Below are 56,638 nucleotides of genomic sequence, written 5' to 3'. Positions count from 1 at the left end.
TTTGCTCAATGATTTTCACCTGCCCAAGCTTCGGAATTTCCACGTCGCTCAGCACCAGATTTTCAGACGTGCCGTTGATTTGAATATTGGAGTAGTCACTGACTGATGGCGAATTATAGACGATATTGTTAATTTGTGAAAGACGGATAACGTTATCTTCAAACGCCATTTTCTTAAAGAGATTTAAAACGCCTTCCTCAATTTCTGACCTCACCTCATCAATTGAGTGATTGATCTCAGGCAGCACTTCGGCCGAAATCTCAACTTCCTTCCAGACCGCGCTTTCCACTGTAACTACGGCTCCGATTGGCGCCTGCCCCTCCCCTTGTCCTGGTTCAGGGTCGATATAATCTTTCACTTTTTGAATTAAGATATCGGAAGCCGGCTCAAGATTAGCATTCGTGACGACAATTTTGACCGTGCCGTCCCCGTTCCAAAGCGGGAAGATCTTTGCTTTTCCAACACCGTCCACTTCTTCAGCCCACTCTTTATAATGCATTTTATTGGCACTGACAGCCTCACGGCGAACCCTTGTAAAATACCGTTCTCGTAAGCTGTCATCTCCTTCTTCCTCGCGCCCTGGAATCAGGATTTCTTTGACAATGGCTGTTTCTAAACCGGGAATGGTATCCAGTGACAGTAAATTGCGTCCGGTCAGATTGGCGTTTCCTGCTTCACCAGGTGTTTCACAGATGAGCGTCCCGTCTGCCGTATATTGAAAATAAAGATTATCCACATAGAAGCGGGAGCCCGCGGGAATGGTAACTCCAGACGTAAACTCTCCCGCTCTGACAGCCTTTGTCGCGGCAGTTCTTTCAATTCCCGCTTCCGCTGCACGCCTGTCTAAAAATTCGCCTTGCGCGGTATCAGAAAAGACTAGCTCAAGCACAGTATCCAGCCATATATAAGATTTCGCAAGCTCGGCCGCCGCCGGAGCTAACGCATTATAAATGACGCTGCCTTCTCTTGTGTCAATATCTGCGGAGATGCTGTTCAGCATACGCTCCATAATATCTTCAAAGGTTTGATCTTCAAACATCTTCGCCAATCACCTCCTCAATCTCAAGTGTCCCTTCATCTGTCTCAACCACAAAAGAAACATGAAACGCATCGCCTTGTTTTTCTATCTCAAAGTCTGTTACGGCAGATATCCGGTCGTCATAAACCAGTGCCTCTTCTATCAGCCTCGGAATCTCCATTTTTTTGTAGGCATCAGTCGTCTCCTGATCTGTAAGCACGTCCTGAAGCTCATTTCCGACATTATGGCTGTATACAGAGTACGCATATCGTTCTGTTTGTAAGGCGATATACACGAACTGTCTGATCGCTTCAAGCCCAGTAATCAGTTCATTTGTAATTCTTCCGTTTTCAAAATCTATTTTGTACGTTTGCGAGGTTTCAATGACTTCGCTGCCATCTTCAAAATCCTCAAACTCCACTTCTGGTGTCAGGGCCATGATGCCCACTCCTTTATGACAAGCTAAATAAAAACCCCTTCGTGGCTGAAGCGGTTTGTCTATACTTTATCTAAAATAAAAAACGATTGACCGCCAGTCAGAGCCGCGGTCATGACGCGATCCCCCGGCTCGAGTGCATCGTCTCCTCCGGACTTCATCCGTTTTGGGATGATGATGGCGTCAGCCGGTATGATCAGTTTGCTGTTTTCTTTTAATTTGATTTCCACAGGAGAAACCGAAACGACTTCAGCCGGGAGCAGTTCCACCGGAGACTCAGCGTCAACTGCGCCGACGGCCAAATGTTTAATCGCCTCACTCAATCTCATCAGGAAACTCCTTCCGGCATGGTGTTCTTTTCGACTACATCAATGGTCATCGTATGTTTCGTTCCTTTAAACTCGTGCCGGTCCGTATCTACCCAATAGGTTTTCTTGATTCCGGCCTCCGGAATGGAAATATAGACAGGCAAGCCGCTCTGCACTTCCGGAATACCGACTGCCTGAATATTTTTCAGTTCTTTTTTCACGCCCTTTTTTTCAGCAAGGCGCACATCTGCCCGCTGCTGAAGCTGAGCCTGGTTGATGTCATCTGTGACCGTTTCCGTATATTGAAGCACACCGTATTTGTTTAAGCCTGAACTGTCCTTGGCAGACGCTTTATACGTCTTATTGTCCTTCTGCCGGCGAAGCACCACCCGTGTTGCAGTGTCGTTTATGGAAGTGCTGTATTGGTATCCCGTGATATTGACACCCGTTTCCAGCACCCATACTTCCGACGGATCTGGCCAAGCGCGCAGACCGAGCTTTCCTTTTTCCGAATACAGCTGATAATGTCGTCCTGTCTGGCTTTTCGTCTGTTTCAATGCTTTTAAGATGATGTCATACAGGGTCGTATCATTTTTTATCACAAGGCTTTTAATTGTATGGCCTGTGTTCGCAATCGAGGTTGTCGGTATTTGAAAATCATTGGCAATCCTCCTGATCATCTGATCAGCACGCTGGTTGGAAAACACGTACACATCCTGGTTTTTGACCAGATACTGGAGCATATCATACGCGCTGAAAGCAAGCGTATGCTCGTCCGGCGTTCTTGCAAAAACAATGCCCCGAAAAAGCTCTTTTCCCTTCCACTTAAACAAGACGGTATCTCCTTCTGTGACGCTGTAATACGTCTGGTCGCCCTGTTTGATAACGATGGTCGCTTCAATGGAGCGCGGCGCCTGATAACGATGGCCTTCCAGCGATACGCTTTCTGCTACCAGCTCAAGCCACTCTGTGTCTTTAATGACAAACAGTTCTATCATCATACATCACCTGTTTCATTGCGGTATCTTTAATTTTTGACCGGGAAAAATCCAGTGGCCCGGCTGCCTGATGTTTCGTTTGCTTCGTTTGATCATTGCTGTTTTATTGGCGTTCCAAATTTTACGCCACTGCGTGCTGTTCCCGTAAAACCTGCCGGCAATATCCCACAGCGTATCTCCCTTTTTCACTGTATAGGTTTTCGGAGAAGCCTTTGATGGACGTTTTGCCTTTGTTTTTTTCTTCTGCTTGATTTTTCGGGGGGAAGCGGTTTTGTATTCTTTTAATTGAATATCAAACGAGCGATCACCGATATCCTGCTGGCCTTCGCTATAGGAAAAACCTTCAATGCTGCAAGTCAGATTCACTTTGGTTCCCGTAATCAAAAACTGAACCGGTTTTTTGGCCTTCATCCATTTTTCAATTTTTGTTATCGCATTTTCCGGCGACGGGAAGTTTTGATATTCTGCTATCGGACTGTATTTCTTCGGAAAAAACGAAGAGAACGAAATTTCTTTCGCTCCCTGTTCGTCAATAAATGTAAGGTCACCGAACTTGGCTACTTTAACCGTCTCATTCTGAACCGTATTTGAAATATTCAGCTGGTCGGGAAGAACGGGGAGCCGCAGCTTGTCCTTCCCTTGTGAAATCCAAAATTCATATACGGATTTAGTCAAATGCAACGACTCCCTTCGTTCCAATATTGATATCCTTTTGCAGCTCGTCTATTAGCGCCTGCTTGATTTTCGCCGCAAGGGTTTCGGCGTCTTGTCCATTATGGAAGTGCTGGTCACCGTTAAATTGAATATAAATCTCTTTTGATCCGGAAACCGCTGCCGTTGGCCGGCTAGCTGAAGTAACAGCGGAAACTTGTCCTGATGAAAGCTCAGACTGCTGGGATTGAGACGGATCTGTCACTTCCATACCAAGAGCCTGTGCCGCTCTCTGAAGGAGGTAGCGGCCGCGTATGCCCCGCTCCTCCGGAATGATCCATTCCCGCTTATTTCCTTCTCCGACACGGGCGATTTGCTCTTTTGTAATCAGCCCGCCGTTGGCATATCCAACATACGGTCCGCCATGATTCAAGCTTTTAATCCCCGGCACATTGTTGATTGACCCATATCTGCTTTTAATATAGCCGATCGCAGCAGCTGCGTTGTGAATCGGGTTTTTAATGTTACCCATGCCGGGTGCTTTATGATCGTTAAAGGTGCTCGGAATTGTCTGCATGAGCCCTTGTGACGGATGCCCCGCTTTTGCGTTGCTGTCCCACAGGTTGATTGCGTTCGGATTGCCACCGGATTCATGCTGCGCAATTGTCATAAGTCCCGGAAGCCAGCTCATCGGTGTCTTTGTGGCCATGAGAGCGGCCATAATCCACTGTTTCACATTACCGCTCATCGCGCCCATTCCTGAATAGGCCGCCGCCAGTGATCCAGCTTGTTTTTCAGCATATTTCTTTACATCTACTGATCCAAGACCTTTGACAACACCGATTGAAGCAAAACGCCCCAAACTCATCATGACGCGGGAAGGTGAATGGATATCTAATTCCTCACGGAAAGCCTGCTCTACCCTCTTCGCCATATCCTTTGCAGCTTGTTTCACTTCACTGGATTTAGAATTCATGCCTGTTACAAAGTTACCGATCATGCCTGAACCCCAGCTGTTGGATGTATCTTTAGAACGCAAGAATGGTTTATCAACATGTGTGCTGACATATTGTGCCGTCCCTGTTTGGGTTGAGTTTTGTCCTTGGGCAAAGCCTTTGACCGTTCCTGTGCCCCATGAGGACGATTTGTTCACAGTAGCTTGGAACGGCGTTTTAACTTTTGATTGCAAAAAGCCATCTGTTCCGGTTGCAGTTCCGTTTTGCCCCTTAGCATAGCCGCTCACCATTTGTTTTCCGTAATTTGGTGAGGCAGAAATCATTTGTGTAAATGGCGTATTGATGTTTTTCTTTTTCCAGTCTTCCATTTTGACCGGCTGATTGCTGATGCCTTTATCAAAGCCTTCTGAAAATTGCTGTCCTAGGTCTGAAGCTTGGCTGTTAAAACTAGATGCGTTAATAGACGGTGAAACTGAAGCAGAGTGACTGTTAACAGTGTTTAAAGCTGTCCCACCTGAAAGTGTGGAAGCCGATGCCATATCTTCGACCACACGCATGCCCAGTTTAGAAGCGGCTTGCGCTAACAGCATTTTACCGCGACCGCGGTTGTTGTCGACTGGAATGACAAATTCCTTACCTGCTTCACCGATCCAGGAAATAGTCGGTTTGGTAATAAAACCACCTGTGGCGTTTTTATCAGCTTTCATTCCAAAGTCTCTATGAGCCTTCTCTCGTCCTTTTTGAAAATGATCTACCTTTTCTTTAACCCAAGACGTCACTCCACCGCCCACTTTTTGAGCAGTTTTTACTACTTTCCCGCCTGCAGACTTTACTGCATCCCAAGAATCTCCTAATATATTCTTTCCCCACTCTTTTACTGAACCCCATTTTTCAGACCACCAGTCTTTATTAAATAGGCTGTCTTCAAGTGTGGATTTAAATTTTTTCCAAAGCGACTTTGTGTTTTCCCATTTTTCTTTTGTCCAGCCTTTGACACCTTCCCATTTACCGGACCACCAGTCTTTATTGAAGACTGTTTCTTTTACTTTTGACTTAATTGATTCCCAAACAGAAACGGCACCATTCCATTTTTCTTGAGCCCAACTCTTCACACCTTCCCATTTACCGGACCACCAATCTTTATTAAAGACTGTTTCTTTTACTTTTGATTTAACAGAGGTCCATACAGAGGAGGCTTGATCCCACTTTTCCTGTGTCCAGCCTTTTACGGATTCCCATTTTCCTCCCCACCAATCACTATTGAAAAGCGTAGACTCTAATGTACCGTATGCATAACCAGCTTTTTCTGCCCACCAATTGGAGTCAAAAAAAGTAGTAGAAGCTGTATCTTTTATATTAGTCCATGTATCATCAAGCCCTCCTAGAGTATCTCCTGCTGATGTTTTAACCCCTGTCCATTTTTCGTTCCACCAATCACCATTAAATAATGTATTTGAAATGTTCTCTTTGATTTGAGAAGTATCAAACATCTTACCAATGTTCTTACCTGCTTCTTCGCCGCCTATTCCGCCTACTAAACCGCCGCCTACTCCGCCGATAGCGCCTCCTATTACTGTACCTTCCGGACCTACGAAGGATCCAATCGCTGCACCTGCTTCTGCTCCTGCAGTTGCACCTGCTTCCGCTCCGGCAATGCGGCCACCGATTGAACCAACCTTTTCACCAGCATTATCTTTATTGATTCCAGCTAAATCGAACATTGCTAAAGCAGATCCTACGTATGGAACAGACTTTCCCATTCCTCTGAATGCTTTTCCTAGTTTGGAGGAATCCTTTCCTAGCGATTTTAAGCCTCCGAGCCAGTTCTTTAACTTCGAACCTGAAGTCCGAGGTGCACTTTCACCAGATGTGCCACTCTGGCGTCTTCTTATTACCTCTCCTGGAACCTTGAGTGTTCTGTTTGGAGCTTTTGTCGGGCTTTTCTTCTTTCTATATGTTTTTTTATTTTTAGTGCCTGGACCGTTACCGCCTTCTTCACAGCAGCAACAGCAACAATTTCCTCCTGTATTACGGTTAAGGACTTTATTATCTGTTTCGGAATTTTCACCAGAATCGTCCTTCTTTTGGGGTCCTAAAATTTTATCAATGATCTTATCAAACACATCATTTTTCAGCTTTTCTAACAATCTCTCTTTGAAACGATCTAAAAAAGCTTTACCTATCCCTTTGAGCGTATCCTTAATCCATGGCCAAGCTGATTTTGACCACCAATCCTTCAGCCACCCTTTAATTTTCCCGACCCAGCCGGGTTTTTGGTCAGAACTTTTATCTGAGCCTTTATCAGAGGATTTGTCTGATTCTTTCTTAGTCTTTTCTTTGTTAATCGGACTTTCTTTTTTATTGATTTTGTCTGATACTTTTGTCTTAATAACGACTTTTACATAATATGTTTTTTCAAATTTCCTCAAAAGTGATGTTAATCGATTAACTGTTTTGGTGATTTCATCGATGACTTTTAATTTAACTGTGTAGCCGTTTTTTAAATTTTTCTTGATATATCCAATAATTTTTTTAACTGTTGACGTAACCTTGTCATCTGGAATCAAAAGGAATGATAGCTTTTGATTAGATAGCATCTTCTTTATTTTTTTATACGCAGCTCTTGTCCGGTCTACCAAAGATACAGTCAGCTTCGTTTCTTTCGGCAGCCGTTTTAGTTTTTGTTCAATCGCTTCCAGCTTTGCAGTGGCTTGGTCATCAAGTACAACTTTGATTTCAAGTGATTTTGCAAATTTTAAAATGATGTAGTCGTTTATTTTTCTCAGACGGTAAAATGCCTGATCTTCAGCTCTGATACTGATTTTGATTTGTCGATTGATGGTCTTGACTTTTTTTTCGACCTCTTGGAATCCTTTATGTATCCGTTTTAGTTTTTTAGATACCTTGTCTTCGAGATCGAAACGGGCTGTTAATTTTGCGATATTAATTCCCTCCTCTCCTTGATTCTTTTTCTAATAGATCTAGCTTATATCCAATCAATCCAAATAAAAGAGCTTTAAAGTGTTTGGGTGCTTCATATAATTCAAGAAGCTGGGATGGCGAATAATGAAGCTCATGCATTGCATAATACAAATACACAGCTTCCTTATCACCATCCTTTACTAGTTTTTTGCTTCTTCTTCTAGATCTTCAAGATCATCCTCAAAACCATTGATTTCAATTGCTTTATTCAGCCAGTTCGCATACTCTCCCCCTACAGATAGTACACGTTTCGCAACTTCTACCGGATCCGCTGTTTTGTAAGCTTCCCTCAAGTCTTTTGATCGAAAATCAGGATAAATCGTAGATTCGATGGCAATTCTCGCATAAAAGCGCTGGGAGTCTAAATCTTTAACACGGCCGCGGCCTTTCACATTTTTAAATGTGGTATTTTCTTTCTCCAATTCATCAATTCGTTCGGTTGTAATCGGTTTTAAAATAAACGGAATGACATTCCCTTTTTTATCAACAAAACGCTTTGAGATCGGCACTTTGATTTCCTCAGCTTCAATTGTTTTTCCCGGCATAAAAAAGGAAAGATCATATACGTTTTCGTTCTTCTCGCTCATGTAAAAAACTCCCTTGTCTTTTGATTGATTTCATCGTGTAAAAAACAGACCTTTCTGAGAAAGGTCTGCGTATGGCTTGTTCAGCTTTGATTAAAACGTGTCAGATAGCTTTTCAGGCACGTCGAAGTCTTCGAATGTAAATGGAACTTCTTCCTCTAACGCTTCTGAATCGACATCAAGGCTTGCGATTTTGGCAGAGTCAAAGTTGACGTCGTACAGCGTGACTCGCTCTGTGCCTCGGCCGGAGGATTGATCATCCAGAACAGCTTGGAGTGTGAAGTATGGGTCGCTGCCTTTTTTGACATAGTCCATCATCAGGATCACGAATTTTGATGTGACTTTATAAAACGTTGCTGTTCCAGTTCCGTTTGCCCCTGTTGTTTTATGGCCTGTCATGCGGCGGCCCATAATGTTTACTTCAGACTTGTTTTTCTCGACGTTTGCTTCAAATGTTTTGATGTGCGCCATTTCTTCGCCATCAAGAAATAAGCGGCCTTCTTTACCTGAAATTGTGTTTTGAGCTTTTAATGCCATATTAGTTTACCTCCACATTAAAGTAGAATTTTTCTGCTGCGTCGACAGGCTGTACAGCCAGGTCAATCAAGAAGCCGTCACGGTCTTCATTCATTGAAATGGTGATATCTTCATCAGAATCAAAGCCAGTGATGCCGCCAGCATCCTGAAGAGTTGTCATGTATTGCGTGATCATCGTTTTCACATACTGAAGTCCGTCTTCAGACGCCGGAATATCGCTTCCGCTGCCTTTTCTTGATTTAATTAAGGCTTTCAGCTCGCGTGTTAAATCATTATTTACGGCGTCCAGGACACGGACGATTTTGTTTTTCGCAAATTTTTTGTTTTTCTCGGCTGTAAACGTGACGAGTGAGTTAATGTCTTTTTCTACGCTGACGGATTTATCGCGGGCGTCGAATGTGAATAAAAATTCGCCTTTGCCCAGACGTTCAACAATCGTATCGTGGTCAAGGCGGTGTAACACATCAACAGCGCCTTCGTACTCAACGAACGTCAGTGATTGGTTAAAGGTTGCTCCTGCGCTCGCTCCAGCTACCCAAGCCGTTGCTTTGTCCGGCGTAACTTCCGTGCCATCTTCGAGCAGCACACCTTCTGTTACGTTGATGATGCCTTCATAGTCACCGGCATAATTCGCTGTGACCCCTTGCACTTTTTGTCCTTGGCCGTCGCGCAGACGCTTAATGAAAGCAGCAAATGTCGCCTTCAGCTGATCACCTTCCGCAACAGGCAGCGCAATCACATCAAAATTCTCCGTTTCAGCTGCGGCTAAGAAATCTGTATAGTCGGAGTTGACAGGGGCTTTATCCGTACCGCCGGATAAACGGATTCCTGCAGATGCATTCAGAGATTTAGCTGCAGTCTCTCCTTCTGATCCAGTGAGCGGAATCGTCGAAGAAAGATCGCCTGTTCCGGTAAAGGTGACATAGCCGTTAGCTGTTAATTCTTCAGCTTTTTTGACGGTCTGTTTATCAACCTCTGACTCATCCATATACGTTGTCACATCGAAAGAAGCAGCATCCAGCACATTGGGGTTAATGCGGATGATAATGTCATTTCCTTTTGATCCGCCATATACAGCAGTCGCTTTGACACCTTCAGCAATATTAGCAGACGCACGGACACCTTCGGTTAGACGGTACATTAATACCGTTTTCGCATTTTTCTTTGCTTCACGCAAAAGCAATAATGATGGATCATCAATGCTGAGGCCCACTTTTTTATTTAAATCCTCAACGCTGGAAATGGAGACAAACGTTTTCGCTTCCCCCCAGCTTGATGCGACCGGCAATGCGACTGTTCCCCGTTCTCCGAGTGACACCCGCTCCTGCGCTGTCGTTTTAAAGTTAAAATAAATGCCTGCACGTTCTTTTTCTTTTCCTGTTGTAAATGTTCCGCCATTCATGATGACATGACCTCCTTGGTTAGAAATGTTTGAATCAATTGATTGGCTTCTGATTTCGTCATACGTGTTTGATCCACGCCAAATAAAGCCCCCTGAAGGATATCCGGCTTAACGCCGAACAGCTCCTTCGCGTGCTTAATCAAATCCGCTGTATCAAAAAGAGTTTCCCGGCTCTCTGTATGTACAGCCTTCTTCTGTTGTTTGTCCTTTGCCACCGCTTATTTCACCCCGCTGTTCATGTCGATATCCTGTAAGACAGGCTGTTCTGTTTTGTGATAATAATACCGGCTGCTCCACCTGATCACCATGACCGCCTCGCCCCTGTCTCCTACCCTTGTCTCAATTCGGGTGATGCGGACCAAATCCCCCGTCTTCTCACCTGATTCACTCAGCAGCGGAATCATACTTCTCACTTCTCTGATGGCATCCGCTAGCCTGTCCGCTTCATCAAGCGCCTGAACGGAGTCAAGATGAAACAGCTTCACATTGAGACTGTAGGTTTTTTTAAATGTGGAGACCGTATCTGTTTCCTCGAAAACAGATGGCGATGGGACGTATAACGACGGCACCTGAAACTGATCAGGCAGCTCACGTTCATAAATGGGAACAGACCACCGGCTGTACAAAAATGCCATGATCGATCCTATTTCGCTGTTCATCCTGTTCCCTCCTTTATAGCTTCTTCAGCCACTGGCGCAATTTGTTTTCCAGCGATTTTTCAAACAGCTGTTCATATAAAAGAAGTGCATGATCCCAGTAGCTCGTGCCCGGGATCCATTTTCTCTTGAGCGCCATTCCCGTTGAAGCCGCGGGATCATAAATAAACCGCGAGCCTTGGAAATGCCCTGGCACCCACCTCACGTCTTCTTTTGAAGTCCAATGGCCGTCATTAAGAAAAGAGGCGTGATCAAGCTGTGTACCCACCACAAGCGAAAGCCCGCCGCTTTGCACAATCCAGAGATTGTCCTCTGCGCCTTTCTCAAAGGAACTGAGCAGTTTTTCTGTATCAATCGTTTGTGTGCTGATGAGTTCAGATTGGACGATCTCCAGAAAATCTTGCCCGCACTCTTCAAGCCACTGGGACGCCTGACGCGAAAATCCGCCTGATGCCGCCTTTTTTAATGACGTGTTTAGCTGTTTCAGCCCCGCTATTTTCATAGGCTTTCATCCCTGACCGCGATGACTTCCCAATGATGATGTCTGATCCTTTTCGGCAGCTTTAGTATATATTTATGATTCTCCCAAATGATTTTATCGTTCACGCGGATGTCCGCTGACAACGGAAAATGGACGAGAAAGCTGTGATATACAGTTTGATCAGGCTCCTCCTGGATCAGCTGCTGCGTTTTTTCAGTAAAATAGCAAGGGACATCTTGTTCATCGGGTGTATCCGGATATGAAGTCACCGGCTGCAGCTTGTCCACCGGAATCCCAAATCGGCCTGCAGACGGCGCTTGAGCTGCTTCATGATAAATGTCGCTTCGGTGGATGAGCATCCGCTGATAGCTCATAAGGACCTCACCTTCAGTCTGGAGGACTCAGGGACGTAGCCCGGCGTAATAAACTCTTCGAGCAAATGATACACCACTGGCCGCTGAATGCCGCCTTCTCCGGAAACCGTGTAGGAATAATCCCCCATTTTTTCAGACTGATAGCTTGATGAGGCTGATTCATCGCTGTTCACAAGCGCAAAATACTGGGCTAACTTCAGCAAAGCCAATCTCGCCTTGTCGGGCAGCGGGTCATAAACGCTGTCTTCAAAGCGGTGGCCCGTGATGAGAGCCGCTTCCGCTTCCGCCTCGATGATATCCTGCGCCAGCAGTTCTTCCGGTCTGTTTTTTACTCGATCATAGACCGAATAGGAGGCTACGTCAGTCGGTTCAATGAGCATGAGCTGACCACCCCGTTTCTATTATTCTTTTACGTTAATTAATTTAGCGCAGGCATCCTCTTCCTCGAACTTGCTGTCCAGCTTGGCCGTTAAGACAATAATGAATTTACGTGAGCGAATGTCTTTGTCGACTTCAATTCGGATATTGCGGGAGAAGCCGAGAATGATATTTTTCGGATGGGTGAGAATGATATCGGAAGCGTCATATTGCGCGTCTCCCTCTCCGACTGTGTACGGCTGAATATTGGATACCCCTTTGACCGGTACGCCGAATGCTGTTGACAAGCCGCCCTGAACAGCCTGGTCCCCAAGGTTTGTCTGGCGGTCTGCCACGCGGTCCTTCCATTCAACTTCTAAGCCGTGCGACGTATAGAATCTGAATTCCTGAGGGATGCGCAAATATTTCGGCGGAACAGCCTTTAAGCCTTTCTTGAATGTCGCTCTGGACAGTTCTTCACCGTTCATGTCAACGATGTGGGACACCGCTTGTTTGCGGATGCCGTCCAGCTGCGCCAGATACGGATCATCTGATGCTGTATCACCGTTTACAATCAGCTCCTCAATATCAACGGCTGCACGCTCTGCTAAAATCTGCATGATCGTCTGCTGAAGGCCGTCTTTTTCAATATTGTTTTCGAGTGTGTCATACGTAATGTTGATTTCCGCAATGACTTCCTTCGTGTTCAGCTGGACAGTGCTTGTCGTTGGAACTGTCAGCTCGTCGTTTGACAGTGCTTTTCCTTCTTGTGCAGCCCGCAGAATACGCTGGCCGAAGCCGATTTTCTCAAATTTTTGCGAGTCGTTTTCCATTTGAATCACGCGGGATTCACTGAAAATGGTCGGCGTGTTTTGCACCATGCGGATAAAAGCCGATGCTTGCGCAGGGTTCATAAGTCCGCCGCTTTTTAAAGCAGAAAGCGACATTTCCGCTTTCCGAATGATCTCTTGATTTCTCAATTGATTTCCTCCTCTTTGACTGGTTTTACAGCAGTCCGCTCCAGATTGATTTTTTGACTTGCTCTGTATTGTTGCCCGCATCGTCCGCTGTCTGCTTAGACGTGCCTCGCGCTTTTTCCAAAGCTTCGATTCGTTCGATCAGCGGGGCAAGCATGTCCTCAACGAGCTTTTTCAGACGCTCGTCATCACCCGTCTGCTCCGGCTTTTCCTCCGTGTCTGTGTTTTTTTCAATCCGCTCAAGCCGTTTGAGCAGAGGGTAAAGCGCATGCTCGAATGATTCTTTCATGTCTTCTTTTCTCATTTCTTCAGTCTCCTTCCCTGTTTTGTCAGTCAGCATCTGCTTGAATACACTGAAGAATCCCGCTTTTTCAACCGGTTCTTCTTCATACACATCAGCAGTGCCCGCCATGCTGTAGCCGGTGATGATTCCAGCCTTGATCTGTTCCCACACCTCGTCAGACGCTCTTGTCACGAGCACCCACGACCCCTTTGTAATCCGTTTTAACCCGATCATAAAATCATCGGGCGCCACATATGACTCGACCACGACGCCGGTTCCGCCCTCAAAGCTGTGATTGATATCAATCTCCCGTGCCTCCGCGAGAAAGCCGTGCGCCGCTTTTTCAATTTCCTCAGCGGTCATATAATCGCCGTGGGCATCAGGAACATCAGGCTCATACACGATTCCGTACACGAGCTTTTGTTCATCCTGCTCACTTTTTGTAAACAGCCGAACCTTTTTTTCAAATGACGGAGGTCCGTCTGACTTCGTAAAGAAAAATTCTGTCTGATTAGCCGCCTTGTCTACATAACTGACAAAGCTGATTTTGGCATTTCTTAATTCCCGCGCCACCTGCTTGATTCACCTCCCTTCAGGACGTTTTGATCGCTTCGATGCTTTCTTTCAGCTCCTGCATGAGCGCAGTCAGGTTTGCCTTTTCCGCATCCTGTCCTGCAGGCCGTTTATAGATTTCCTCAGGCCACTCCTCCAGCGTTTTGCCAAGCACCCTCCCCGCAAGGTCGCGTAAATCATTCGGCGAGACCGCTCCGGCTGTAATAAAAGGACCGAGCACTTTCGCAATCTCAAGCGGATCACGAAAGTCCGGTCCTTTTAATGTCAGCCTGACGTCATGGATATTCAGCTCCGGCAAAAGCAGCGTGTTCAGTTTATTCACGAGCGTTTTTCGCTCCGGCTGAAAGACCTGCTCCTCCGTAATTTTTCTAGCGGTATCAGCTGTCGCCCGGTTGTATTCCTGCGCCTCGCCTGTATACAGAGGCGGAAGGCGGAACGCCGAGCGCAGCTTATTTCTGCTTTTTTCATCGTACTCAAGAAACAAGGCGTCGTTCTGGAGAATTTCCGCCAAGGACTTGATTTCCACGGAAACCGGCGTAATATCCTCGCCCCCATGAAGATCCTTCTCTTTTGCGATTCCTTCCGCTTCAATCAGGAGAAATTTATGGGCGTTTTCCACGCCTTCAAGATCATTCATGTACTCTTGCAGCTCCCGATAAGAAGCTTCCGACAGCATCCCGTTTTCAACTGTAATCGCAGCGGGGACGTGACGGCCCTGCTTAAAATACATAAAATTGAGTTCTTCCGCTTTTCGCGCTCCGTATAGATTGACGATATTCCCTACCCAGCGAGGCACGCCGTATACGCCGCTTCCGATTTTGAGGTGAATGGCTTCATTCGCTTGATATTTCTCTGCCAATGTGCTCACATATTCACCCGTGCGCATGTCCATTTTTCTCGGATCACCGTATTCTTTAAAAAATACTTTTTTTCCATTGATCATCTGCACATATTTTCGGAAACGTTTTTGCCTTTTGATTCTCTTCACTTTTCCGTTTTCTTCATACATAAAAGATACTTCAACAGGCTCGCCGGCTCCGCATACACGCATATTTTTCACATCTAAATATTCGATGCCAGCCGGTTTTCCCATCCCGTCCCGAAGCACTTCCATAAAGCCGTTGCCTGTTTTTTCTCTATCTTCGATGGCATAGCCTAAAATCATTTCGGCTGATTCGTCAAAATGAAGACATTTATAAAAGGCTTCAAGTCTGGCCCAGTCTTTTTCCGCCCTTTTCTTTTTCGCCTGATCAACGTCAGTGGCGTTAACATCAAACGTATACTCAACATCAAAGCCAAAACCTGTAATATTAACTCTGTACGCATCTATGCATTGCTGAAGAATGGTCGAGTATTCAGCAATGGTTTTGAGCTCGATGATATTGTAGGGCGGTGCGATAATATCCTCTCCGTACAGCTCAGAAAAGTCATCTTCATATATTTGCTTTGTCTGAGGAGCGGCGGAATTGGCTTTGAACACAGTGGCTCTGACTGTTTGATTGTGCATCATTTATGACCTCCTCCTTTCCCGGTTCGGCCGGATACGTTTGTTTGCTGTCTCTTTCATATCAGCAACCTCATAATCATCAAGCGCATACCAAATGGCAGAAAGCGTATGCGGATCAATCGTGAATTCATCCTCTATCAGCGCGCCGTTTTTATCTTTAGCATACGTTAGCGACTTGAGCTCATAGATGACATTTTCACAGCGGTCCGAACAGAAGATCTTTTTGAATCGTTTCACCTTTTTGGTATATTGAAGCCTGGAGCCGGGAAACTTTCTGGCTCCGACCATCCGAAAGCCCTGCTGGCGGAAATATTGAATGCTTTTCGGCTCAGCCGAGTCGGCTTTGATCAATTCCTGTGTATTGATAAACTCACGGAGCTCCTCAGCCGTCCTGTCATCTGTCATTTTGTTTTGATAATACTCCCAATAAATGTAGAGGTATTTTTTCTCAGGATCGACAGCGAGCCGGACGACGGCATTATAGGATTCCTCGAACCCAAAATCCATGCCTGTGCGAAAAATCGGCTTGCTGATGGCTGCGATACGTTCTTTTACTTGGTCATGCGGAAGCACCTCAAACTGCGGCAGGACCCTGATCCCGTTGACGCCGAATCGGCCTTTGCGGGCAATCCGGTACAGGTCAGGATCATACGCCTTGAGTCCGTCAAGTTGTTTCACATAGCTTCTCGGGAGAAAGAGATTGTCGTTTGCTGTGGAATGATGATAATACGTATCTCCCTTGACAATCGTCCGCTTTTCGTACAGCTCGCTGTCATCAAGCACAAACCGTTTATTGCGTTCATCCCGAAAAAAATGCCGGTACGTCCAATTGGAGGTGCCGACGGGATTGGTGGTGCAGATCATATGAAGCTTCAGCTCGGGGTGGCGAAGACGGCCGATTAATTCCTTAAAGCCTTCATACTTCACCTCTGAGCATTCTTCAATCCATATTAATGAAATGTTATGAACCGATTTTAATTTTGCCGGATTATCCATTCCTTTGAACATGATCCGGCTGCCATTTTGAAAACGCAGCTGTAGCGGGGAAGAAAGGGATGCCACAGCCTTTGTGAGGCCGAGCTCTTCAATCACCTCTTGAAACAAGGCGAAGGTCGAATCCCGATGGGTATCGAACACCTCGCGGATGACAAGAGCCGTCCGTTTTTCCTTCAGCAGCTTTAACACGATTTTCAATGCGGTATGATAGCTTTTGGATGAGCCGTAGCCGCCGACGAGAAACTGGTACGTCTGCTCCCAATTGAATACGTAATCTTCGAAATGAGGGTTGATTTCTTTTACAATCATGGCTTGTCCTCTTTTCGTTTGATCATGATTTCAATCGGCTCCTGGCTGTCATCTGTTTTCTCTGCTTTTTGTTTGGCAAGCTTTAATTTCTCGTTTTCAATTTTTTGTTTAAATTGATCCGGAAACAAATCGAAATATAAGGACAGCTTCTCGAGCGCCTTCATTTTATCGGCCAGCTTGATGGCGATGCCTTCTTTGCCGAGCTTCGCTTCCGTCACAATGGTTCCGTCAACGAGCCCGGAATCTTTGACATCGACAAAGCTGATTTCCTTCATAATCGGATTATCATCTTCATCAAACAGCGGCCCCGATTTCCCGACAGCCTGGACCTCTTTTTTTCCGAAGGTCACATAGTCCGTAATATCCGCAAACGCGATCTTGATATAAACCTGCAGCACATCCATCGCTTCAATAAACATTTCATTGACCATTTCTTTTTTAATGCGTCTGATTTCAGCAGCGACCTTTTCATTCTTTAACAGCCGGCTGCCCGTCACATGGGCGCTGTCCGGAGAATAACCCGCTTTGATTGCTGACTGTGTGGCATTGAAGCTTTTGACATAATACAGGCAAAACAGCCGCTGGCGTTCATTTAATTCATCATTGTCTATCCGGCGCTGTTTTTGTTCGTTTCTGGTTTCAGAAAACAAGGTCTGTTTCCATTTGTCTTGTTTTTTCCAGATGCCGATTGTTTTCGCAGAAACGCCGATTATATCCGCAATCGCCCGATTTGTGATGTTTCCCTGATGTTGTTGATAGATTGCTAATGCTTGTTCGCGCTGTTGAGTTTTCATGCTACGGCATCACCGCCACCTCCAGCATGGATGTCTATTCATAAAAGCGGCTGATCTTGCCAGCCGCTTATGTGTCATGCTCTATTCACTTATAGGTGGCAAACGTATGACAAGCTTTCAGGCGAGCGATCGATTCATTTCCTCCTGCTGTCTTTGCATTTTTACGATTGCCCGTTTGATAGTTGTTTGCACAGTCGATTTTTTCACGCCGAGAAGATCAGCGATTCGTTCATAAGAAAAGCATTCTACCTTATGCAATAAAAACATTTCTTTTTCTCTGTCTGTTAACAAGGCTAACGCTTCTCGGATTCTCTCTCTGTCTTCTTCTGATACCTTTCCGTCAGGCTCGACCATCATCGTGCTGGAAAATGATTCGATAATTCTCGGATCCTTGATCATCAGCCGTTGGTAGGCATCACGCCGGTCAATCGCCCGTCTGATGCCGGGTTGTCTTCCTTTTTCAAGCCATTCTGTTACATATTCAAGATCCGTGATGATATTTCTGATGATTTTTTTATCCTTCATCTCTTCAGCTGAGAGCATGGATTCATCTGCTTTAGCGAGCGGTTTATATTGTGTTCTTGTTTGTTTTAGTGTGCGTTTATATTCAAATAGTAAGTCTTGCATTCTATGATCCTCCTCATTTTTGGCAATAAAAAACGGACACCAATCAACGCACAAATGCTGTGCAGTTGATCAGTGTCCGCAGGCTTTCCGTCTTGGACGTATTCTGTTTTCGCTTTAATTTAATTTGTAGCCGATCTCAAATTCCACGCGGGCAAGGTCTCCCTTTCTCGTTTCGACGAGCGTTTTTCCGTGCTCCGGCGCTTCTGTGATCCATGCTTCCTGCTTGATGCCATCCACAATAATCACGCGGATTTTTCCGTCCTCCAGCTGGCTTTCCAGCGTGATGGAATTGATATGTAGCAGTTTTTTAGGACTGATCATGTTTCTTTTCCTCCCTTTCTGATTCAGCGCTTTTTTTGGCCTTTTCTAATCCCTGAATGATGCGCTCCTTAGAATGAACAGAATTCCCTTTCAGAAAATCAAGAGCTGCTTTAGACGCTTCCAGCAGTTCAGGCGCAGCCGCCATCAAAGCGGCATTGCTTTTTTGCGAATAAGAGCTGAGGTCGAATACAGCGGCGATCAGCCGGCCGTTTGAATATGGGAATCTTTCTTTTTCTTCTTCACTGTATGCTGAATAAATATAGATCGGCTTCGTATCCCCGCACGGGACAGCATGCCACGGCGCAGGGCTTTTCTTTGCTTGTTTTTTTGCCATTACTTTCACTTCCCGTCATCCTTATACCATTGTTCAATGTTTTTTTCTGTTCGCTTTGCCCGAAACAGCAAAGCAATTAGAGCTGTCAGCTGTTTAATCACGGACATTCAGCCTCGCTTTTCCCGCTGTCAACATTTGCTCCAGCTTTTGAATGACCGGCGTTAAGTCAGTGCCGGATCGGCAGTTCGGACATGGATGAAAAACAGCTCCAATCCCGGTATGTTCCACAATGACTTTCTTCGTCTGACAAAGCTTGCACATTATCTGACGCCCTCCAATCTATGGTTCAGCTCGTAGGCTGCTCCTTTGATAATCACTAAATAATCGCTGCACATTTCGTAGATTCTCGTGCCGAGCGCTTCATCGACCCGTACAAGTGTTTCAATCGTCAGCTCGCTCGAAAGCAAAATCGGTTTATGATTTAAGTAGCGGTAATTGAGTACCGAATACATTTGCTCTAATTGCCAATCTGTGGCACGGGGTTTGCCATTAACCGGTTTAAACAGGTCATCTATGAACAGCACATCTGCCTGCTTCATCCGGTTCAGCTTCGCTTCCAAAAGATCAAAGTCATTTTTAAGATCGGTAAAGCCTTCCACGAATGGAAAATAAATGACCGGCACATGGCGTGTTCTCATCAATTCATTGGCAGCAGCGGTCAAAAGGTGCGTTTTCCCCGATCCGGGCTGTCCTAAAAGGCCGATGCTGTTTTTCCGGGCGTCCTTGATTTGTTCATAATCCGCCACATACTCTTTTGCGCATTCAAACGCATCTTTTATGGCCTGCGGTTTTCCCTCAATGCAGAATTCTTTGAAGCCCAGCTGTCTGAAGGCAGGGGTAATCTCACTAGCACCGAGCAGCCGCTTCACTTTCCGTTCTGCCATGCAGCTGCACATCGTCCAGACTTCCAGGCCGTTCTGGCAGATGAGATAGCCTCCCTGATCCTTGCATCGCGGGCAATCATACCGGCTTGCGTCTGATTCGGCCGGTTTGTCCGCCAGTAATGGCCGTCTCCCTTTTCTCAGCTCGTCCAAAATTTGCTCGATTGTTCGTTTTGTCATGTTTTTTCATCCTCTCATGTTGAATTGCGACATTCTTTTTGGCCTGCTGCGCGAAAAATCGGTCTTCAATGAATTTCGAGCAGTAGCGAAAGGCCTTGATTGTTTCTGAAGCGGCGGTTCGGCGGTTTTCAAAGGCTTGAAAGCATTCCTCAAGCCATTTGATTGTTTGCGTTACAGGAACGCCGATGGCGACAATACGGGCGATGGCTTGATAATCTCTTGAGGAAGGATACACGGTGCGTCCTTCTTGAGCCGACCGTAATTGTGTAAAACGCTTCGCAATGTGATCCACTGCATCATCAGCAGCAGTATATGTGTTTGTTTTATCTTTATCTGAACGGACGTCTGTGTCCTGTGACTGCGGCGAAAATGGCCGTTCCTTTATGCTCTGGTGTGCAGTTTTGTCCGATCTGAAGCTGAATTTTTTGGAATGCTTTACTGAAATCATCAGTCCGTATGGCGCACGGACAGCCTTTATGTACTCATGAGTTTCGAGAAGCTCCAGCCATCTTCTGACGGTTTTTTCACTCACACCGAATACAGCCGCCATTTCTCTCGCTTTTAATGGCTTATGGCCGAGCACGATTCCCCAGTTTACTCCGTCTTTTTCAATTTCTTTTGTTGTAGAGCTGATGAACCAGAGAAACAGCCATAGCGCCGGACCGATTTTGTCATAATGTTCTGAATTCAATAGCCCTGAATACGTTGGAAAAGGATAGCTTTTATCGATTTTCATTGTATGCCGCTTCTCCTTTTAACTTCATGTATGTTTGAAACTGTTCTTGCGTTTCAAAGTGGAACACCGGAAGGCCGCATGCCGTAAACGAGATGGTGCCGCCGGATTGTCCGAGATGGCGCTGATCTATGGGATTTTTACTAAAAACAATTTGGATCGGATACATGTGATCACTCTCCTGATCTTTTTTGATACATTACGTATCAACTGTTACCAAGTATAAACGATACAATCTGTATCATCAAGTTATTTTTGATACTTTTTTTATCATAACTTTATTTTGATACATATTGTATCTATAATCATAAGTAACTTAGGGAGTTTAAAAAAGAGAGGTCATAGTATGATAGGCAGCAGATTGAAGAGTCTCAGAGGGAAAAGGACACAGGAAGAAATCGCATCTCACATCGGTGTGTCACGGGCACGATATTCCCACTATGAAAACGGGCGAAGCGAACCTGATTACGACACACTCCAAAAGCTGGCTGATTACTTTCAAGTAACGACTGATTACTTATTAACAGGGAAAGACAAAACATCCGAGGATGATATGTTCTCAGATCCGGACTTGCAGCTTGCATACCGTGATATGCAGGATTTTTCCCCTGAAAGCAAACAGCAGGCCATCGAATTTATCAACTATTTAAAAGAAAAAGAGAAGAACCGCAAACCGAAAAATAAATAAACATTTCTCTGTTCTCTAAAACATATAAAAAATAGACCGATATAAAGAAAAAAGTGTTTATTTTTTAAAGAAAAGGGAAAGATTTCAACACACTTTCCAGTCCTATACGGGCTTTTCTTTCTTACCAAAAACAGAACATACGTTCGAAAGGGAGTATTCAATTGGGCGATTACTTATCACATCTGGAGGAATACGTTAAAAATTTATACAGCCGGCTGGGCATCACCTCTCCCCATCACATTGACATGCTGAAAATCGCACAGGACCTGGATATTTGGGTTCATTTTGAGGATATGGGGAGCATGATGGTCAAATACGACGGCATGTACAGTATCGTATTGAACCAAAGAAAATCACGGGAAGAGCAATGGGAAGATTTTGGCCATGAACTGTGCCACGTGTTAAAGCATGCAGGAAATCATTTTCAGATGAACAAGCTCTTCAGGGAACTGCAGGAATTTCAAGCGAATCAATTTATGTACCACTTCTGTGTGCCAACCTTTATGCTGTTGCAGATGGAACTGCCGCAATGGAGAAGCCAGGCGCTTGCCACAATCGCGACGGTATTCCGGGTAACAAAGGAATTTGCTGAAAAAAGGCTTGAAATGTTTGAACGGCGTAAAGCAGGTATTCAATTTCAGAAGCGGCTCGCTTACTTATTATCACATAAGCGGCCAAATGCGTACGAGGAAGGCGATCAGCAGCACTTGCAGGTCGCTGAAGAAAAAGCGTTATATCAAATCGGCAAATACAGCTGATCAAAAACGGGGCTGGGGACATTTGCCCTCAGCCCGGCATAGATATTAATATTTCGACATCGGAGGCATGGTATTCTGCAGCCACATTGGCGCCGGTTTAAGATGAGGCGCAGATGCGAACGCAATCGGAGTCGGGATATACCTGAACTCGCCCCGGCCGTCAAAGGCTTCGCCATGAGCCCATCTTCCTTGTGAGCTCTCATCCCCTCTGGAAAAGTTAAACAGGTCATAGGCCACTTCCCGCTTTTCGAGCTCACGCGGAAACGTCGTTGGAACGACAATATCGCGTTCTCTTTCTTCCAGCTCTTTAATGGCTGCATACCACATATTTTGATGATAAGTATCCCTTGTAATCAAAAATGACAGCATATCTCTTACCTCGGGATCATCGGTCATGGCATAAAGCCGTGTCACCTGAAGGCGCCCTTGGGCTTCCGCATTTAAGTTTGCGCGAAAATCAGCCAACAGATTTCCGCTCGATATGATGTATTTGGCATTCCACGGATAGCCCTCACTATCTGATGCCATCGCACCCAAGCCGGACACAATAGCGTGCTGAGGATTCATCCCTGACATTACTGCTGCAATAGCGGGATTGCTTTTATAAGCATCCTCCTGTACATCAGCGGGTGCATTATCCAGAAGCCTGGAAATCATCGTAGCCAGCATTTCCACGTGCCCGATCTCTTCCGTTCCCACATCACATAACAAATCTTTATACTTGGCGTCCGCCCTGCAGTTAAACCCCTGAAACAAATATTGCATCATGACACTGATCTCGCCAAATTGGCCGCCCAGCACCTCTTGAAGTTTTTTCGCATAAACCGGATCGGGATGAGCTGGCTTTGCCTGATATTGAAGCTCTTTAATATGATAAAACATATTCATTCCTCCCTGCACTATCGCACAACCCCAGCGTATGAAGGAATAGGCCGCTCGTGCAGGTCCGTTTCATTCAATCATAAAAACCAAGCTTAACAGCTTCCACATATCGACAAAACAAATCGTTTTGTGTGTAACTTTCATCACGGCAGCCAAAATTGCGGAACAATGCTTTTCGCTGTGCCGTACTTACTTCCAATTGCAGTCCCATTTCCCTTTTCGTCCGATTGACAATATTTTTCGGATGCACACCTGCCAGCCGGTCTTTCTCACTCGTGAGCTCGGCACTGAAGCCCGCTTCAATCAGCCGCTCACAAATGAGCTTGGCTTTTTTACGATCCGCGCCTCCGACCAATGTATGCGGTGTTTTTGGATCATGATACCCATGAAATGCTAATGCATAATGGTGGGCGTTCACTTTTTCTAAAGCCAGCGGCTCGTCAAAACGAGTGCTTGTCAGGTGCAAGGAACGGTTGTTTCGCTTCTTTACACCTTCAAACAAATAAATGGAACATTGTTCGGAAAATGCCCGCACCAGCTCACTGACGCCAGGTTCAATTCTGCCGCCGTGAGGACCGAGGACGATATGTTCACTTCCGTTTTTTTCCTCATAAATAATCCGGTACTCTGATTCAGAAGCAGAAAGGGCTGCAAAGCTGTCATACATATCTTTCATTTTGAACGCTCTCCTTTACCAGTCAGCACCAGTTTACTCTACTCATCTATGAATGAAAACCTTTTTATAGTATGATTTGATAGAATACGTATCAGGAGGTATATTATGGGATTTATTGATGGATTACTTGGCAATGCGTCAACACTGTCAACGGCTGCGGCGAAAGAAGAGGTGGCTCATATTTTACTGGAGGGTGAGAATGTTGATGCCGCGTTTAAGCTGGTTCGCGATTTAATTGTCTTTACTGAGAAGCGGCTTATTCTTGTAGATAAGCAGGGCATCACAGGCAAGAAAACGGAATTTCAATCGATTCCGTACAAAAGCATTTCCAGATTCAGTGTGGAAACCGCCGGCCGCTTTGACCTTGATTCAGAGCTGAAAATTTGGATTTCCGGCGCGGAACTTCCCGCTGTCTCAAAGCAGTTTAAAAAAGATGAAAGCATTTATGATATTCAAAAGGTGCTTGCTGCAGTTTGTATGTAAGATGAAAACGGAAGCTGGGCAGCTTCCGTTTTATTGATTACAGCTTTTCCTCTATTTTCACTTTCGTTTTTGGACCGTAAATCCCATCTGCCGTTATTCCGCTGACAGACTGAAAACGTTTCACGGCATTTGCTGTTTTCGGGCCATAAACGCCATCAATGCCGTGATTTTTCGCTCCTTTATCAGGATAAAAATAAAGGGCAGCTAAAGCGGTCTGCACCTGCTTTACATTTGTCCCTTTCGTCAGCGGGCTTGTCACTTTGATCACTCCGGATGGGAGCGGATAGGAAGACGCGGCATGGCTTTTAGAAGCAGATGCCGTCTGAGGCAGTTTTATCACCTGCCCGGCTTTGATGTGATTCGGGTCAGTGATATGATTTATGCTTTGCAGCGTTTTCACACTGACACCGTGTGATGCGGCAATACCCGACAGTGTGTCGCCTTTTTTCACATGGTATTCAGTTGCCGAAGAAGAGACTGAAGCCTTTTTCGCTGATACGCCTCCGTTTAATTCCTTTTCAATTGCCGCCTTCACTTGATCCCAGCGTCCCTCTGATAAAATGCGGTGCGGGCAGTACTTTCCGCTCCAGTCCTGATGCTTTCTCACCCGATCGATTCCCCAGCCGCGCTCTTTCAAAAGCTGCGCGACAAATGAAATCGCCAAGGCTTCGGCCGCCTCGTACTTTGGACCTCCCGATTTGCTGTAGCAAATCTCAACGCCGATTGATTTGCGGTTTCCTGTACCGTTTGTGCCGTCACCGGTATGCCAGGCGTTTCGGTTAAGCGGCAGACCTTGAATCACCTCCTTATCATCCACTGCAAAATGAAAGCTTGTCGAGCTGGTATTCCCAATCATATAGCTGATTTCATTAGCCGCTGACGCATCGTTTGCCGTGTTGTGAATGGTAATGTATTCAGCGGACATCGCATTAGGGCACTTCAGCGCGTATTTCGCTTCAGAAACCAAATTTTTCTTCACTTGAACGCTCACCTATCATCTCTCCTTTTTCTTTTTCACCAATAGGTGGCATTCGTAGGACGAAAAGCTCATATCATCCGTCACCGCTATATGGATAATTGTGTTAAACTGAAGTTCAATAGGAGGGGTAGGTCATGAATACATATTTAATGCTGACAACGAGAACAGATCATTTCAATCAGGAGCATGTAGCCGGACACTATGAATTTTTGGACCGTCTACAGGCAGAAAAGCGCTTAAAAATGTTCGGACCATTCAGCGATGCCACAGGCGGAGCCTACGTCATCGTAGCAGATTCGCTGGAAGAGGCGGCGGAAATCGGACATGCAGATCCTCTGGTGACAAGCGGATCATCTGAGCTGACCATAAAAGAATGGAAGCTGAAATAAAAAAGACCCCGGAGGGTCTTTTTTTCTCTTTATGTTTGATTTCGGGCCGCAATATGAAATGTTTTACCTTCTGTGTCTGCTGTTTCTCCTGCATGGACCATCACCTGAGTAAAGCTAAACCCGACCGCAACGAGCAACAAACCTGACATCCATTTAGATTTCATATAAACAATCTCCTCTCTGGATTTGTTTTTGTGCGTGCACCATTTTCTCATAAAATGAAAGTGCCTTTTCGGGCTGTCCGTTTTCTATATAGAATTGGGCAGCATCATGCGCCAGCTCTTCAATATAAGGATACAGCATATGTTCTTCTAGAAATTGAAAGGTGTGTGAGACTGATTCTGTGTCAATGTTTTTTCCGTATAACGCATGTAAAAATTGAAAAAGCTCCACAAATAATTCATCACTGTATTGACGGGCGATTTCCAATCCTTCACGATACTTTTTTTGCGCTTCGGCATCATTTTTTTGTTTATACAGAACCTGTGTTAAAGAGTAGATAGAATGCGGAAGATTATCGAACTTTTCCGACTTGCAAATAGAAACGGATTTCTCAAAGTATTCGGCTGCCTTTTGCAGCTCACCCATTTTCTCATAACAGTTTCCGAGATTGTACAGGGCAGAACTGATCAGGCGGGGATTGCCTTCTTTCTTTGCAAGATCTAAAGCCAGTTCTAAGTGGGGCAATGCTCTTTCTGGATACTGCATATCATCATAATTTCCTGCAATAACGAATTCACATTGGATTCTGCGGACGGTGTACGTTTCATACATTTGGTACGTTTCTAATGCCTGAACGGCGTAGCTCATCGAAACATAGGTTTGTTTTAAATTGTAAAAAATCTCGGCCATTTTAAAAGCAAACTCGGCCTTCTCAATATCATCCGAGACGAGGGCAAGATTCTTTTCTGCCCGTTTATAATACATCATGGCGCTGACAAACATTTTCTGCTTAAATTCATACATTCCTCGAAAAAAATTAAAGTAATAATCGAGAAGCCCTGTCAGCTTGTACTGATTCCCCTCGATGTCTTCTAATAATTCTGAAAACTCTAGCTGCGAAGTGTCCTCTCCAAAAGGCTTAATGTAATCCAGCATGACACGATGCCTGAACTCCATTAAAGAATAATACAGCAGCAAGTCTTGGTCTTCTTCCATATCCTCGATTTCTCTTTCTACTTCGAGCTTGACCCGTTCGGCCTCACCGACGTGGAACTGCCGGATATGGGTATACCATTCATTAATTTTAAGCCCGACATAAGAGGACGGAATCGTTTGCTTCATCCTCAATTAATCCCCCCTTTTGAGTTACCCGAGATATGTCATATTTTATCATATTTACAAGAAAAAGAAGAACGCAAAAAGACCGCAATTGTCGAATTTCGGCTAACCGCAACAAAATGAAAATTTCAGAACTGCATTACACAGCATTTTGTTGCATCACACAGCATATTACTTGTGAATTGATAACCGTTGATATAGGATTTCATTGCACCATTTATTTTTATATATGGAGGAGATCATATTGAGTCAATCCAATCAAATTGTTAGCCATTTTTTATCCCATCGAAACGTGACCAATGAGCTTGCTGAAAAAATCAGCAAAGACCATTACGGCTACAAACCGGCTGAAACGTCAATGTCAGCGGAAGAGCTGGTCAAACACATCCTTACGTCTTTCCACTTATTTGCAAATGTCATTAAAGAAGGCAATGCCTCACCATTTCAAAACAAGCAGGAAGAAACAGAAACAGATCTCAATGTTCTGGCAAAAACATATACAGAAAAAACGGTCGCAATCCTTGAACAGCTGACAGAAGAGCAGCTGGACAGAGAAATTGATCTGACAGCAACTTTTGGCAGAAAAATCACAGGCAGCGCACTGCTTCAGCTTGCAATGGAGCATGAAATTCACCATAAAGGCAACCTGTTCGTTTATGTGCGGGAAATGGGCCATACGGAGCTTCCTTTCTATCAGCAGCGCATGTAAAGGAAACGAGAAAAAAGATACCTGTTTAGGGTATCTTTTTTTGTGCCTCCGGCTCACTTCCGGATCTCGTCCAGACACTCATTATAGGGCAAATGAATAAAGATATTGAGCAAACCAAAATTTCAAGCAGCTAACGTACAAAAATTCAAAAAATTTAATTGATTAACACGACCTAATCATATATAATCTGATAAAAATAGTCGGGTTTTCAGGAGGCCTTTATCATGAGTGTAAGCATCATATTGATGGGTTTGTTTGTCGGAGCCTTAGTCGGATTGACGGGAGTGGGCGGAGCCGCCTTATTAACTCCTCTTTTAATTGTGCTTGGAATTAATCCTTCCATCGCGGTCGGGACGGATCTTGTATATAACTCGATCACAAAGCTGTTTGGCGTTGCCTCCCATTGGCGGCAGAAAACGATTAACTTTAAATTGGTAAAATACTTAGCCATCGGCAGTATTCCGAGTGCTTCGCTAGCCATTGGCATACTGCATTTGTTCCCCGCCTTTCATCAGCATCAGGAAGAAATTATAAAGCACGCTCTTGGCTATGTGTTAACGCTAGTTGCCATTTCAATCATCGTTCGTTTGTTTTTGGATCGAAAACTTCGCCCAAACCGCTGGCAGCTGATGCCGCTTGAAAACAAGCGGGCGCTGACGATTCTCATTGGTGTTGTGTTTGGATTTATTGTCGGATTAACATCAATCGGTTCCGGCTCACTATTTGCAATCGCCATGATCTACTTATTTAACATGAAAGCGTCACAGATTGTCGGAACAGATATCGCTCATGCTTTTCTTCTCGTTACGGCAGCAGGCATTTTGAACGCAAGCTTCGGAAGCGTGGATTACATGCTGGCAGCTAATCTGCTGATCGGTTCGATTCCCGGCGTGCTGATCGGGAGCCATCTCTCGCCTCGATTCTCCCCGCGCCCGCTGCAATTTATTATGGCGTCCATCATTTTGATCAGCGGCTTAAAATTGATTTAATGAAGAAGGCTATCCCCTCGGAGGATAGCCTTCTTCATTATAACGTCACACCTGATTTAAAAATGGCGAGTTCTCTGAAATCATTTTTTTCATGATTCACAAGTTGACCGCTTGCCACCTCAATCATATAGTGAATAAACTCTCGCAGCACATATTCCTCATGAACATTATCCTCTGCTAAAAGACCTGCGTTAAAATCAATCCAATGCGGCTTCGCCTCGTACAGCTGGGTGTTTGTGGCTACCTTCACTGTCGGGACGAAGGTGCCGAACGGCGTGCCTCTCCCCGTTGTAAACAGGACAATTTGACAGCCGGCAGCCGCCAATGCGGAGGAAGCGATCAAGTCATTGCCCGGCGCGCTCAAAAGCGTCAGTCCGTTTGTTTTGAGTACTTCGCCGTATTTCAAGACATCTGCGACAGGAGAAATCCCTGCTTTTTGCGTGCAGCCCAGCGATTTATCCTCAAGTGTTGAAATGCCGCCTGCTTTGTTGCCCGGCGAAGGATTTTCGTACACGGGCTGATCATGTTTGATAAAATATTGTTTGAAATCATTGATTAAATGGACAATCTTATGAAACACTTCTTCATTGGCAGCCCGCTGCATCAGGATGGTTTCCGCACCGAACATTTCCGGGACTTCCGTCAGCACCGTGCTCCCTCCCTGTGCAATGATATAATCTGAAAAACGGCCAAGCAGCGGGTTTGCCGTTATGCCGGAAAAACCGTCTGAACCTCCGCATTTCAGCCCGATCTTCAGTTCGGACAGCGGAATGTCTTCTCGCCTATCCCCTTTGGCCGCTTCATGAATCTCCTTCAGCAAAGCAACGCCCGCCTCCATTTCGTCGGTCACCGACTGGGATTCGAGAAACTTCACCCGATTCAGGTTCACATCTTGCAGTGCTTCCTTCATTCCTGCTAGCTCGTTGTTTTCACAGCCAAGCCCTAACACCAAGACGCCGCCGGCATTTGGATGGCGAATGGCATTCAGCAGGATTTGCTTCGTATTTTCGTGATCGTCGCCAAGCTGCGAGCATCCGTATTGGTGTTTTAACACGAGCACGTTATCAAATGGAGCGATATCCCCCGTTTCTCTGACAAAACGCTGGAGCATTTTTTCAGCTATTCCATTGACGCAGCCGACAGTTGGCACAATCCACAACTCATTTCGTACACCGGCATTTCCGTTCTCTCTTCTAAATCCTTTAAACGTCCGGTTCTCATTTGAATACGGATTCTCATCAAATCTCGGAGTATAGCTGTATGCTTGGATATCAGACAGATTTGTTTTCGTATTATGGACATGAATATGCTCTCCGATCGATATATCTTGTGACGCATGCCCGATTGGAAACCCGTATTTGATGATGCTATCGTTTTCTTTGATAGGCTGCAGCGCAATCTTGTGGCCTCTTTTTATATCATCCTTCACTTCAATAGACACCCCGTCCGCATTCAGCCGCTCTCCCTTCTGGATATCCCGCAGCGCAAGAAGAACATTATCTTGTATATGAATCTTTATAAATGACTTCATCGTACTTCTCCCCCTTGAGTACAGCATTGTTCAAAAGCCAGCTGCATGCCCAGCTCATGAATATGATCCAAATAATCAGCGACTCTATCAGTCAGCTTCGGTATCTCGTTGAGATCTGTCCCCCATAGCCGCTGTTCGCTTAACACTCTTGAGGCGATACGAAACATGTCTCCACTCTCCTGATTCCACACCTCTTTAAAAAATTGAAGAACAGCCGGATCATCCTGCAATTTCTTGTTTCCGTCATAAAAATACAGCAGAGCGCTGAACGAAAACACTAAGCGTTCAGGAAGCTGTCCCTTCTGTTCAGCATATTCCTGAATAGTCGGCAGGTTTCTCGTTTTGAATTTGGAAATAGAGTTCAATGCAATGCTTTCCAGGTAATGCTTAATATACGGGTTTTTGAAACGGTTCAGCACATCGTCAGCATATTGAGAAAGCCCTTCCATTTTTAAAACAGGCAGAATGTCATCACTGATCAACTCTCTAATAAACCGCCCCACTTCCGGGTGCTCGACAGCATCCCGCACTGTTTTCAAGCCGTATAATAAAGCTACTGGCGTCATTGCCGTATGAGCGCCATTTAAAATTCTCACTTTTTTTGTCCGGTATGGGGTGAGGTCGCTGACGATTTTTGTATGGAGCCCGGCAGCCGCAAAGGGCAGTTCCTCTCCAATCCAATCCGGTCCCTCGATAACCCATAAATAATATTGCTCTCCCACTACAATTAGTTCATCTTGATAGCCCAGATCGGCAGTAATCTCATCAATGCTGTCTACAGGAAAACCCGGGACAATGCGGTCTACTAAACTATTACAAAACGTGTTGGCCTCATGAATCCACTGTGTAAACCCTTCTTCCAGCTTCCATAGATCTGCATAATGAAGAATCGTTTCCTTCAGCTTTTCGCCGTTATTCTCAATCAACTCACATGGGATCAAAACACACCCTTTTGTCTGATCTCCTTTGAAAGCCTGATAGCGATAGTAGAGAAAGGCAGTTAATTTCCCAGGGAATGTTTTTTGCGGCCTATCCTCTAAACGGTCTTTTTCATCACATACGATACCGGCCTCAGTGGTGTTGGAAATGATAAACCTCAGCTCTTCACTTGAAGCCAATTCTTTGTAAGCTTCATAATCAGAAAACAAATCAATTCCCCGGCTGATTGAATTGATAATCATATGCTCGTTTACCGCTTCTCCGTCCTTCATTCCCTGTAAAAAAAGCGTGTATAACCCATCTTGCTGATTTAACCTTTTGATTTTTTCTGACCCTCTCGGCTGTACAACTGCGACGCTCCCATTAAAATCAGTGTGTTGATTCAGTTGATCAATCTGCCAATCGACAAACCCTCGAAGAAAGTTTCCTTCTCCGAATTGGAGTATTTTTTCCGGATACTCAGTATAGTGATCGCATAGGTTTTTATTCAGCTTCTGCACCTTCATTGCCTCCCTTTTTTATTTATGCACACGTTAACATTTTTCTGTATAAAGAATGCCCGCTGAAAGACGGGGCATCACGGCGTCAATTGTCTAACTGAATCACGCACCATAAACACTGTATTTTCCAAGATTTTTTCCGCTTTTGTTTCCGGCTCACTGATCAACGACAATAGTTTTTGCGCGCCAAGCACGCTGATTTTCTCCACTGGGCGCTTCACTGTTGAAAGCCTTGGCGTGATATATTGCGAAAACCCAATATCATCAAATCCGATCACTGAAATATCATCAGGGACGCGCAGGCCCTTTGCGAATATCGCATTCATCGCTCCGATTGCCATGTCATCATTCGAGCAAAAGACAGCGGTTGGAGGGTTCGGCAGCGCCAGCAGCCGCTCCATCGCTTGAAAGCCGCTTTCCATATCGTATTGCCCTTTGACACAGTAATCATGTTTGATCGGAATATGATGATGAATCAATGCGGCTAGGTAGCCTTCCTTTCGCTGCTGCGAGGACTTAAAGCCTTCGATCCCCTCGATGATGGCGATGTCTTGATGTCCGTTCTTAATGAAGTATTCTACGGCTTCCTGAGAGCCTTCCTTGTCATTGGACAAAATATTCGTGATGCTCCGGTCATCAATATCGCGATTCAACACGACGAGCGGGATGTTTTTTTCCCGAATATGATAAATAAAAGAATTATCAATGTCACTTTGGCTCATTAAAATGATGCCGTCATATCTCATCGGCGTAACAGAGTCATAGTTTTTCAGATCATCGATGCCGCGCACATAGAGATTGTAATCCTCGCTTATGGCTTGATTTACGCCTTTGATTGTGTCAGCAAAGAAGCTGTGTGAGGTTCCGTTTGTGATGCTTGTAAAGAAAAGCCCGATCGTATGTGACTTTTGCATCGCCAGGCTTTTCGCATTTACATTCGGTGTATAGTTGAGCTGTGCTGCGAGCTCCAGTATTTTTTTCTTCGTATGTTCTTTGATGTAAGGGCTGTTGTTGAGTGCTCTGGAAACGGTTGTGTGGGATACGTTTGCAAGTTTTGCGATATCTTTTATGGTTACCATCTATTTCCCTTCCTTATCATGCCGTCTGCGATTATTTACTGTATATTGTATCATCAAACATACCGCCTCTCCCACTATATTTCCAGATTAATAAGACACAGAATCCTCCGCTTCTGTTCCTGCTGGTTTGCAGATGATCGGACGGACAAAACGAATAACAGCAAGTGAAGCGAAGACAGCTAACCCTCCGGCAAGCAAAAATGCTCCAGAAAACGTGCCCGTCCGGTCAACAATAAAACCGGTTAAAGCCGGGCCGATAATTCCTGCCGTGTTGGCGAGGAAATGCATGAAGCCGCCTACAGAACCGACATTGTTTTGATCAACCACATCTTGAATGACAGCCCAATAGATAGCGCCTGTCAAATAGAGAAAGAACACTGACAAAGCGACAAGTGTGACAGCGCCTGCAGTAGTAGCCACAAGCCCTGCAAAACCAATCAGGACCGCCGATGAAAACAAACACGTGACAAGCACTACCTTGCGCGAGAACAGCACACCTTTTCGAGCTGTTTTTTTGTACACATAGTCAGAAACAAATCCTCCCGCTGCCAGGCCGATAAAGCCTAAAATCCATGGAATGACCGTAATGACGCTCATTGATTCAACACTTAATCCCCGCTCTTCGACAAGGTAGCTCGGAAACCACGTCAAAAAGAAGAAGAGAATGTAGTTGTAAGCGAAAAAAGCAAACGCCGTGAACAGGACGGTTTTTTGCTTCAGGTAAAAGGTGAGCGGAATTTTTTCCCCAGGAGACGTTTCTGCTTTGATTGCCGGTGCATCACCCATCGCCGCTGGCGGCTTTTCTTTGACAAACTTGAACCAGAGCACTGCCCATATTAATCCAATGATCATAATGAGAACGAAGGATACCTTCCAGCTGAACGCGACTGCGATCATGCCGACAATCGGGCCGGAAATGGCTCCCCCGAGCGGCGTTCCGCTGTTGGTCACACCGATAACGGACGCCCGCTGAGCCGGCGGGAACCAGTTATTCACCATCTTGTTGATGGTCGCCGAAAGCGGGCCTTCTCCCATTCCGAAGAGGATGCGTATAATCAGCAGGCTGACAAAACCAAAGGCAAGGGCGACTGCTCCGCTGAACAGCGACCAAACGACCATGGCGACAAACAAGGTCAGCTTTGCCCCGTAGCGGTCAGATGCCACGCCCCCAAGGAAGTTAAAAATGGCATAACCAATCGAAAAACTGCTGAAAATCAAGCCCATTTGCGTGGCAGACAATGTGAGATCATCCTGAATAAAAGGAGCTGCAATGGAAAGCGCCGAGCGATCCAGGTAATTAATCACCCCTGCCAGGAACAAAAAAAGGATAACGGGAAGCTTATCTTTTGAGAACATCTCAACCTCACCCCTATGTTGGTTCAGTTTCTGTTGCGCTGCTTTCGTTACACACCTGAATAAGCCATAAATCCTCCATCGACAGGAACGGTGATCCCGGTGACAAAACCGGAATAGGATTCATCCGCCAGCCAAAGAAGCGTGCCGAGCAAGTCCTCCGGTTTTCCAAAGCGCTTCATTGGTGTTCCCGCAATGATTTTGTTAGAACGGCCGGTTAAGGTTCCGTCTTGGTTAATCAGCAGATCATGATTTTGTTTTGTCAGAAAAAAGCCTGGGGCAATCGCATTCACCCGCAGTCCGGTTTCGGCAAAATGAACGGCCATCCACATCGTAAAATTATTGATCGATGCTTTGGCGGCACTGTATGCCGGAACCTTCGTCATGGGTGAATAAGCACTCATGGATGAAAGATTGATAATCGCCGGAGAATCGGCCTTCAGCAGCTCTTTTCCAAATACTTGAGAGGCCAGAAACGCACCGGTGAAGTTGGTGGAGAATACAGTTGAAAAGCCTCCCTCATCCATATCAAAAAAGGATTGGCCTTCTCCCGCTTCTTCATATGTCTCCACATCGGTTATCGCGTCAGGATGATTGCCGCCAGCTCCGTTAATTAACAGATCGACAGAACCGAACCGGCCGAGGATGTCGTCCTTTGCCTGCACCAGTGCCCCCCTGTCCAGCACATCCGCAGAAACAGAGCATGCTGTGCCCCCAGCCTCCTTAATCTCCTTCACGACAGCTTGGCCTTTTTCAGCCGTCCGATTCAATATCGCCACCTTCATGCCATGACGGGCAAGCTCCCGGGCCATTGCAGAGCAAAGCACCCCGCTGCCGCCAGTGATGACAGCCGTTTTACCAGCCAAGTTCTCATGCACCGAAATCATACTTCCACCTCTTTTTTTGCCATTGCTTCATATGCGTCCCACAGTCCGTTCAAATACATGATGCCAAGGGCCCGATCGTATAAGCCATAACCCGGTCGGCATTTCTCGCCCCAAAGATGGCGCCCGTGATCCGGTCTGACATATCCTTTGTAATCCTGCTTATGCAGCTCTTCCATCACGCCTTGAATGTTGATCGAACCGTCTTTCGTCAGATGAGATGTTTCAATAAAATCGCCATTCTCAAAAATTTTCACATTCCGAATATGTGAAAATGGAGCAATACCGGCATACGTCTTAGCGATCTCCACCATGTCGTTAGCGGGATTGGCTCCCATTGAACCTGTACAAAGGGTGATGCAATTAGACGGTGAATCTGATATCGCCCGCAGCTTCTTATAGCTTGCCTCCCCTGTGATAATGCGCGGCAGTCCGAAGATCGGCCATGGCGGGTCATCCGGATGAATGGCCATTTGAACACCGTGACGTTCTGCAACCGGAAGAATTTCCTGCAAAAAGAATGATAGATTGTCCCATAGCTGTTCTTCATCAACCGTTCTGTAGGCTGCAAACAGCTCTTTGATCCGAGCTAATTTTTCGGGCTCCCATCCCGGCAGTGTCATGTCAGATGCTTGCTCCACCGTCCGAATCAGCTCTTGGGGCTCAAGGCTTTCCACCTTGGCCTTTTCAAAAAACAGAGCGGTTGACCCATCTTCCAGAGGACGGAACATATCCGTGCGTGTCCAGTCAAAAACTGGCATAAAATTGTAGCAGATGACTTTCACGCCGTATTCAGCAAGGTTGCGGATCGTTTGTTTGTAGTTTTCAATATACCGGCCGCGTTCTTCGTTTCCGAGTTTAATCGCTTCATGAACATTCACGCTTTCTACCACTTCAGCATGAAAACCATAGGATTGAATATATTCGGTCTCAGCTCTGATTTCTTCTTTTTCCCACACGTCGCCGACAGGTTTTTGATGGAGAGCCCAGACGATGCCTTTGACTCCGGGAATTTGCTTCACGTGTCCAAGTGTGACTGTATCGTTGCCTCGGCCATACCATCGGAATGTTATATTCATGTTTACACCTCCGGATTCAGTCGATTAATCAAACGTGATGACAGCTTTCCGTACTTGATCTGGATGCTCCTTGATAAACTGAAATGCGTGATGGACGTCATCTATTGAAAATGTATGGGTCACCAGCCCGTTATGCGCTAACCGTCCTTTATTCAAAAGCTCTACCACTTTTGGAAACTGATTGGTCTGCAATCTCGATCCGGTTATCGTGACTTCTTTTTTTGTAATCGGCAGCTGAGAAATCTGTGCCGCTCTTTCGTCAAATCCAAGCACAACCACATGTCCCGCCGGAGAAACGGTCTCAACTGAAAGCTCAAAAGTCGCCGGCAGGCAAACAGCATCAATGACCACATTGGCTCCTTCATTCCCAGTCCATTCCCGGACCCGCTCGGCAACATTTTCTGCTTGGGCATTCACGACAGCGTCGGCACCGTTTTCTTTCGCAAATGCCAGCCGCTCGTTGTTCAAGTCAGTCATCATGACGGCAGCGCCCGCCAGCTTTGCCATTTTTAACACACAGATCCCGATGGGCCCCGCTCCCTGGATCAGAACGGTATCTCCTTTTTCCACCTGGCCTCTCCACACTGCCTGTGCGCCTATCGTGTAAGGCTCGGCCATGACTGCCTCCTCCCAAGGCAAGTCCTTTGAGACCGCGTGAAGCTGCCTTTCCGGAAGCACAATATATTCCCGCATGCCGCCGTCCTCATGTACGCCAAACACAGAAAGCTTGGCGCAAACATTCGGGCGCCCTTTGCGGCAGGCGTAACATGTTCCGCAATAAGAAATCGGCTCAATCACAACGTGGTCACCGGCTTTTAGGCTCTGCACATTCGCACCAACTTCCTCGACTTGTCCCGTTACCTCGTGTCCGATGACTCTCGGGAGGGTGGCGAGCGGATTCGTGCCATGATAAATGTGCATGTCTGAACCGCAAATCCCGACTCGCTTGACTTTTACGAGCACTTCATCATCCTTTGAAAGAACCGGCTTCTTCATCTCCGCTGTCACCAGATCATTCGCTTTTCGCACTTGAACCGCTTTCATTTTTCTCACCTGCTTTTTAAGAATTCATACACGCTCCGAGCGATTGATATTCCGTGTATCTTATTTCTTTCTTCATGCAGCTGCTCGATCTCGCCGGGCACATACACTCTCTCGACTCCAACGGCCGGCGGTGACTGCTGCAGTTCATCGAGCATGGCATCCATCTGCTCTAAAAACGTATCCCGGTCGGTAAAAAAGGACGGATTGATTGCGCAAACGTAATGCCCCAGCTTTCTTTTTTGATCAAGGCCGCTGTACATTTTGGCGATATGAGGCCCAAAAGCCGCGCCCGCCAGCAACCCGGAAAACACATCAACGACAATTGAGAGTCCGTAGCCTTTCGGGCCGCCGAATGTTGAAAGTGAAACGACCTTGTCAGGATCAGTTACTGCTTCTCCGTTTTCATCGACTCCCCATCCTTCAGGAATGTCTTTGCCCTCTTCACGGGCCTGCAGAACCTTCCCAAAAGCCACTTTGGAAGTCGCCATATCCAGGATAAACGGTTTTTTATACTTAGCCGGGACACCGTAAGCAATCGGATTTGTCCCTAAAAAAGGAGACCTCCCCCCAAATGGAACAACAATACTGTCCGTATGCGTCATTGCCATTCCGATCAGCTTTTCGTCAGCCGCTTTTTGCACAAAATAGCTTAGCGCTCCGCAATGGCTGCTGTTTACGGCCGTCACCATGCCGACTCCGTTTTTCTTCGCCATGGCAATTGCACGGTCCATTGCCATATCACAAATCACGTGGCCGAAACCGTCATCACCATCGAGCACCCCGGTCACAGGCCCCGTCTCTTTAAAAACAGGATGTGCTACGGGATTGATCCCTCCCGCCCTTAGCCTGTTCACATAGTGCTCTGTTCGCAGCACGCCATGTGAATGTACGCTGCGTAAATCAGCGTGCACGAGGACATCTGCTACTTTTTCAGCGTCTCGTTCATTCAAACCGGCACCGGTCAGCTTTTGCCGGACGAGTTCCTTTGCTTCTTCAGCCGGTATCGTTACCGTTTTCAATCAAGTGCCTCCTTCCTTTCTAGTTCTTTGGGCACCTCCTAGAGAAAACCCTTACATATACATATTATTTACAAATTATTTTAAATATTCTTTATATTATACTGTCAGCCCTTTTGATGAAGATCCTGAACGATCTGTGCATGCTGCTGGTCTGTGAGCTTATAAAGAAAGCCGATAATGATCATCGCTAATGCCAAAGCAATGGCCGGATACAGAAGCAGAAGCGCTTTGATGCCGATCAGCGCCTTTGCTGTCTGGACTGCATTCGGCACATAGCCGATAAGCCCCAAACCGATGCCCGAGAGAAAACCGGACAATGACTGAGCAAGCTTTCTGGAGAAATTAAAAAGTGAATATGTCGTTGCTTCTTTCCGTTCACCGGATTTCCATTCGCCATAGTCAATAATATCGGAAACAAGCGCCCACGTGATGCCATTTGGGATACTGATTCCGATAAAGGCGATGCTGGCAAGAATCGTAAACACATAAACGTTTGATGGCAGCATAAAGTTGATCAGATCGGCGGCTACACTGATGCCGAAGCCGATCATTGCCGTTCGTTTCTTTCCAAACATCTTGACGAGCTTTGGCAGGAATACGACGCCCAAAAAGGAAGAACCGATAATAATAAAGTTCATATAAGCCATTAATTCAACATTGCCCAGATTATATTGTGCGAAATAGACTAGCATGGCGGATTTAATGTTGTATGCGGAAATTGAAAAAATCGTCATCAGGACAAGGGTTAACAGCGGTTTATTCGTGATAAATGTTTTGACGACAGAAGAGAGTGTTAATTTTTCTTTTGGCGCTTCTGATATGACAATGCGCTCTTTGCAGTTGCGGTAGCAAATATAAAACCAAAGCACACCGAGTGCGGCGAACAAGCCCATGACCACCGGGTAGCCGACCTTCGGATTATCAAATTTGACGAGCAGCGGCATCACGGCAACACTTGTGATAAACAAGGCTCCAAGTGATCCGATTTGGCGGAAAGTCGAAATGGAGGTCCGATCCTCAGAATTTTGTGTCATCGCTGCCCCTAATGAGCCGTACGGAATATTCACAAATGAATAACCGATGCCCCAAATCATGTAGGATGCATATGCATAAATCAGTTTTCCGGTCGTTGATACATTAGGAGACAGAAAAATAAGAACAGTAAGCACCGCAAGCACGATGCTGCCGATTAATAGATAAGGCCTGAATTTCCCCCGTTTGCCGATATTTTTGCGATAATCAATTGATGAGCCGACAATCGGATCTGTTATCGCCGCAAACAGCTTGCTGACTAAAAAAATGCCGCCGGCCATCGCAGCCGGGATTCCCGCTACATCAGTAAAATACTTCAATAAATAAATCTGGCCGAGATCAAACATAAAACCGTTGCCAAAATCACCAAAACCATAGGAAATTTTCTCTTTCAATGAAAGCCTTTTCTCCGTTTCGATCGACACAACCTTATTTGCCAGTTCAGTTCGCATCTTCCACCTCTGTGTCTTAAGAATTTTCGGGTAGTGGTCCGCTCAGGATGACACATGATTGTGATGCTGAGCGGACATTTGGTTACACGTTTGCTTTCTCTTCTTGAAATTGAAAGTAGTGTTTCGCATTGTCATAGCAAATTCCCTGAACAATGTTTCCCAAAAGCTCCATATCATACGGCACTTCGCCGTTTTCCACCCATTCCCCGATCAAATTGCAGACGATACGCCTGAAATATTCGTGGCGCGTATAGGATAGAAAGCTTCTGGAATCGGTGAGCATACCGATAAAGCGGCTGAAAAGCCCGACATTTGACAACGCTTTCATTTGATCCAGCATCCCGTCTTTTGTATCGTTAAACCACCAGGCTGTGCCGAATTGTATTTTTCCCGGGGTAACACCGTCCTGAAAACTGTTGATCATGCTGGCGATGACATAGTTATCGTTTGGATTAAGTGAATATAAAATCGTTTTCGGCAGATGGTTCTTCAACTCAACTGAGTTCAGCAGCTTGTATAAAGGCTTGGCAATTTCTTCATCATTCATAGAATCATAGCCTGTATCAGGTCCGAGCCTCTTCATCATTTTTGTATTCGTGTTTCTTAAAGCGTTGATATGAAACTGCATCGCCCAATCGAGCTCCGCATACAAACCGCAAAGAAACTGAAGCGTATACGTCTTAAATTTCTTCTCATCTTCATAAGAAACACCTGTTCCTTGTAATCTGTCAGAAAAAATCCGTCCCGCTTCCTCTTTTGTCGTTTCGGCAAATACCATTGAATCTATCGCATGATCAGACACTCTGCCGCCGACTGAGTGGAAGAATCGCACCCGTTTTTCTAACGCCTTTAGAAACTCGTCATAAGTTGTGATCGAAATGGCTGCTGCATCTTCAAGTGCCTGCACCCAATGAGGAAAACCTTCACGATTGATCTCAAGTCCCTTATCCGGCCGAAATCCAGGCAGCACGCTGACAGGAAAATCTTTCTCTTCTTTTAATAATAGATGGTATTCAAGAGAATCGACAGGGTCATCAGTTGTGCAAACGACCTTTACATTTGATTTCACGATCAAATCCCTTGCGCCGAAGCCATCTCCTTGAAGCAGTTCATTCGCCCGTTCCCATATAGCCGGCGCGGATTGCTCATTCAAAATCTCATAAATTCCAAAAAAACGCTGCAGTTCTAAGTGAGTCCAATTGTAGAGCGGATTGCCGATCGCCATCGGCACGGTTTTCGCCCAAGCCATAAATTTCTCTTCATCAGTCCCATCGCCTGTAATGTATGTCTCTACAATCCCATTGGCTCTCATGATGCGCCATTTGTAATGGTCTCCATACAGCCAGGCTTCCGTGATGTTTTGAAATGTCTTATTTTCATAGATTTCTTTCGGACTTAAGTGGCAGTGGTAATCAATAATCGGCATGCCTTTCGCATAATTGTGATAGAGGCTGACAGCGGTTTCATTTTTCAACAAAAAATTTTCGCCCATAAAGGGTTCCATGTCCTCACCGTCTTTCATTCTATTTCAAAATGTTAACGTTAACATTTTGATTTGGTTTTATTTTACCTTTATATTCCTCTGGGATCAATCTCTTTTTTGAAAATGAAATGTTAACGTTAGCAAACAAACGAAAAAAAGACATTGCCGGAAAGCATCCCGAAAGGAACGCTTTTGGCAATGTCCGAGTCCAAAAAAGGATTAGTAAGCTAAGCTGAAAAGTCCTTTGATGTGTGTTAAGTAGCGTACGTTACTTGCTTCTTTCATCAAGGAAGCAGGAAGACCTTTAAGCGGTGTAGAATTTGCACCAATAATGGCAACTGCGTCTTTGCGTCCAAGACTTGCAAGTGTACCAGAGTTTACTGGCTTGAATGTTTCAAGCGTTTTGCCTTCTAAATAAGCGAATAGGTTGTAACCGATCAGCTCACCCATTTGCCATGCGATTTGTGCAGTTGGCGGATATGGACGGCCGTCTGGAGCGAAGTAAACTGCGCTGTCACCGGCAACGAATACATCTTCATGAGATGTAGATTGCAGGAAGTCATTTACTGTCGCACGTCCGCGGTTCACTTCAAGACCTGATTCACCGACTAATGGGTTACCTTGAACGCCGCCAGTCCAAACAAATGTGTTGGCAACAACTTTTGATCCGTCTTTCAGATCAATTACGTTTCCTTCTACATTTGTAACAGGAAGACCTGTTAAGAACTCAACGCCGCGTTTTTCAAGGCTTGCAGTCGCACGTTCGATAAGATCATCCGGAAGAACAGGAAGGATTTTCGGACCTGCTTCAACCAGTTTCAATTTGATTTCTTTATGGTCTACGCCGTATTTTTTCGCAAGGTTCGGCATGATGTCAGCAAGCTCACCGACAAGCTCAACACCTGTTAAGCCGCCTCCGCCGATAAGGATTGTTGCATCTGCTTCGTTTTTCGTTTTAGAGTACTCGCGCACACGATCTTCAACATGTTGGAAGACTTTGTTTGCATCAGCAGCAGATTTCAATACCATGCTGTTTTCTTCAAGACCTGGGATGCCGAAGTAAGCCGTTACAGAACCAAGACCTACAACAAGCGCATCGTAAGATAATGTAGAACCGTCAGCAAGCGCAACTTCTTTTTTATCAACAGAGAAAGAGCTTACTTCCGCGATTTTAAGATCAATGTCTTTGCCTTTGAAAAGTTTTTCTAGTGGCATTGCAACCGCTTTTTCAGACACGTTGCCTGCTGCAAGACGGTGTAATTCCGTAATGATTTGGTGAGTTGGGTATTTGTTTACCACTGTCACGCGTGCTTGTTCTTTTGTGTAATGTTTGCGAACTGTTAGAGCAGAAAGAACTCCGCCATAACCAGCGCCTAGAATGACAATATGTTTTGACATCGTATATCCTCCGTCCTTTATATCAATTTGAATCTGAGATTATTTTTGGTTTTCGCGTTCGTTCATGACTTCAAGGTAGCTGTTAGCAAAACGGAACAGCTTTTGAGCTTGAGGATCTTTCAGCATACGCAACAGGCCGAAAAGACCAATTGTTTCGTTGCTTGCATCCGCGCGGTCTTTCGCTTCGATTGCAGTCGCAGCTACTTCTTTCGCTGTTTCTTTTACAGGCTCAAGAATTTCAGTGATCGCACCGACTGTGTCGCTTTTTAACACTTCGTCAGTTGCTACAGATTGAGCGAAATCATAAGACTTCGTTAAAATATTCACTAACTCAGTCAGCTTTGGAAGCTGGTCAACTAAAACGGTCAGTGATTCTTGAACTTCTGGCTTTAACAGCTGATCAATAAGATCTTGCTGGCTTTGGCTGACAGACGCATTTGTTTGATCGATTGTTTCTGGCATATCCAATTCTCCTTTACTATAAGCAGTTTGCTGATTTTTTTGGAAAGGGTAGTGCCTCTCCCTGGTCTCATGCTTGAAGGCATAAGAATAAGGATTGTGAATTCATGCACAATCATTTACAAAAATAAATGTTTACTACCCAGTTTTTCATCTTGCCATATTCAGTATTATTTTTATCTCAAAAATAAACAATTGAATAAGTCAAAAATCCTTTACTCTCTCTGAAAATAGCAAACACAAAAAACTCCAATTCGATTACCTTCTATATGATAACACTTTTTGAACAAAATTTGAACGTGAATTGCTTCGATTATGAAATTAATTTATTTGGAGCCCGTGTCATAACATTTCTCCGGCACTAGTTATTGACAATCCATCAATTTCTCCCCTTCACTTTACCCATATTTCCAAAAGAGGAGCTCTTTTTCCTGTGATCGGGTCATTCGCCGGCAATGAGACCTGCTTGATCTGTTTCACCGCTTCCTCCCGTTCATTCGGCTCTCCCGTCTTCATATCATACTGAACGCCTCCCGGATAAGCGCCAATGACGGTAAAATCGGAGCTTGCGCTTAGCTTTTTATGGCCGACTCCGGCTGGAATCACGACTGCGCCGCCGGATTTGAAAGGAATGGCAGCCCCTTTTTCTCCCCCGAACTGAATCACAGCCTCTCCCCGAACTGCAATCAGCACTTCATGCGTATTGCTGTGATAATGATGGTATGGAAAAACACTCCCTAACCAGCTGTTTGACCAGCCATGCCTGTTGATGATCCGCTCTGCCTGCTTGGTGTCCCTGAACACGTTTTGATACACAACGAGCGGAAAATCAGGGTGGTTCGGAATCCTGCCGTCATCCTGAAAGAAGTACGTCTGTATCTTTGCTTCCATCAATGTCACCTCCTATTTTTTGTCTTCCACACATAGCGGTTTGCAAAACATGATGTTTTTCTCACGATACCATTGATCTGAATAATACCGAATAGTTTAGTATAAAAAATAATGCCAAAATGAGGGATATCATGAAAGCAATCATTATCGGAATATTAGCCTCACTCTTTTTCGCCGTTACCTTTATTTTAAACAGAGCGATGGAGTTATCCGGAGGCAGCTGGCCTTGGAGCTCTTCGCTGCGCTTTATTTTTATGGTGCCGTTTTTATGTTTGATTGTCATCATGAGAGGGACATTCACTCCTCTCTTACAAGAGATGCGGAAAAAGCCGTTTTTTTGGATCAAATGGAGCTTTGTCGGCTTCGTGCTTTTTTACGCGCCGATCACATTTGCGGCTGCATACGGTCCCGGGTGGCTTGTAGCCGGAACTTGGCAAATCACAATTGTAGCCGGTGTGCTCTTATCTCCATTTTTCTTTGTGAAAAAAGACATGCCGGGCGGGCCGCCGCAGCTCGTTCGGCAAAAGATTCCCCTTGTATCACTTGGCACTTCCGTGATCATCCTGATCGGAGCGGCGCTGATTCAGCTTCAGCATGCAGAATCGCTTTCCGGGAAGATGCTGCTTTTCAGTGTGCTGCCGGTTGTTATTGCGGCTTTTGCCTATCCGTTAGGAAACCGGAGAATGCTCGAAGAATACAGAGGCCGGCTTGATACATTTCAGCGTGTGCTGGGAATGACCTTGGCAAGCCTTCCGTTCTGGCTTATAGTAGCAGGTACGGCTGGTGGTCAGATGGCCTTCCGACAGCGGGACAAACTGTTCAATCCTTTATCGTTGCCGTCAGCTCAGGCATCATTGCGACCGTTTTATTTTTCTGGGCCACTGATATGGTAAGAGACAATCCGCAAAAACTCGCAGCCGTTGAAGCAACTCAATCAGGTGAAGTGATTTTCGCGCTGCTTGGTGAAATTGTTCTGCTGTCAGGCGTGTTCCCATCTCTTTTATCATTTGCCGGTTTATTCATTATTATTGCGGGGATGGTGTTACATACCTTCGCTTCATTAGCCGAGAAAACCGAAAAAGAAAACACAGTCAAATCTGACCGCGTAGCATCTGCCGGAGAATGGGTGAAAGCCTGTTCTCCTTTATTTTTGCTACCAAAAGCCATCTGTTTCACGTTATATTTAAATATAGGTTCAGCCTACTTATACTGAAAGGTGATTAATGTAATGGAAGCAAACGATCAAACACAAAACATACCAGCCATCTCCTTCAAATCAGTCAGAAAAAGCTATGAACAAGATGGACAAACTTATGATGTATTGCAAGACATCACCGGAGACATTCAACAGGGCGCAATCGTGGCCGTTTTAGGCCCTTCCGGATCAGGCAAAAGCACCCTCCTTTCCATGTGCAATTTAATGAGAACGCCTGACAACGGCGAAGTAAAAATATACGGAAAGGAAGTCAGGGAATGGAATGTCAATAAGCTGAGGCGAACGGCAGCACTCGCGTTTCAATCGGCTCCCGTCCTCGATGGGACAGTGCGTGACAATCTAGGTCTGGTCCAAAGGCTGCATCAATCCCAGCTATACTCCCCTGAAGAGCTTGCTTCTCTAACAGGACTGTCATCAGATCTGTTAGACAGAAGCGCCAAGGATTTATCGGGCGGACAGCGTCAAAGACTGTCACTAGCCAGAACACTCGCAAATCCTTCCTCTATTCTATTGTTGGACGAAATTACGTCGGCCCTGGACCCGGTTTCTGCTCTTGAGGTTGAAGAGCTGATCAAAAAGCAGCATCAAGAGAAAAAGCTGACGGTCATGTGGGTGACTCATAATATGGAGCAGGCAAAACGAGTAGCCGATACCATTTGGTTTATGGCGGATGGCCGGCTGCTGGAAATCGCAGAAACTGAAACATTTTTCTCTAATCCGCAGCATGAAACAGCCAAAGAGTTTTTGAAGGGAGGTACCCGGTAATGGATTACCTTTCCCTCTCTTTAACGATGATCTTTGTTTTGATCGCCTTGTTTTTATCAAAATCCTTTAAAGCCGGCGTAGAAAAAGACATGATCATTGCCACCATCCGGGCCGCGGTACAGCTGCTTATCATCGGTTATGTACTGTCGCTGATTTTCCGCGGAGACCATCCTGTTTTTATCTTGCTGATGGTGCTGTTAATGCTGGCAGTGGCAGCGCAAAATGTCATCAAACGAAAGAAAAATACAATCGGTTCGTTTTGGAGGGTGTTCGCCGCGTTAGCGATTGTAGAAATTGTGACGCAGGGAATTCTGCTGTCTCTTCATATCATCCCGCTTACGGCCCGATATGTCATCCCAATCAGCGGGATGGTCATCGGAAATTCGATGGTGCTCGCAAGTTTGTTTTTAAACCGGCTCAGCTCTGAAGTCGGCGTGCGTAAAGAAGAAATTCAGTTAATATTGTCTCTTGGAGGCACACCGAAGCAATCTATACAGCGTATTCTTACTTCTGCGATGAAAATGAGTATGATCCCAACGCTAGAAAGCCAGAAAACACTTGGGCTTGTTCAGCTTCCTGGCATGATGACAGGCCAGATTCTAGCCGGTGCGGACCCGATTCAGGCGGTACGCTTTCAGCTCTTAATCGTATTTACAACGATGGCGTCAGCCGCGCTGACATGTGTGATCTTAAGCGTGCTGACATACCCGTCATTATTCACCGCGCATCAGCAGCTGAAGCAGAATGGATGACAGACAAAAGCCGCTTTCCCTTGGAGAGCGGCTTTTTGTACGGGTTATTCCTTTTCTTCATAATACTTGGACAGCTCAATAATCATCGCGCCCATCCGCTCAATCTCTGGAGCAAGCAGTCTCGTGATGCCTTCTTCCCGCAGTGCTTCAGCAGTCACTTTTCCAACAGCCGCAGCGATGGCGCGCTCTTCGAATACGGTCTTCACTTCATCGATATAGCCGCGCTCCTTGGCAAACTCAAACAGGGAACGAACCTGAATTGCCGTTGTAAAACAAACGGCATCGATCTCATTGTTTATCAGCTCTCGGCATAACCGCTCCACCGTTTCCTCCTCCGGCGGAATGTGCTGATAAGGCAGAATCGGCAGGACAGACGCGCCTTTTTCTTCAAGAAATGCCATGAGGGCCGGCGCTTTTTCGCCATGAAGCTGCACCATGACTGTTTTTCCTGAAAAGTCGTGAGGCTCCAAGGAACGGATTAAGCCTCTTGTTGTCCCATCTTCATCCGAAGCTTCAGGTGTGATCCCTAGCTTTTTCAGCGCAGCCAGCGTTTTGTATCCCCGGCATGCCGCTTTCGCCTGGCGAATCGCCTGCAGAAACTCATCTTTCAGACCGATTTTCTCTGCCATATCGACAAGAGTCTCCGTGCCAATGCCTGTCGTGAAAATGACCCAGTCAGCTTTTTCTTCCGCAAATGTTCGCAAATCCGGCTCCACCTGCTTCTCTGCCAAGTAAACCGTTCCTTGGAGAGGACGGATGACAGGAGTTCCGCCCTGTTTTTCAATGATCGTGCTGATTTCTTCCGTTTTTCGGGAGCCCCCGATCGCCACGCGTTTTCCCTGCAATCCTTTTCCCATACCCGTTTTCTCTCCTCTTTGCATAGGCTTTTTATGTATACAAGCTTAATAAAGCTATTGTGGCGCATACAAAGGGAGAAATCAAGATAAATCCAAACCTCTACTATCCATTGAATACGCCGGAAGCTTACTGTAAGATATACAGCAGACACGTTTACGAACGGAGGATCGATCATGGAAACAAAAAAAGAAGAATATGAAACAAAGGGTTACGATACATCGATCATTTACGAGTTTAATGAATATCCGGACGTCCACAGCGGGCGCTGCGACAATTGTGATTACACACTGTTCAAAAGCTCTGTAAAAGGCGGAAAATTTCTTAGAGAATGTCGAAGATGCGGGATGAAAAAAAATATTTAAACAAAAAACCGAAATCGTATTTTGATTTCGGTTTTTTGTGATTTATTGCGGTACAGCGAATTTTTTCATAAACGCTTCAATCGCAGCTGCCGCACGCTCCGCTCCGCCTGCTTCTTTTACATCCTTTTGCATATTCTTGACGCGGCTGAGCACCTCCTGATCACCTGCTACCGCCTGCACCGCTTCCTGCAGTCTGGAAACCGTCACTTCTTCTTTCGGCAAATAAACGCCGAGCCCTAAATCATCGACACGCTTCGCGGTGAGCTCCTGCTCATACATTTGCGGAATAACGACAAGCGGCACACCTGCATTCATCGCTTCCATCGTACTGTTCATTCCGCCATGAGAAATAAACAAATCAGCTCTCTCCAATACCTCAAGTTGCGGCACGCTTTGGCGAATGGTAAAGTGAGCAGGGATATCACCCAGGCTTTCAGGATCAATCGATTTCCCGACCGACATGATCACTTGCCATGAAGAATCTCTAAATGCCTCGATGCACATCTTGTAAAATTCCGGCCATGCGTTAAACGCCGTTCCCAAGGAAATCAGCATAACCGGGCGATCATCCTTTTCAATCAACAGGCTTTCTTGTTCCGTCCGTTTTCCAAGGGATGGGCCGACAAAACAGAAACGGTCATCAAACGTCTCATGCTGAATCTGAAAGGACTTCGGCATAAAGACAATATTTAATGCTTCCGGCACAGCTAATTGTTCAAATGAAACAGCCGGCAATTGCTCTTGCTCCAAGTAGGCTTTAAATTCACCCTCTGCTTCTCTTATTTTTTTCAGCATGTCTTCACTTCCGAGCTGAAAGGATTCATTTTGGGCATATGATGAACAGAGCTTGATGACCGGCACATTAAGCTTATCGGCAAATAATTTTCCCGCCAGGGCGATAAAATCATAGATAACCAGATCAGGCTGATCATCCTGATATAAATCCTCAAGCTGCGGCAGAATGCTGAGTGATTCTTTCAAAAGACTGAGCGTCGTCTCATTCTTTTCCATCATCTCCCTGATTTGCTTAGGATCAATATTCAAGGATGTATGATAGATCAATGCTTCTGCACCTGCTTGCTGAACAGCAGGCGCGAACTCCTCAGTCGTCGCATACGTGACACGGTGCCCTTTCTCACAAAGCCTCTCCACTAATGCAAGCGTAGGATTGACATGCCCGTACGCCGGAATATTGATAATCGAAATATGGTGCTTTTTCATGAATCACCAGTCTCCTTTTTTATTAAATTTTGACACGGAAGCTCTTTAATCCGTATATCACGCTGTTTTCAATCGGAGTGATACTGACGCATTCCATATGAGAGAAAGCAGAAATCAAAGATGTTAACGCGATATTTGCTTCAAGACGGGCAAGCGGTGCCCCAAGACAAAAATGGATGCCGTGGCCAAACGCGATGTGCGAATTGGGATGGCGACGGATATCAAACATGTGCGGCCTGTCAAACTTCGCTTCATCACGATTTGCTGATGCCACAAAAGCCAGAACCATATCTCCTTCTTTAATCAGGTGCCCCCCGATCTCCGTATCCCGTTTGGCAATGCGCCTCAAAACCGGGGCAGGCGCCCTGAAAGCAGGGCCTCCTCGACTGCCTGAGGCATCAGTTCAAGATGGCTGCGCAGTTCAGGTATCTATCCGGCGTTTCTAATATGCTGTACATTGCATTTGAAATCAGGTTTGTGGTGGTTTCATTCCCAGCTACCAGCAGCAGCGTTCAAAATGGAATCAGCCCTTCTCCGGACAGCTTCTCGCCTGTTTCTTCCGCTTTTACTAAAATTGAAATGATGTCCTGTGCCGGTTTGTTTCGCTTTTCTTCTATGATGCCGGCAAAAAACGCGGCCAGTTCTTCCTCGCACTTGTTTCGTTCTTCCAAAAAGGCTTTTTCAGCTTCTTCACTTTTATCCTTCGGTGTGCTGACCAGAAGATCAGACCATGCTTTAAACTGATCCATATGCTCCGAAGGCACTCCCAGCAGCTCAGATATCACGATAACCGGAAGCGGGTATGAAAAATCGTGAACAAGGTCAAACTCACTTCGCCCTTGAAATTTTTGAATCAGTTCATCTGTGATTTCCTGAATTCTCGGTTCCCATTGCTTCATTACACGCGGTGTGAAGGCTTTATTCACTCCAGAACGGATTTGCGTATGCCTTGGCGGGTCCATATTAATAATGGAATTCCCGATAGAGCTTGACTGCTGCGGCATATAACTGGAAAACACCTCTTTATCCCCAATGACTTTTTTGACATCATCATAAAGAAAAACGCTCCACACTTGGTTATCTTCATCAAAGGAAACAGGCGCATCCTTTCTCATCGATTCGTACCACGTAAACGGATGATACGCATCCTGTTTGTTTTTTCCATTGAGCAGCGCTCGCTGCAAGGATTGCCGGCGGTTTAACACATTCACGTATTGTCACTCCCCTTGAAAGAATTCAGCAATTGACGCTCTTCTTCACCTCCCGCTTTCGAAAAAGAGAGGGACAATCAAGTATAGACAGATTGGATAACAGCAGGCAGGCGATCATGATGTCCGATGCAGGCATCATATATTCCCCCTCGAATTTCGTTCATCTTACCATAATCTTTCAATTTTTTTCTATTCAGCACTGCCGCTTTGGCTCACAACGTGACCTTAGACATAAGCATGTAAATTCACTATGCATTCAATTGCACACACTCCGACAGAAAACACCCCCTATTCTCAACCAATAGCACTAACCCCAAAAATGACTTTCCCATTATATAAACCAAGCTGATTCTATGATTAAATAGAAGGTAAAAGGTGAAGGAGAGAACAACATGGCAGCACAGACCAATTTCAAAAAACAAGTTGTCGGCATCCTACTTTCACTTGCATTTGTATTGTTTGTGTTCTCTTTTTCTGAGAGACATGAAAAACCGCTTGTTGAGGGAAAAAAGCAGGAAAACTGGCATACTGTCGTTGACAAAGCCTCTGTCGAGATTTACGGCAGCCGATTAGTTGAAGAAAACAAATTAAAGCAAAAACTCGGCCATAAACAAGCCGATTCTATTTTGACTCTTCTGAAACTCTCCAGTGAAAAACATATTGCGCTATAACAAAGAAAGAGCCTTCCAGGCTCTTTCTTTGTTAGTCAAATATCGTTTTCTTGTCCGGATGGCGCAAAAAGTCAAATAGCATGCTGAGCTGTGAAGGTGTGTTTCGTTTTGGAGAAAGCGGCGGGAGCCTGTCTTCAGGAAAAAAAGCGGCGTGATTCGTCTCAATTCCTATTTCCCCCTGATCGCCTGTTATGCTGCATTCAATGAATATCTTATAGTAATGATACGGCTGAGGCGGATGAGGATGCTTATGGCTGTCCAGCACGGCCAGCAATCGAGACGGTTCTGTATCGTACCCCGACTCTTCTTTGATTTCCTTGATCACGTTTTCTGCCGGTGATAAACCAATCTCGCAAAACCCGCCCGGCAGCGACCACAGCTCATCGTGCTTCTCCCGGACAAGCAAAATCTGATTCTCTCGAAATACTGCTCCGCGAACATCCGCTTTCGGTGTCGGATAGCCTTTCTCGCCCTTCCATAAATCAGTGATGACTTCAATTTCCGTCTGCGAGTAATCCGCCATCATCTCTACGCTGAGCTTCATCAGCTCTTCGTATCTTTCCCTATCATACACATCCTTGGAAAAAGCAAGCCCTGCCTGTGCGATCGCCTGAATCCGCTGTGCCCGTTTCAGCCAATTGGTTTGCACTTTTATCACTCATCCTTTCACGTTATTTGTCACTATAAAAAAAGCACGTTTTCCCCCTGATGAAAACGTGCTTTTTTTAATGTTATTTATCTAATTTTATCAAATAATCTATATTGTATTTTGCGCTTTCTTCAATTCTATCACTTCTAGTATCTGTTAAAAAAGGGTTATACACTAATGTGTAATTTTTCTGTTCCCCTTTAGGTATTACATAACTAACTACTCCTGTCACCTTTTTTCCAGACGCCAGATTTCCCCCCAAAAACATTTTTCCTTTATCTTCTAAAGAAATGACAGAACGAACTGATTTATTCTTCCTGTCTTTCAGATCTAATCCTAATCGGCTGTATTCCATTGAACCTTTTCCAACGTATTCCAGGGTCACTTCTATAATTAACCGCTCTTCATCACCTTTTACTGTTTTTATTTTATCAGATTCTTTTCCACCCAAATCTCCATATTGGCCATTCTGTTCACGATCCACTTTATTCACCGTAAAATTAATATCATTTACTTTAATTGTTTCTCCTATTTTATGTATTTGATCATCTTTTTTGATCTTCGGCTCACCGCCTTTTTTCAGTTCCTTATCAAGCTCCTTTTCAAGCTCTTCTTGCGTTTTTTCTTTCGGTTTTTCCTTTTCTGACGCATCGCTCGATTGGCTGCACGCGGAAAGCGCAAACCCGATCGTCAGGACAAATAATAGCAATAAGACTTTTTTCATTACTGTTCCCCCATCTAAAGTAATCGATTTCTATTATAATCAGGTTTTTCCTTTTATTAACAGGTAATAAAGTACCATTTTTTCTATTTCATTTATTACAAACTTACTTCTTTCTAGTATTTGAACATTTTTTACTAGGTCATTAGACCTCAACATATAAAAAAAAAATCCCGAGCTGGCAGCAGCCGGCTCGGGCAGGTAATCAATCTCGCTTATTCATTTCCCTTTTCTCTCTGGGCTCCTGATGATGTTTTTGGTGCTCCGGAGGCTGCGTCGTGCGTTCCAGCTCCTTTGTATCTTGTCCCATTCCTTTCAAAAAGGAGAAGAGCAGCGTAACTGCTTTGTTGATTTCCGGGTCTTTGAGCGAGCGGATGATATCAAAATAACCTGTTTTCTCTTCGCTGTTCTTCTGTTCCACCGCGTTAGCCACACCCGCATTCACTTTCAAAATGAGAGGCTCCAGCTGTTTTACGTCCAGCATGCCGAGCGTTCCAAACAGAAGAAGCAGATTTTTCAGCGTATTGGCCGTTTCCTCTGTATCTGCCTTTTTCACTAGGATATCAAGGACTTTATCTCCTTGGCCAAAAAGGCCGCGGAGCAATGGAAGGACGCCGCGCTCGTTCATGTGGCCGAGCATTTGCATCGTTTCAAGAATGGCTTCCTTATTTTCGACTAATGCATCTTCAATTTCTTTCATATCACGCTTTCGCTGATCCTCTTCGGTTACCTCGATTTTTTGAATTCGTTTAATCGCTTTAGCCATTATGTCCGATCCCCCTTTTCACTGCGTCGCCAGGAAAAATATAATCCTTCCGCGCCCATTTCTTTTGTACCTGCACACCGATTTGCGGCTGCGGATTGCCGTTGCGGTGATTGATGTTAGGAAGCGGATTGGTTCCGTCGTGTTTCAAAATTTCCATTTTGGCTGATGTTTCTTTGTATGCAGGCGTATCGGTATCCTTATCGGCATGGCTGCCTGTTAACAGGTTGATCGCCGCTTCCCCTGAATCGTTCATTGGCAGGTATACTTCCTTCCCTTTGACACGATCCGTTATCAGGCACTTCACTTTGACATTTCCGAAAGGCGATGTGAGTCTGACAAGGGTTCCGTCCTGAATTCCCCGTTCCGCCGCAAGCTCAGGAGAAATTTCTAAGAACACTTCCGGTGTTTTCTTCGAAATGCCTTTTGATTTGTAGGTCAGGTTTCCTTCGTGAAAATGCTCCAAGAGCCGCCCATTGTTGACATGGATATCATATTCCTCACCGAATTCTTCAGGTTCTGTCCACTGAACAGGATAGAGAATGGCTTTGCCGTCCGGGAAAGGAAAGCGCTCTGTAAAGAGTAAAGGCGAATCTTTTCCATCAGCGTTTACAGGCCATTGAAGGGAATTGTAGCCTTCAAGGCGTTCATAGGTGACGCCGGCATAAATCGGCGACAGCATGGCTGCTTCCTCCATAATGTCTCCAGGGTGCCCATAGTGCCAGTCAGCGCCAAGCTTATTGGCAACCTCCATAATAATCTGCCAGTCAGGCTTTGATTCGCCCAGCGGTTCAAACACCTGATACAGCCGCTGAATACGGCGTTCTGTATTAGTAAAGGTGCCCTCTTTTTCAAGGCTCGGGCTCGCAGGAAGAACAACATCAGCAAACTCGGCTGTACGTGAAAGGAAAATATCCTGCACCACAAAGAAATCAAGCTTTTCATATGCGGAGTGTACATGATTGATATTGGAATCGACCAGGCCCATTTCTTCACCTTTTACATACATCGCTTTCAGCTGGCCGGAATGGATTTTTTCGATCATTTCGTGGTTGGTCATGCCCGGCTCCTTCGGCAGCGGCACACCCCACGCCCGCTCGTATTTTTGGCGGACTTGTTCGTCCGTTACTTTTTCATAGCCCGGCAGTCTGTCAGGCATGCTTCCGAAGTCACTTGCTCCCTGCACGTTGTTATGGCCGCGCAATGGGTAAGAACCTGCTCCCGGTTTCCCGTAGTTTCCTGTCACAAGCAGCAGATTAGAGATTGCGGTGCTCGTGTCGCTTCCGCCAATATGCTGTGTCACGCCCATTGCCCACAATGCGCACACACTGTCAGCTTGGCCAATCATCTCCGCCATTTGGATAAGCGTTTCTTGATCAATTCCGGTTTTCTCCTCGGCATATTCAAGGGTATATGGTGCCAGGCTTCTTACATATTCATCCCGTCCGTTCACTTTTTCCCGCAAAAAGCGTTCATCGGCCTTGCCGTTTTCAATTAAATATTTGGCGATGGCATTCAGCCAGACGATATCTGATCCGGCACGCGGCTGAACAAATAAATCAGAGCGCTCTGCCATTTCGTGTTTTCTGATATCCGCTACGATTACTTTCTGCCCTCTCAGCTTATGAGCCCGTTTAATGCGTGTGGACAAGACCGGATGCGACTCTGACGTGTTCGAACCGATAATCAACACAAGATCCGCTTGGGCGATATCTGTAATTGACCCTGAGTCACCGCCATAGCCGACCGTCCGGAACAGGCCGGCAGTCGCAGGAGATTGGCAATAGCGCGAGCAGTTGTCCACATTATTTGTGCCGATGATCCCTCTGGCCAGCTTTTGCATGAGATAGGATTCTTCATTTGTACATTTAGAAGATGTAATAAAAGCGAGTGAATCCGGGCCAAACTCTTCTTTTAAATCCGTGAACTTGCTGGCGATCAGCGATAACGCTTCCTCCCACTCCGCTTCACGGAAACGGTCGCCTTCGCGGATCAGCGGCTTTGTCAGGCGTTCCTCGCTGTTCACGAAATCCCAGCCGAACTTCCCTTTTACACAGGTAGAAATGCCGTTGGCTGGCGCTTCCTCCTGCGGCTCGACTTTCAGAATGTCTCTGCCCTTTGTCCAGACATCAAAGCTGCACCCTACACCGCAATAGGTGCAGACGGTTTTCGTTTTCTTGATTCGTTCATCACGCATGGCGGATTCCATATCAGAAATGGCGAGAATCGAGCCGTAACCTGTCTCTACGCCTTTTGTAATCTCGATCATCGGACGGAGCGTTTCGTTATCAATGCCTGTTAAATATCCGGCTTCCCCTTCCATTCCTTTTTCCATCATCGCGTTACACGGACAGACAGTTGAACAGTGGCCGCATGATACACACGACGACTCATTGATCGGCACATCATTATCCCAAATAACGCGCGGGCGCTTCCGTTCCCAATCAATGGTCAATGTTTCAGTTACCTGAACGTCCTGGCACGCTTCGACACAGCGGCCGCACAAAATACATTGATCCGGATCGTACCGGTAAAACGGATGGGATTCATCCTTATGGTAAGGTTTATGATCAAACGGGATGCTTTGGTGATTGATTTTCATTTCCTTCACCGTATTATGTATTTCGCATCCCCCGTTGTTGTAATCGCAAACTGTACAATAAAGCTCATGATTATATAAAATCTTGTCCATCCCGATGACCTGCGCTTTTTTCACATCAGGCGAAAGCGTATCAATGACGTCCCCATCCTTTAATTCAGCTGAGCACGATCTTTTCAGCTCACCATTGATGCTGACAATGCACGTATCGCATGTTTCAATCGGCCCTAAGCTTGGATGATAGCAAACTTGCGGGACTTCAATTGAACTGTTATTCAAAAACTGCAGCACCGTCTGTTCCTCGGACGCCTCCATTTCAACGCCGTTTATTGTGATGTTTTTCTTGTCAGCCATCTCCATTCCCCTTTCTTGCTTGTATATACCGAATTACCCATTTCAGTTCCCCTACAAGGACTCAGCAAAACATACAAAGCGCACCCACATGTTTTATTGCATAAACACCGGGAAACGAGATGGTAGATGATAAAGGAGGGATCGACATGAAAAAAACAATGTCTGTTCTAACCGCGGCAGCCGTACTGACAGGCACACTTTCCGGCTTGGGAGCGGCGTCCTTTTCAACACCGGCAAAGGGCGTAACTCAAACAAACACGCTCTCTGAAAACACAAACCAATCAGCCGCCGAGCTTGTCAAAAATCTCTACAGCACCGCCTACACAGGAGAAATGCCTCAGCAGGTGCAAGGCCTTACCGTTAACAAAAGCACGAAAGGCGATGTCCACGCTGCACTAGGGGAACCGGAACGACCATCTGGAGGAGACAATCGGTTTGATTTATATCACTGGAATATGGGCCAGCCAGGCTACGGATTTTCCTATCATAAAGACATGACGATTTCAGAAATCCGCTACTTTGGGACCGGGGTCGAACGGCAGCTGAATTTAGGCGGGGTTACGCCGGAAGTGCTGCAAAATGAAATAGGCCCCGCGAATCGAGTATTAACCGTCCCGTTTACTGATGAAATCGATTATGTATATGACACAGGCCGATATGAACTCCATTTTGTAATAGGCACGGACCAGACCGCTGACCATGTAAACCTAAAAGCAAAATAAAACCATCATGCGGCTGCTCGGCCGCTTTTTTATTGGACAAATAAAAGATATATTCCTTACAATACATGGGAGATCAATTGGAGACGGGGTATCAATTTTCAATGAAGCGAAATCGATGGATATATGCAGCTTTCACCTTACTGATCATCGGGCTGGGGCTGGGATCAAGAGCATTCTCCAGTGTTCTTCCTGATGCCGTCAATCCTTATCTCGGAGACTCGCTGTGGGCCGCCATGATCTTTACGGGATGCGGGTTTCTATTTCAAAAACTGAAGACAATGATGACGGGCATTATCAGTCTTATTTTCTGTTTTATCATTGAAATCAGCCAGCTGTATCACGCCGAATGGATCGATCGGATCAGAGACACTTCTCTTGGCGGTCTTGTTCTGGGATACGGATTTTTATGGAGCGATATCGGAGCGTATACAGTCGGAATTACCGCCTGTGCCGCCATAGAACTGCTGGTTCTGGAAATCAAAAAGCGCCGCAATATGTGACGCTTTTTTCATTTGGAAAACAGCCCGCACTGTGAAAGAATG

Annotated in this window: 65 protein-coding genes and 2 pseudogenes (3 of these 67 running past the window's edge); 13 read left to right on the top strand and 54 right to left on the bottom strand. The window is 45.6% G+C overall.

The window, feature by feature from the left end; all coding sequences use genetic code 11:
- Positions 1-9 carry the 5' end (the start) of a YmfQ family protein gene (locus LWH95_RS11005; protein WP_003239106.1) on the bottom strand. The gene continues 570 nt to the left of window position 1, outside the view, so only the first 9 of its 579 coding nucleotides appear in the window; it begins with the start codon at positions 7-9; its stop codon lies beyond the left edge, outside the window.
- On the bottom strand, positions 1-1,039 hold the 5' portion of the coding sequence (locus LWH95_RS11000; protein ID WP_232919575.1) for a baseplate J/gp47 family protein. It extends 8 nt beyond the left edge of the window; 1,039 of the gene's 1,047 nt are visible here — the first part of the coding sequence; it begins with the start codon at positions 1,037-1,039; its stop codon lies off the left edge, out of view. Before LWH95_RS11000 ends, LWH95_RS11005 begins: the two co-directional genes overlap by 17 nt.
- On the bottom strand, positions 1,032-1,457 hold the full coding sequence (locus tag LWH95_RS10995) for a DUF2634 domain-containing protein (protein WP_232919573.1): 426 nt from the start codon (positions 1,455-1,457) through the stop codon (positions 1,032-1,034). The genes LWH95_RS11000 and LWH95_RS10995 overlap by 8 nt, the downstream gene beginning before the upstream one ends.
- 59 nt (positions 1,458-1,516) lie before the next feature.
- Positions 1,517-1,783, bottom strand: a complete 267-nt coding sequence (locus LWH95_RS10990; RefSeq protein WP_148981514.1) for a DUF2577 family protein — start codon at positions 1,781-1,783, stop codon at positions 1,517-1,519.
- Positions 1,783-2,760, bottom strand: coding sequence for an XkdQ/YqbQ family protein (locus tag LWH95_RS10985; RefSeq protein ID WP_119913747.1), 978 nt, complete (start codon positions 2,758-2,760; stop codon positions 1,783-1,785). The genes LWH95_RS10990 and LWH95_RS10985 overlap by 1 nt, the downstream gene beginning before the upstream one ends.
- 15 nt (positions 2,761-2,775) lie before the next feature.
- The gene (locus LWH95_RS10980; RefSeq protein WP_024121074.1) at positions 2,776-3,435 is read right to left on the bottom strand and encodes a LysM peptidoglycan-binding domain-containing protein; all 660 of its coding nucleotides are present in this window, start codon (positions 3,433-3,435) and stop codon (positions 2,776-2,778) included.
- Positions 3,428-7,309 carry a transglycosylase SLT domain-containing protein gene (locus tag LWH95_RS10975; RefSeq protein WP_232919653.1) on the bottom strand — a complete coding sequence of 1,294 codons (3,882 nt, stop codon included), beginning with the start codon at positions 7,307-7,309 and terminating at the stop codon, positions 3,428-3,430. Before LWH95_RS10975 ends, LWH95_RS10980 begins: the two co-directional genes overlap by 8 nt.
- A 1-nt stretch (position 7,310) precedes the next feature.
- On the bottom strand, positions 7,311-7,460 hold the full coding sequence (locus LWH95_RS10970) for a hypothetical protein (RefSeq protein ID WP_003239113.1): 150 nt from the start codon (positions 7,458-7,460) through the stop codon (positions 7,311-7,313).
- Positions 7,461-7,489: 29 nt separating this feature from the next.
- Positions 7,490-7,936, bottom strand: a complete 447-nt coding sequence (locus LWH95_RS10965; protein ID WP_003232676.1) for a phage-like element PBSX protein XkdN — start codon at positions 7,934-7,936, stop codon at positions 7,490-7,492.
- A 90-nt stretch (positions 7,937-8,026) separates the two neighbouring features.
- Positions 8,027-8,470, bottom strand: coding sequence for a phage tail tube protein (locus LWH95_RS10960; RefSeq protein ID WP_003239114.1), 444 nt, complete (start codon positions 8,468-8,470; stop codon positions 8,027-8,029).
- A gap of 1 nt (position 8,471) precedes the next feature.
- Positions 8,472-9,872, bottom strand: coding sequence for a phage tail sheath family protein (locus tag LWH95_RS10955; protein ID WP_232919571.1), 1,401 nt, complete (start codon positions 9,870-9,872; stop codon positions 8,472-8,474).
- Positions 9,869-10,087 carry a hypothetical protein gene (locus LWH95_RS10950; RefSeq protein ID WP_084995110.1) on the bottom strand — a complete coding sequence of 73 codons (219 nt, stop codon included), beginning with the start codon at positions 10,085-10,087 and terminating at the stop codon, positions 9,869-9,871. Before LWH95_RS10950 ends, LWH95_RS10955 begins: the two co-directional genes overlap by 4 nt.
- 3 nt (positions 10,088-10,090) lie before the next feature.
- Positions 10,091-10,531, bottom strand: coding sequence for a phage tail terminator family protein (locus LWH95_RS10945; RefSeq protein ID WP_148981509.1), 441 nt, complete (start codon positions 10,529-10,531; stop codon positions 10,091-10,093).
- A gap of 13 nt (positions 10,532-10,544) precedes the next feature.
- The gene (locus tag LWH95_RS10940; RefSeq protein ID WP_003239120.1) at positions 10,545-11,030 is read right to left on the bottom strand and encodes an HK97 gp10 family phage protein; all 486 of its coding nucleotides are present in this window, start codon (positions 11,028-11,030) and stop codon (positions 10,545-10,547) included.
- Entirely contained in the window at positions 11,027-11,383 is a 357-nt protein-coding gene (locus LWH95_RS10935; protein WP_232919569.1) for a YqbH/XkdH family protein, read from the bottom strand. Before LWH95_RS10935 ends, LWH95_RS10940 begins: the two co-directional genes overlap by 4 nt.
- Positions 11,380-11,763, bottom strand: coding sequence for a protein YqbG (gene yqbG / locus LWH95_RS10930; protein ID WP_232919567.1), 384 nt, complete (start codon positions 11,761-11,763; stop codon positions 11,380-11,382). Before yqbG ends, LWH95_RS10935 begins: the two co-directional genes overlap by 4 nt.
- A 21-nt stretch (positions 11,764-11,784) precedes the next feature.
- Entirely contained in the window at positions 11,785-12,720 is a 936-nt protein-coding gene (locus LWH95_RS10925) for a phage major capsid protein (RefSeq protein WP_060398437.1), read from the bottom strand.
- A 25-nt stretch (positions 12,721-12,745) separates the two neighbouring features.
- The gene (locus LWH95_RS10920; RefSeq protein ID WP_232919565.1) at positions 12,746-13,573 is read right to left on the bottom strand and encodes an XkdF-like putative serine protease domain-containing protein; all 828 of its coding nucleotides are present in this window, start codon (positions 13,571-13,573) and stop codon (positions 12,746-12,748) included.
- 19 nt (positions 13,574-13,592) lie between these two features.
- Positions 13,593-15,080 carry a phage portal protein gene (locus LWH95_RS10915; RefSeq protein WP_029316818.1) on the bottom strand — a complete coding sequence of 496 codons (1,488 nt, stop codon included), beginning with the start codon at positions 15,078-15,080 and terminating at the stop codon, positions 13,593-13,595.
- A gap of 3 nt (positions 15,081-15,083) precedes the next feature.
- The gene (locus LWH95_RS10910; RefSeq protein ID WP_232919564.1) at positions 15,084-16,385 is read right to left on the bottom strand and encodes a PBSX family phage terminase large subunit; all 1,302 of its coding nucleotides are present in this window, start codon (positions 16,383-16,385) and stop codon (positions 15,084-15,086) included.
- Positions 16,382-17,179 carry a phage terminase small subunit gene (gene xtmA, locus LWH95_RS10905; RefSeq protein ID WP_232919563.1) on the bottom strand — a complete coding sequence of 266 codons (798 nt, stop codon included), beginning with the start codon at positions 17,177-17,179 and terminating at the stop codon, positions 16,382-16,384. Before xtmA ends, LWH95_RS10910 begins: the two co-directional genes overlap by 4 nt.
- Before the next feature lie 117 nt (positions 17,180-17,296).
- The gene (locus tag LWH95_RS10900) at positions 17,297-17,806 is read right to left on the bottom strand and encodes a sigma-70 family RNA polymerase sigma factor (protein WP_232919561.1); all 510 of its coding nucleotides are present in this window, start codon (positions 17,804-17,806) and stop codon (positions 17,297-17,299) included.
- Between the two features lie 114 nt (positions 17,807-17,920).
- Complete coding sequence (gene xtrA, locus LWH95_RS10895; protein ID WP_003239129.1) at positions 17,921-18,127, bottom strand: phage-like element PBSX protein XtrA; 207 nt, start codon at positions 18,125-18,127, stop codon at positions 17,921-17,923.
- On the bottom strand, positions 18,114-18,470 hold the full coding sequence (locus LWH95_RS10890; protein WP_019258141.1) for a hypothetical protein: 357 nt from the start codon (positions 18,468-18,470) through the stop codon (positions 18,114-18,116). Before LWH95_RS10890 ends, xtrA begins: the two co-directional genes overlap by 14 nt.
- A gap of 84 nt (positions 18,471-18,554) precedes the next feature.
- A complete protein-coding gene (locus LWH95_RS10885) occupies positions 18,555-18,722 on the bottom strand; it encodes a hypothetical protein (RefSeq protein WP_019258140.1) in 168 nt (55 codons plus the stop codon).
- The gene (locus LWH95_RS10880; protein WP_080010778.1) at positions 18,722-19,522 is read right to left on the bottom strand and encodes an ATP-binding protein; all 801 of its coding nucleotides are present in this window, start codon (positions 19,520-19,522) and stop codon (positions 18,722-18,724) included. Before LWH95_RS10880 ends, LWH95_RS10885 begins: the two co-directional genes overlap by 1 nt.
- Positions 19,422-20,258, bottom strand: a complete 837-nt coding sequence (locus LWH95_RS10875; protein ID WP_232919559.1) for a phage portal protein — start codon at positions 20,256-20,258, stop codon at positions 19,422-19,424. The genes LWH95_RS10880 and LWH95_RS10875 overlap by 101 nt, the downstream gene beginning before the upstream one ends.
- The gene (locus LWH95_RS10870; protein ID WP_019258137.1) at positions 20,245-20,424 is read right to left on the bottom strand and encodes a hypothetical protein; all 180 of its coding nucleotides are present in this window, start codon (positions 20,422-20,424) and stop codon (positions 20,245-20,247) included. Before LWH95_RS10870 ends, LWH95_RS10875 begins: the two co-directional genes overlap by 14 nt.
- 177 nt (positions 20,425-20,601) lie before the next feature.
- Here LWH95_RS10870 and xre point away from each other — a divergent pair, with 177 nt between their 5' ends.
- Together xre and LWH95_RS10860 are read left to right on the top strand one after the other, a co-directional pair.
- Positions 20,602-20,943 carry an HTH-type transcriptional regulator Xre gene (gene xre / locus LWH95_RS10865; RefSeq protein WP_019258136.1) on the top strand — a complete coding sequence of 114 codons (342 nt, stop codon included), beginning with the start codon at positions 20,602-20,604 and terminating at the stop codon, positions 20,941-20,943.
- Between the two features lie 161 nt (positions 20,944-21,104).
- The gene (locus LWH95_RS10860) at positions 21,105-21,701 is read left to right on the top strand and encodes an ImmA/IrrE family metallo-endopeptidase (RefSeq protein ID WP_133487800.1); all 597 of its coding nucleotides are present in this window, start codon (positions 21,105-21,107) and stop codon (positions 21,699-21,701) included.
- A 45-nt stretch (positions 21,702-21,746) separates the two neighbouring features.
- Here LWH95_RS10860 and LWH95_RS10855 read toward each other — a convergent pair whose 3' ends face one another.
- Together LWH95_RS10855 and LWH95_RS10850 are read right to left on the bottom strand one after the other, a co-directional pair.
- Positions 21,747-22,583, bottom strand: coding sequence for a manganese catalase family protein (locus LWH95_RS10855; RefSeq protein ID WP_232919557.1), 837 nt, complete (start codon positions 22,581-22,583; stop codon positions 21,747-21,749).
- A gap of 73 nt (positions 22,584-22,656) precedes the next feature.
- Positions 22,657-23,259 (bottom strand): poly-gamma-glutamate hydrolase family protein, encoded by a 603-nt coding sequence (locus tag LWH95_RS10850; protein ID WP_003239139.1) that lies wholly within the window; start codon positions 23,257-23,259, stop codon positions 22,657-22,659.
- 105 nt (positions 23,260-23,364) lie between these two features.
- Here LWH95_RS10850 and LWH95_RS10845 point away from each other — a divergent pair, with 105 nt between their 5' ends.
- Complete coding sequence (locus LWH95_RS10845; protein ID WP_003239140.1) at positions 23,365-23,742, top strand: PH domain-containing protein; 378 nt, start codon at positions 23,365-23,367, stop codon at positions 23,740-23,742.
- Between the two features lie 37 nt (positions 23,743-23,779).
- On the opposite strand, the gene LWH95_RS10840 is transcribed toward LWH95_RS10845, so the two are convergent.
- On the bottom strand, positions 23,780-24,733 hold the full coding sequence (locus LWH95_RS10840; RefSeq protein ID WP_232919555.1) for an N-acetylmuramoyl-L-alanine amidase: 954 nt from the start codon (positions 24,731-24,733) through the stop codon (positions 23,780-23,782).
- A gap of 122 nt (positions 24,734-24,855) precedes the next feature.
- Between LWH95_RS10840 and LWH95_RS10835 the strand changes: the two genes are divergently transcribed.
- Positions 24,856-25,110 carry a YciI family protein gene (locus LWH95_RS10835; protein ID WP_148981500.1) on the top strand — a complete coding sequence of 85 codons (255 nt, stop codon included), beginning with the start codon at positions 24,856-24,858 and terminating at the stop codon, positions 25,108-25,110.
- A 29-nt stretch (positions 25,111-25,139) separates the two neighbouring features.
- Here LWH95_RS10835 and phrA read toward each other — a convergent pair whose 3' ends face one another.
- Complete coding sequence (phrA, locus tag LWH95_RS10830; RefSeq protein ID WP_019258130.1) at positions 25,140-25,274, bottom strand: phosphatase RapA inhibitor PhrA; 135 nt, start codon at positions 25,272-25,274, stop codon at positions 25,140-25,142.
- Entirely contained in the window at positions 25,264-26,400 is a 1,137-nt protein-coding gene (gene rapA, locus LWH95_RS10825; protein ID WP_080010777.1) for a response regulator aspartate phosphatase RapA, read from the bottom strand. The genes phrA and rapA overlap by 11 nt, the downstream gene beginning before the upstream one ends.
- A gap of 235 nt (positions 26,401-26,635) precedes the next feature.
- Between rapA and LWH95_RS10820 the strand changes: the two genes are divergently transcribed.
- Positions 26,636-27,100, top strand: a complete 465-nt coding sequence (locus LWH95_RS10820) for a DinB family protein (RefSeq protein WP_133487806.1) — start codon at positions 26,636-26,638, stop codon at positions 27,098-27,100.
- Positions 27,101-27,324: 224 nt separating this feature from the next.
- On the top strand, positions 27,325-28,089 hold the full coding sequence (locus tag LWH95_RS10815) for a sulfite exporter TauE/SafE family protein (protein WP_003239147.1): 765 nt from the start codon (positions 27,325-27,327) through the stop codon (positions 28,087-28,089).
- Between the two features lie 37 nt (positions 28,090-28,126).
- Here LWH95_RS10815 and LWH95_RS10810 read toward each other — a convergent pair whose 3' ends face one another.
- From LWH95_RS10810 to LWH95_RS10750, 13 genes are all read right to left on the bottom strand, one after another.
- Positions 28,127-29,620 (bottom strand): UxaA family hydrolase, encoded by a 1,494-nt coding sequence (locus tag LWH95_RS10810; protein WP_232919551.1) that lies wholly within the window; start codon positions 29,618-29,620, stop codon positions 28,127-28,129.
- Positions 29,617-31,059, bottom strand: coding sequence for a tagaturonate reductase (locus LWH95_RS10805; protein WP_232919548.1), 1,443 nt, complete (start codon positions 31,057-31,059; stop codon positions 29,617-29,619). Before LWH95_RS10805 ends, LWH95_RS10810 begins: the two co-directional genes overlap by 4 nt.
- A 77-nt stretch (positions 31,060-31,136) precedes the next feature.
- Complete coding sequence (locus LWH95_RS10800; protein WP_084995166.1) at positions 31,137-32,138, bottom strand: LacI family DNA-binding transcriptional regulator; 1,002 nt, start codon at positions 32,136-32,138, stop codon at positions 31,137-31,139.
- A gap of 87 nt (positions 32,139-32,225) precedes the next feature.
- Positions 32,226-33,494, bottom strand: a complete 1,269-nt coding sequence (locus LWH95_RS10795; RefSeq protein ID WP_232919547.1) for an MFS transporter — start codon at positions 33,492-33,494, stop codon at positions 32,226-32,228.
- Between the two features lie 47 nt (positions 33,495-33,541).
- Positions 33,542-34,378, bottom strand: coding sequence for an SDR family oxidoreductase (locus tag LWH95_RS10790; protein ID WP_232919546.1), 837 nt, complete (start codon positions 34,376-34,378; stop codon positions 33,542-33,544).
- Positions 34,375-35,454, bottom strand: coding sequence for a mannonate dehydratase (uxuA, locus tag LWH95_RS10785; RefSeq protein ID WP_232919545.1), 1,080 nt, complete (start codon positions 35,452-35,454; stop codon positions 34,375-34,377). Before uxuA ends, LWH95_RS10790 begins: the two co-directional genes overlap by 4 nt.
- Positions 35,455-35,478: 24 nt before the next feature.
- Positions 35,479-36,498 carry a zinc-binding alcohol dehydrogenase family protein gene (locus tag LWH95_RS10780; RefSeq protein ID WP_232919543.1) on the bottom strand — a complete coding sequence of 340 codons (1,020 nt, stop codon included), beginning with the start codon at positions 36,496-36,498 and terminating at the stop codon, positions 35,479-35,481.
- A gap of 5 nt (positions 36,499-36,503) precedes the next feature.
- The gene (gene allD, locus LWH95_RS10775) at positions 36,504-37,517 is read right to left on the bottom strand and encodes an ureidoglycolate dehydrogenase (protein WP_232919542.1); all 1,014 of its coding nucleotides are present in this window, start codon (positions 37,515-37,517) and stop codon (positions 36,504-36,506) included.
- Positions 37,518-37,621: 104 nt separating this feature from the next.
- Positions 37,622-39,001 carry an MFS transporter gene (locus LWH95_RS10770; protein ID WP_003239163.1) on the bottom strand — a complete coding sequence of 460 codons (1,380 nt, stop codon included), beginning with the start codon at positions 38,999-39,001 and terminating at the stop codon, positions 37,622-37,624.
- An 82-nt stretch (positions 39,002-39,083) separates the two neighbouring features.
- Positions 39,084-40,505: a glucuronate isomerase gene (gene uxaC / locus LWH95_RS10765; RefSeq protein WP_232919540.1), complete on the bottom strand. Its 1,422-nt coding sequence runs from the start codon at positions 40,503-40,505 to the stop codon at positions 39,084-39,086.
- Positions 40,506-40,703: 198 nt separating this feature from the next.
- Positions 40,704-41,882 (bottom strand): NAD(P)/FAD-dependent oxidoreductase, encoded by a 1,179-nt coding sequence (locus LWH95_RS10760; RefSeq protein WP_064813311.1) that lies wholly within the window; start codon positions 41,880-41,882, stop codon positions 40,704-40,706.
- Between the two features lie 39 nt (positions 41,883-41,921).
- Positions 41,922-42,344: a DUF1641 domain-containing protein gene (locus tag LWH95_RS10755; RefSeq protein WP_003239166.1), complete on the bottom strand. Its 423-nt coding sequence runs from the start codon at positions 42,342-42,344 to the stop codon at positions 41,922-41,924.
- A gap of 390 nt (positions 42,345-42,734) precedes the next feature.
- A complete protein-coding gene (locus LWH95_RS10750) occupies positions 42,735-43,232 on the bottom strand; it encodes a hypothetical protein (RefSeq protein ID WP_133487826.1) in 498 nt (165 codons plus the stop codon).
- Between the two features lie 119 nt (positions 43,233-43,351).
- Here LWH95_RS10750 and LWH95_RS10745 point away from each other — a divergent pair.
- From LWH95_RS10745 to LWH95_RS10735, 3 genes and pseudogenes are all read left to right on the top strand, one after another.
- Positions 43,352-44,445, top strand: a pseudogene (locus tag LWH95_RS10745) (DMT family transporter).
- Positions 44,446-44,460: 15 nt separating this feature from the next.
- A complete protein-coding gene (locus LWH95_RS10740; protein ID WP_003239169.1) occupies positions 44,461-45,213 on the top strand; it encodes an ABC transporter ATP-binding protein in 753 nt (250 codons plus the stop codon).
- On the top strand, positions 45,213-45,965 hold the full coding sequence (locus tag LWH95_RS10735; RefSeq protein ID WP_019258114.1) for an ABC transporter permease: 753 nt from the start codon (positions 45,213-45,215) through the stop codon (positions 45,963-45,965). Before LWH95_RS10740 ends, LWH95_RS10735 begins: the two co-directional genes overlap by 1 nt.
- A gap of 44 nt (positions 45,966-46,009) precedes the next feature.
- Here the strand turns inward: LWH95_RS10735 and LWH95_RS10730 are convergent, their stop codons facing one another.
- A complete protein-coding gene (locus tag LWH95_RS10730; RefSeq protein WP_148981486.1) occupies positions 46,010-46,822 on the bottom strand; it encodes a uroporphyrinogen-III synthase in 813 nt (270 codons plus the stop codon).
- Between the two features lie 174 nt (positions 46,823-46,996).
- Between LWH95_RS10730 and LWH95_RS10725 the strand changes: the two genes are divergently transcribed.
- Positions 46,997-47,185: a hypothetical protein gene (locus LWH95_RS10725; protein ID WP_019258112.1), complete on the top strand. Its 189-nt coding sequence runs from the start codon at positions 46,997-46,999 to the stop codon at positions 47,183-47,185.
- Positions 47,186-47,227: 42 nt separating this feature from the next.
- Here LWH95_RS10725 and LWH95_RS10720 read toward each other — a convergent pair whose 3' ends face one another.
- On the bottom strand, positions 47,228-48,406 hold the full coding sequence (locus tag LWH95_RS10720; protein ID WP_148981485.1) for a glycosyltransferase: 1,179 nt from the start codon (positions 48,404-48,406) through the stop codon (positions 47,228-47,230).
- A 22-nt stretch (positions 48,407-48,428) separates the two neighbouring features.
- Positions 48,429-49,617, bottom strand: a pseudogene (locus LWH95_RS10715) (cytochrome P450).
- A 392-nt stretch (positions 49,618-50,009) separates the two neighbouring features.
- Here LWH95_RS10715 and LWH95_RS10710 point away from each other — a divergent pair.
- Positions 50,010-50,288 carry a hypothetical protein gene (locus LWH95_RS10710; protein ID WP_019258109.1) on the top strand — a complete coding sequence of 93 codons (279 nt, stop codon included), beginning with the start codon at positions 50,010-50,012 and terminating at the stop codon, positions 50,286-50,288.
- 31 nt (positions 50,289-50,319) lie between these two features.
- Here the strand turns inward: LWH95_RS10710 and LWH95_RS10705 are convergent, their stop codons facing one another.
- From LWH95_RS10705 to fdhF, 4 genes are all read right to left on the bottom strand, one after another.
- Entirely contained in the window at positions 50,320-50,946 is a 627-nt protein-coding gene (locus LWH95_RS10705) for an NUDIX hydrolase (RefSeq protein ID WP_232919539.1), read from the bottom strand.
- A gap of 73 nt (positions 50,947-51,019) precedes the next feature.
- A complete protein-coding gene (locus LWH95_RS10700) occupies positions 51,020-51,661 on the bottom strand; it encodes a DUF4352 domain-containing protein (RefSeq protein WP_133487839.1) in 642 nt (213 codons plus the stop codon).
- A gap of 202 nt (positions 51,662-51,863) precedes the next feature.
- Positions 51,864-52,424: a DUF1641 domain-containing protein gene (locus LWH95_RS10695; protein WP_060398416.1), complete on the bottom strand. Its 561-nt coding sequence runs from the start codon at positions 52,422-52,424 to the stop codon at positions 51,864-51,866.
- Positions 52,417-55,374 carry a formate dehydrogenase subunit alpha gene (gene fdhF / locus LWH95_RS10690; RefSeq protein WP_232919538.1) on the bottom strand — a complete coding sequence of 986 codons (2,958 nt, stop codon included), beginning with the start codon at positions 55,372-55,374 and terminating at the stop codon, positions 52,417-52,419. Before fdhF ends, LWH95_RS10695 begins: the two co-directional genes overlap by 8 nt.
- A 146-nt stretch (positions 55,375-55,520) precedes the next feature.
- On the opposite strand from fdhF, the gene LWH95_RS10685 reads away from it, so the two are divergent.
- The gene (locus LWH95_RS10685) at positions 55,521-56,096 is read left to right on the top strand and encodes a YjgB family protein (RefSeq protein WP_003239186.1); all 576 of its coding nucleotides are present in this window, start codon (positions 55,521-55,523) and stop codon (positions 56,094-56,096) included.
- Between the two features lie 101 nt (positions 56,097-56,197).
- Positions 56,198-56,596: a ribosomal maturation YjgA family protein gene (locus LWH95_RS10680; RefSeq protein WP_032732175.1), complete on the top strand. Its 399-nt coding sequence runs from the start codon at positions 56,198-56,200 to the stop codon at positions 56,594-56,596.
- Between the two features lie 8 nt (positions 56,597-56,604).
- Here the strand turns inward: LWH95_RS10680 and LWH95_RS10675 are convergent, their stop codons facing one another.
- Positions 56,605-56,638 carry the 3' end of a DUF2268 domain-containing protein gene (locus tag LWH95_RS10675; RefSeq protein ID WP_232919537.1) on the bottom strand. 866 nt of this gene lie beyond the right edge of the window, so only the last 34 of its 900 coding nucleotides appear in the window; the start codon falls outside the window, past its right edge; the stop codon is at positions 56,605-56,607.

The organism is Bacillus sp. G16 (assembly GCF_021282335.1).
GTDB lineage: Bacteria > Bacillota > Bacilli > Bacillales > Bacillaceae > Bacillus > Bacillus inaquosorum.
The sequence above is the reverse complement of the archived record's forward strand: the minus strand, read 5'-3'. Positions and strand labels throughout refer to the sequence as shown.

Coding starts and splice junctions, on each gene's coding strand:
- LWH95_RS10995 (WP_232919573.1), bottom strand. CDS start 1,457: ATGGCCCTGACACCAGAAGTGGAGTTTGAGGATTTTGAAGATGGCAGC.
- LWH95_RS10990 (WP_148981514.1), bottom strand. CDS start 1,783: ATGAGATTGAGTGAGGCGATTAAACATTTGGCCGTCGGCGCAGTTGAC.
- LWH95_RS10985 (WP_119913747.1), bottom strand. CDS start 2,760: ATGATAGAACTGTTTGTCATTAAAGACACAGAGTGGCTTGAGCTGGTA.
- LWH95_RS10965 (WP_003232676.1), bottom strand. CDS start 7,936: ATGAGCGAGAAGAACGAAAACGTATATGATCTTTCCTTTTTTATGCCG.
- LWH95_RS10960 (WP_003239114.1), bottom strand. CDS start 8,470: ATGGCATTAAAAGCTCAAAACACAATTTCAGGTAAAGAAGGCCGCTTA.
- LWH95_RS10955 (WP_232919571.1), bottom strand. CDS start 9,872: ATGAATGGCGGAACATTTACAACAGGAAAAGAAAAAGAACGTGCAGGC.
- LWH95_RS10945 (WP_148981509.1), bottom strand. CDS start 10,531: ATGAACAGCGAAATAGGATCGATCATGGCATTTTTGTACAGCCGGTGG.
- LWH95_RS10940 (WP_003239120.1), bottom strand. CDS start 11,030: ATGAAAATAGCGGGGCTGAAACAGCTAAACACGTCATTAAAAAAGGCG.
- LWH95_RS10935 (WP_232919569.1), bottom strand. CDS start 11,383: ATGAGCTATCAGCGGATGCTCATCCACCGAAGCGACATTTATCATGAA.
- yqbG (WP_232919567.1), bottom strand. CDS start 11,763: ATGCTCATTGAACCGACTGACGTAGCCTCCTATTCGGTCTATGATCGA.
- LWH95_RS10915 (WP_029316818.1), bottom strand. CDS start 15,080: ATGCACAATCAAACAGTCAGAGCCACTGTGTTCAAAGCCAATTCCGCC.
- LWH95_RS10910 (WP_232919564.1), bottom strand. CDS start 16,385: ATGATTGTAAAAGAAATCAACCCTCATTTCGAAGATTACGTATTCAAT.
- xtmA (WP_232919563.1), bottom strand. CDS start 17,179: ATGAAAACTCAACAGCGCGAACAAGCATTAGCAATCTATCAACAACAT.
- LWH95_RS10900 (WP_232919561.1), bottom strand. CDS start 17,806: ATGCAAGACTTACTATTTGAATATAAACGCACACTAAAACAAACAAGA.
- xtrA (WP_003239129.1), bottom strand. CDS start 18,127: ATGATCAGTCCTAAAAAACTGCTACATATCAATTCCATCACGCTGGAA.
- LWH95_RS10885 (WP_019258140.1), bottom strand. CDS start 18,722: ATGTGCAAGCTTTGTCAGACGAAGAAAGTCATTGTGGAACATACCGGG.
- LWH95_RS10880 (WP_080010778.1), bottom strand. CDS start 19,522: ATGACAAAACGAACAATCGAGCAAATTTTGGACGAGCTGAGAAAAGGG.
- LWH95_RS10875 (WP_232919559.1), bottom strand. CDS start 20,258: ATGAAAATCGATAAAAGCTATCCTTTTCCAACGTATTCAGGGCTATTG.
- LWH95_RS10870 (WP_019258137.1), bottom strand. CDS start 20,424: ATGTATCCGATCCAAATTGTTTTTAGTAAAAATCCCATAGATCAGCGC.
- xre (WP_019258136.1), top strand. CDS start 20,602: ATGATAGGCAGCAGATTGAAGAGTCTCAGAGGGAAAAGGACACAGGAA.
- LWH95_RS10855 (WP_232919557.1), bottom strand. CDS start 22,583: ATGTTTTATCATATTAAAGAGCTTCAATATCAGGCAAAGCCAGCTCAT.
- LWH95_RS10850 (WP_003239139.1), bottom strand. CDS start 23,259: ATGAAAGATATGTATGACAGCTTTGCAGCCCTTTCTGCTTCTGAATCA.
- LWH95_RS10845 (WP_003239140.1), top strand. CDS start 23,365: ATGGGATTTATTGATGGATTACTTGGCAATGCGTCAACACTGTCAACG.
- LWH95_RS10835 (WP_148981500.1), top strand. CDS start 24,856: ATGAATACATATTTAATGCTGACAACGAGAACAGATCATTTCAATCAG.
- phrA (WP_019258130.1), bottom strand. CDS start 25,274: ATGAAATCTAAATGGATGTCAGGTTTGTTGCTCGTTGCGGTCGGGTTT.
- LWH95_RS10815 (WP_003239147.1), top strand. CDS start 27,325: ATGAGTGTAAGCATCATATTGATGGGTTTGTTTGTCGGAGCCTTAGTC.
- LWH95_RS10810 (WP_232919551.1), bottom strand. CDS start 29,620: ATGAAGTCATTTATAAAGATTCATATACAAGATAATGTTCTTCTTGCG.
- LWH95_RS10800 (WP_084995166.1), bottom strand. CDS start 32,138: ATGGTAACCATAAAAGATATCGCAAAACTTGCAAACGTATCCCACACA.
- LWH95_RS10795 (WP_232919547.1), bottom strand. CDS start 33,494: ATGTTCTCAAAAGATAAGCTTCCCGTTATCCTTTTTTTGTTCCTGGCA.
- LWH95_RS10790 (WP_232919546.1), bottom strand. CDS start 34,378: ATGATTTCGGTGCATGAGAACTTGGCTGGTAAAACGGCTGTCATCACT.
- uxuA (WP_232919545.1), bottom strand. CDS start 35,454: ATGAATATAACATTCCGATGGTATGGCCGAGGCAACGATACAGTCACA.
- LWH95_RS10780 (WP_232919543.1), bottom strand. CDS start 36,498: ATGAAAGCGGTTCAAGTGCGAAAAGCGAATGATCTGGTGACAGCGGAG.
- LWH95_RS10770 (WP_003239163.1), bottom strand. CDS start 39,001: ATGCGAACTGAACTGGCAAATAAGGTTGTGTCGATCGAAACGGAGAAA.
- uxaC (WP_232919540.1), bottom strand. CDS start 40,505: ATGGAACCCTTTATGGGCGAAAATTTTTTGTTGAAAAATGAAACCGCT.
- LWH95_RS10760 (WP_064813311.1), bottom strand. CDS start 41,882: ATGTCAAAACATATTGTCATTCTAGGCGCTGGTTATGGCGGAGTTCTT.
- LWH95_RS10755 (WP_003239166.1), bottom strand. CDS start 42,344: ATGCCAGAAACAATCGATCAAACAAATGCGTCTGTCAGCCAAAGCCAG.
- LWH95_RS10750 (WP_133487826.1), bottom strand. CDS start 43,232: ATGGAAGCAAAGATACAGACGTACTTCTTTCAGGATGACGGCAGGATT.
- LWH95_RS10740 (WP_003239169.1), top strand. CDS start 44,461: ATGGAAGCAAACGATCAAACACAAAACATACCAGCCATCTCCTTCAAA.
- LWH95_RS10735 (WP_019258114.1), top strand. CDS start 45,213: ATGGATTACCTTTCCCTCTCTTTAACGATGATCTTTGTTTTGATCGCC.
- LWH95_RS10730 (WP_148981486.1), bottom strand. CDS start 46,822: ATGGGAAAAGGATTGCAGGGAAAACGCGTGGCGATCGGGGGCTCCCGA.
- LWH95_RS10725 (WP_019258112.1), top strand. CDS start 46,997: ATGGAAACAAAAAAAGAAGAATATGAAACAAAGGGTTACGATACATCG.
- LWH95_RS10720 (WP_148981485.1), bottom strand. CDS start 48,406: ATGAAAAAGCACCATATTTCGATTATCAATATTCCGGCGTACGGGCAT.
- LWH95_RS10710 (WP_019258109.1), top strand. CDS start 50,010: ATGGCAGCACAGACCAATTTCAAAAAACAAGTTGTCGGCATCCTACTT.
- LWH95_RS10700 (WP_133487839.1), bottom strand. CDS start 51,661: ATGAAAAAAGTCTTATTGCTATTATTTGTCCTGACGATCGGGTTTGCG.
- LWH95_RS10695 (WP_060398416.1), bottom strand. CDS start 52,424: ATGGCTAAAGCGATTAAACGAATTCAAAAAATCGAGGTAACCGAAGAG.
- fdhF (WP_232919538.1), bottom strand. CDS start 55,374: ATGGCTGACAAGAAAAACATCACAATAAACGGCGTTGAAATGGAGGCG.
- LWH95_RS10685 (WP_003239186.1), top strand. CDS start 55,521: ATGAAAAAAACAATGTCTGTTCTAACCGCGGCAGCCGTACTGACAGGC.
- LWH95_RS10680 (WP_032732175.1), top strand. CDS start 56,198: ATGAAGCGAAATCGATGGATATATGCAGCTTTCACCTTACTGATCATC.